This is a genomic window from Streptomyces sp. NPDC048751, assembly GCF_043198595.1.
GTDB lineage: Bacteria > Actinomycetota > Actinomycetes > Streptomycetales > Streptomycetaceae > Streptomyces.
Genome location: NZ_JBICUX010000018.1, coordinates 1 through 57531, shown reverse-complemented (window position 1 = coordinate 57531; position 57531 = coordinate 1). Strand labels below are relative to the sequence as shown.

General features: G+C 70.2%; 47 protein-coding genes and 1 pseudogene. 18 read left to right on the top strand and 30 right to left on the bottom strand.

Annotation, left to right across the window (positions count from 1 at the left end; all coding sequences use genetic code 11):
- Positions 1–193: 193 nt before the first annotated feature.
- A complete protein-coding gene (locus tag ACGFNV_RS39705) occupies positions 194–1237 on the top strand; it encodes a DUF2637 domain-containing protein (protein WP_393629602.1) in 1044 nt (347 codons plus the stop codon).
- Positions 1238–1308: 71 nt separating this feature from the next.
- Here the strand turns inward: ACGFNV_RS39705 and ACGFNV_RS39700 are convergent, their stop codons facing one another.
- From ACGFNV_RS39700 to ACGFNV_RS39690, 3 genes are all read right to left on the bottom strand, one after another.
- On the bottom strand, positions 1309–1797 hold the full coding sequence (locus ACGFNV_RS39700) for an ATP-binding protein (protein WP_393629601.1): 489 nt from the start codon (positions 1795–1797) through the stop codon (positions 1309–1311).
- A 436-nt stretch (positions 1798–2233) separates the two neighbouring features.
- Positions 2234–2701, bottom strand: a complete 468-nt coding sequence (locus ACGFNV_RS39695) for a hypothetical protein (protein WP_393629600.1) — start codon at positions 2699–2701, stop codon at positions 2234–2236.
- A 130-nt stretch (positions 2702–2831) separates the two neighbouring features.
- Complete coding sequence (locus tag ACGFNV_RS39690) at positions 2832–3452, bottom strand: hypothetical protein (protein WP_393629599.1); 621 nt, start codon at positions 3450–3452, stop codon at positions 2832–2834.
- 253 nt (positions 3453–3705) lie between these two features.
- On the opposite strand from ACGFNV_RS39690, the gene ACGFNV_RS39685 reads away from it, so the two are divergent.
- Positions 3706–5103, top strand: a complete 1398-nt coding sequence (locus tag ACGFNV_RS39685) for a helix-turn-helix domain-containing protein (RefSeq protein WP_393629597.1) — start codon at positions 3706–3708, stop codon at positions 5101–5103.
- Here the strand turns inward: ACGFNV_RS39685 and ACGFNV_RS39680 are convergent.
- Positions 5100–6842 (bottom strand): pyruvate dehydrogenase, encoded by a 1743-nt coding sequence (locus tag ACGFNV_RS39680; protein ID WP_393629595.1) that lies wholly within the window; start codon positions 6840–6842, stop codon positions 5100–5102. The two genes, ACGFNV_RS39685 and ACGFNV_RS39680, sit on opposite strands and share 4 nt — an antisense overlap.
- A gap of 65 nt (positions 6843–6907) precedes the next feature.
- Entirely contained in the window at positions 6908–8920 is a 2013-nt protein-coding gene (locus tag ACGFNV_RS39675; protein ID WP_393629593.1) for a protein phosphatase 2C domain-containing protein, read from the bottom strand.
- Between the two features lie 346 nt (positions 8921–9266).
- On the opposite strand from ACGFNV_RS39675, the pseudogene ACGFNV_RS39670 reads away from it, so the two are divergent.
- Positions 9267–9953: pseudogene (locus ACGFNV_RS39670) on the top strand (winged helix-turn-helix transcriptional regulator); the annotation flags it as partial.
- 64 nt (positions 9954–10017) lie between these two features.
- Positions 10018–10500, top strand: coding sequence for a DUF456 domain-containing protein (locus tag ACGFNV_RS39665; protein WP_393629591.1), 483 nt, complete (start codon positions 10018–10020; stop codon positions 10498–10500).
- On the opposite strand, the gene ACGFNV_RS39660 is transcribed toward ACGFNV_RS39665, so the two are convergent.
- The 17 genes from ACGFNV_RS39660 to ACGFNV_RS39580 form a co-directional block, all read right to left on the bottom strand.
- On the bottom strand, positions 10448–11926 hold the full coding sequence (locus ACGFNV_RS39660) for a DNA-3-methyladenine glycosylase 2 family protein (protein ID WP_393629589.1): 1479 nt from the start codon (positions 11924–11926) through the stop codon (positions 10448–10450). The genes ACGFNV_RS39665 and ACGFNV_RS39660 overlap by 53 nt on opposite strands.
- A gap of 95 nt (positions 11927–12021) precedes the next feature.
- Complete coding sequence (gene rsgA, locus ACGFNV_RS39655; protein WP_393629587.1) at positions 12022–13113, bottom strand: ribosome small subunit-dependent GTPase A; 1092 nt, start codon at positions 13111–13113, stop codon at positions 12022–12024.
- 459 nt (positions 13114–13572) lie between these two features.
- Positions 13573–14103: a DUF4328 domain-containing protein gene (locus ACGFNV_RS39650; RefSeq protein WP_393629585.1), complete on the bottom strand. Its 531-nt coding sequence runs from the start codon at positions 14101–14103 to the stop codon at positions 13573–13575.
- A 232-nt stretch (positions 14104–14335) separates the two neighbouring features.
- Complete coding sequence (locus tag ACGFNV_RS39645) at positions 14336–16369, bottom strand: glycoside hydrolase family 2 protein (protein WP_393629583.1); 2034 nt, start codon at positions 16367–16369, stop codon at positions 14336–14338.
- A gap of 69 nt (positions 16370–16438) precedes the next feature.
- Positions 16439–17410: an aldo/keto reductase gene (locus tag ACGFNV_RS39640; RefSeq protein WP_393629581.1), complete on the bottom strand. Its 972-nt coding sequence runs from the start codon at positions 17408–17410 to the stop codon at positions 16439–16441.
- Positions 17407–18474: a Gfo/Idh/MocA family protein gene (locus tag ACGFNV_RS39635; protein WP_393629580.1), complete on the bottom strand. Its 1068-nt coding sequence runs from the start codon at positions 18472–18474 to the stop codon at positions 17407–17409. Before ACGFNV_RS39635 ends, ACGFNV_RS39640 begins: the two co-directional genes overlap by 4 nt.
- Entirely contained in the window at positions 18471–19853 is a 1383-nt protein-coding gene (locus ACGFNV_RS39630) for a hypothetical protein (RefSeq protein WP_393629578.1), read from the bottom strand. The genes ACGFNV_RS39635 and ACGFNV_RS39630 overlap by 4 nt, the downstream gene beginning before the upstream one ends.
- A complete protein-coding gene (locus ACGFNV_RS39625) occupies positions 19846–20769 on the bottom strand; it encodes a hypothetical protein (protein ID WP_393629576.1) in 924 nt (307 codons plus the stop codon). Before ACGFNV_RS39625 ends, ACGFNV_RS39630 begins: the two co-directional genes overlap by 8 nt.
- Positions 20735–21370, bottom strand: coding sequence for a D-glycero-alpha-D-manno-heptose-1,7-bisphosphate 7-phosphatase (locus ACGFNV_RS39620; RefSeq protein WP_393629574.1), 636 nt, complete (start codon positions 21368–21370; stop codon positions 20735–20737). Before ACGFNV_RS39620 ends, ACGFNV_RS39625 begins: the two co-directional genes overlap by 35 nt.
- Positions 21358–22653: a UDP binding domain-containing protein gene (locus ACGFNV_RS39615; RefSeq protein ID WP_393629572.1), complete on the bottom strand. Its 1296-nt coding sequence runs from the start codon at positions 22651–22653 to the stop codon at positions 21358–21360. Before ACGFNV_RS39615 ends, ACGFNV_RS39620 begins: the two co-directional genes overlap by 13 nt.
- Positions 22646–23602 carry an SDR family NAD(P)-dependent oxidoreductase gene (locus tag ACGFNV_RS39610; protein WP_393629571.1) on the bottom strand — a complete coding sequence of 319 codons (957 nt, stop codon included), beginning with the start codon at positions 23600–23602 and terminating at the stop codon, positions 22646–22648. The genes ACGFNV_RS39615 and ACGFNV_RS39610 overlap by 8 nt, the downstream gene beginning before the upstream one ends.
- A complete protein-coding gene (locus ACGFNV_RS39605) occupies positions 23599–24207 on the bottom strand; it encodes an SIS domain-containing protein (RefSeq protein ID WP_393629570.1) in 609 nt (202 codons plus the stop codon). Before ACGFNV_RS39605 ends, ACGFNV_RS39610 begins: the two co-directional genes overlap by 4 nt.
- Positions 24204–25205, bottom strand: coding sequence for a Gfo/Idh/MocA family protein (locus ACGFNV_RS39600; RefSeq protein ID WP_393629568.1), 1002 nt, complete (start codon positions 25203–25205; stop codon positions 24204–24206). Before ACGFNV_RS39600 ends, ACGFNV_RS39605 begins: the two co-directional genes overlap by 4 nt.
- Complete coding sequence (locus ACGFNV_RS39595; RefSeq protein WP_393629566.1) at positions 25196–26263, bottom strand: hypothetical protein; 1068 nt, start codon at positions 26261–26263, stop codon at positions 25196–25198. The genes ACGFNV_RS39600 and ACGFNV_RS39595 overlap by 10 nt, the downstream gene beginning before the upstream one ends.
- Positions 26260–26955, bottom strand: coding sequence for an NTP transferase domain-containing protein (locus tag ACGFNV_RS39590; protein ID WP_393629564.1), 696 nt, complete (start codon positions 26953–26955; stop codon positions 26260–26262). Before ACGFNV_RS39590 ends, ACGFNV_RS39595 begins: the two co-directional genes overlap by 4 nt.
- Positions 26952–28103 carry a DegT/DnrJ/EryC1/StrS family aminotransferase gene (locus ACGFNV_RS39585; protein ID WP_393629562.1) on the bottom strand — a complete coding sequence of 384 codons (1152 nt, stop codon included), beginning with the start codon at positions 28101–28103 and terminating at the stop codon, positions 26952–26954. Before ACGFNV_RS39585 ends, ACGFNV_RS39590 begins: the two co-directional genes overlap by 4 nt.
- Positions 28100–28756: a transaldolase family protein gene (locus ACGFNV_RS39580; RefSeq protein WP_393629560.1), complete on the bottom strand. Its 657-nt coding sequence runs from the start codon at positions 28754–28756 to the stop codon at positions 28100–28102. Before ACGFNV_RS39580 ends, ACGFNV_RS39585 begins: the two co-directional genes overlap by 4 nt.
- 247 nt (positions 28757–29003) lie before the next feature.
- Here ACGFNV_RS39580 and ACGFNV_RS39575 point away from each other — a divergent pair, with 247 nt between their 5' ends.
- Positions 29004–30863, top strand: a complete 1860-nt coding sequence (locus ACGFNV_RS39575; RefSeq protein WP_393629558.1) for an ABC transporter ATP-binding protein — start codon at positions 29004–29006, stop codon at positions 30861–30863.
- Complete coding sequence (locus ACGFNV_RS39570) at positions 30860–32683, top strand: ABC transporter ATP-binding protein (protein ID WP_393629556.1); 1824 nt, start codon at positions 30860–30862, stop codon at positions 32681–32683. Before ACGFNV_RS39575 ends, ACGFNV_RS39570 begins: the two co-directional genes overlap by 4 nt.
- Here the strand turns inward: ACGFNV_RS39570 and ACGFNV_RS39565 are convergent.
- The 6 genes from ACGFNV_RS39565 to ACGFNV_RS39540 all read right to left on the bottom strand — a co-directional run bounded on the left by ACGFNV_RS39565 (position 32680) and on the right by ACGFNV_RS39540 (position 39515).
- The gene (locus ACGFNV_RS39565) at positions 32680–33345 is read right to left on the bottom strand and encodes a response regulator transcription factor (protein ID WP_393629554.1); all 666 of its coding nucleotides are present in this window, start codon (positions 33343–33345) and stop codon (positions 32680–32682) included. The genes ACGFNV_RS39570 and ACGFNV_RS39565 overlap by 4 nt on opposite strands.
- A gap of 52 nt (positions 33346–33397) precedes the next feature.
- Positions 33398–34129 carry a hypothetical protein gene (locus ACGFNV_RS39560; protein WP_393629553.1) on the bottom strand — a complete coding sequence of 244 codons (732 nt, stop codon included), beginning with the start codon at positions 34127–34129 and terminating at the stop codon, positions 33398–33400.
- A complete protein-coding gene (locus tag ACGFNV_RS39555; protein WP_393629551.1) occupies positions 34126–35205 on the bottom strand; it encodes a glycosyltransferase family 2 protein in 1080 nt (359 codons plus the stop codon). The genes ACGFNV_RS39560 and ACGFNV_RS39555 overlap by 4 nt, the downstream gene beginning before the upstream one ends.
- A 62-nt stretch (positions 35206–35267) precedes the next feature.
- Entirely contained in the window at positions 35268–35924 is a 657-nt protein-coding gene (locus tag ACGFNV_RS39550) for a TylF/MycF/NovP-related O-methyltransferase (protein ID WP_393629549.1), read from the bottom strand.
- Positions 35925–36458: 534 nt separating this feature from the next.
- Complete coding sequence (locus ACGFNV_RS39545) at positions 36459–37985, bottom strand: cellulose binding domain-containing protein (protein WP_393629547.1); 1527 nt, start codon at positions 37983–37985, stop codon at positions 36459–36461.
- A 210-nt stretch (positions 37986–38195) separates the two neighbouring features.
- Positions 38196–39515, bottom strand: a complete 1320-nt coding sequence (locus ACGFNV_RS39540; RefSeq protein ID WP_393629545.1) for a radical SAM protein — start codon at positions 39513–39515, stop codon at positions 38196–38198.
- 174 nt (positions 39516–39689) lie between these two features.
- Between ACGFNV_RS39540 and ACGFNV_RS39535 the strand changes: the two genes are divergently transcribed.
- The 11 genes from ACGFNV_RS39535 to ACGFNV_RS39485 all read left to right on the top strand — a co-directional run bounded on the left by ACGFNV_RS39535 (position 39690) and on the right by ACGFNV_RS39485 (position 53595).
- A complete protein-coding gene (locus ACGFNV_RS39535; protein ID WP_393629543.1) occupies positions 39690–40934 on the top strand; it encodes a D-arabinono-1,4-lactone oxidase in 1245 nt (414 codons plus the stop codon).
- 143 nt (positions 40935–41077) lie between these two features.
- A complete protein-coding gene (locus ACGFNV_RS39530) occupies positions 41078–42319 on the top strand; it encodes an ROK family transcriptional regulator (RefSeq protein ID WP_133932335.1) in 1242 nt (413 codons plus the stop codon).
- A 294-nt stretch (positions 42320–42613) separates the two neighbouring features.
- Complete coding sequence (locus tag ACGFNV_RS39525) at positions 42614–43870, top strand: ABC transporter substrate-binding protein (RefSeq protein ID WP_393629756.1); 1257 nt, start codon at positions 42614–42616, stop codon at positions 43868–43870.
- A 20-nt stretch (positions 43871–43890) separates the two neighbouring features.
- The gene (locus tag ACGFNV_RS39520; protein ID WP_393629541.1) at positions 43891–44856 is read left to right on the top strand and encodes a carbohydrate ABC transporter permease; all 966 of its coding nucleotides are present in this window, start codon (positions 43891–43893) and stop codon (positions 44854–44856) included.
- 8 nt (positions 44857–44864) lie between these two features.
- Positions 44865–45749, top strand: a complete 885-nt coding sequence (locus ACGFNV_RS39515) for a carbohydrate ABC transporter permease (RefSeq protein WP_393629755.1) — start codon at positions 44865–44867, stop codon at positions 45747–45749.
- A 12-nt stretch (positions 45750–45761) separates the two neighbouring features.
- Complete coding sequence (locus ACGFNV_RS39510; protein ID WP_393629539.1) at positions 45762–48653, top strand: glycoside hydrolase family 2 TIM barrel-domain containing protein; 2892 nt, start codon at positions 45762–45764, stop codon at positions 48651–48653.
- On the top strand, positions 48650–49819 hold the full coding sequence (locus tag ACGFNV_RS39505) for an MFS transporter (RefSeq protein ID WP_393629537.1): 1170 nt from the start codon (positions 48650–48652) through the stop codon (positions 49817–49819). Before ACGFNV_RS39510 ends, ACGFNV_RS39505 begins: the two co-directional genes overlap by 4 nt.
- Positions 49816–50826 (top strand): ATP-binding cassette domain-containing protein, encoded by a 1011-nt coding sequence (locus ACGFNV_RS39500; RefSeq protein ID WP_393629536.1) that lies wholly within the window; start codon positions 49816–49818, stop codon positions 50824–50826. The genes ACGFNV_RS39505 and ACGFNV_RS39500 overlap by 4 nt, the downstream gene beginning before the upstream one ends.
- A 68-nt stretch (positions 50827–50894) precedes the next feature.
- Positions 50895–51629, top strand: a complete 735-nt coding sequence (locus ACGFNV_RS39495; RefSeq protein WP_393629753.1) for an ABC transporter permease — start codon at positions 50895–50897, stop codon at positions 51627–51629.
- Between the two features lie 5 nt (positions 51630–51634).
- Entirely contained in the window at positions 51635–52435 is an 801-nt protein-coding gene (locus ACGFNV_RS39490) for an ABC transporter permease (protein WP_393629535.1), read from the top strand.
- A 155-nt stretch (positions 52436–52590) separates the two neighbouring features.
- A complete protein-coding gene (locus tag ACGFNV_RS39485) occupies positions 52591–53595 on the top strand; it encodes a sugar ABC transporter substrate-binding protein (protein ID WP_393629533.1) in 1005 nt (334 codons plus the stop codon).
- 43 nt (positions 53596–53638) lie between these two features.
- On the opposite strand, the gene ACGFNV_RS39480 is transcribed toward ACGFNV_RS39485, so the two are convergent.
- Complete coding sequence (locus ACGFNV_RS39480; protein ID WP_393629751.1) at positions 53639–54634, bottom strand: LacI family DNA-binding transcriptional regulator; 996 nt, start codon at positions 54632–54634, stop codon at positions 53639–53641.
- 132 nt (positions 54635–54766) lie between these two features.
- Positions 54767–56059 (bottom strand): MFS transporter, encoded by a 1293-nt coding sequence (locus ACGFNV_RS39475; protein WP_393629531.1) that lies wholly within the window; start codon positions 56057–56059, stop codon positions 54767–54769.
- A gap of 91 nt (positions 56060–56150) precedes the next feature.
- Here ACGFNV_RS39475 and ACGFNV_RS39470 point away from each other — a divergent pair, with 91 nt between their 5' ends.
- Complete coding sequence (locus tag ACGFNV_RS39470) at positions 56151–57233, top strand: endo-1,4-beta-xylanase (RefSeq protein ID WP_393629530.1); 1083 nt, start codon at positions 56151–56153, stop codon at positions 57231–57233.
- Positions 57234–57531: the final 298 nt, after the last annotated feature.

Here is a 57531-nt window from a genome sequence, read left to right as displayed (position 1 = left end):
GTGGAACCACCCGTACAGGTAGTCTTACTCGAACTCAGCTCCCGCCCCTCAAGCGGCAGTTCGAGCAGAACGTCGCCCTGGGGCATTCCCTTGCACTTCCTTGGCGGCCTCTTGCCCCGAAAACCCATGAGGGCCGACGGGATTGGGCCACTATGGCGGGCGTTACGCCCTATCCCAATGCAAGGGACCCCAGATGAGACTGACCGACATATCGCTGAACTGGCTGCTTCCCGGCGCCGTACTGCTCCTGGGCATGCTGGCGGCGGTAGCGGTGCTCGCGCGCGGCAAGCGCACCACGGGGAAGGACACGAGCGCGGACGACTCGTGGGAGCGCAGCGAGGAGCGCCGCAGGCGCAAGGAAGCCATCTACGGCACGGCCTCCTACGTCCTCCTCTTCTGCTGTGCCGCGGTCGCGGCCGCGCTCTCCTTCCACGGCCTGGTCGGCTTCGGCGAGCAGAACCTCGGCCTCACCGGCGGCTGGCAGTACCTGGTGCCGTTCGGCCTGGACGGCGCGGCGATGTTCTGCTCCGTACTCGCCGTGCGCGAGGCCAGCCACGGTGACGCGGCGCTCGGCTCCCGGATACTGGTGTGGACGTTCGCGTTCGCCGCTGCCTGGTTCAACTGGGTGCACGCGCCCCGTGGCGCCGGCCACGCCGGTGCCCCGCACTTCTTCGCCGGCATGTCGCTCTCCGCGGCCGTGCTCTTCGACCGCGCGCTGAAGCAGACCCGCCGGGCCGCCCTGCGCGAGCAGGGTCTGGTGCCCAGGCCGCTGCCGCAGATCCGCATCGTCCGCTGGCTGCGGGCGCCGCGCGAGACGTACGGCGCCTGGTCGCTGATGCTCCTGGAGGGCGTCCGCAGCCTCGACGAGGCGGTCGAGGAGGTCCGCGAGGACAAGCGCCAGAAGGAGGAGACCCGGCAGCGGCGGCGCGGCCAGCAGCGGGTCGAGCGCGCACAGCTCAAGGCCATCAGCCGGGGCCACCGCGGCTTCGCCGGCCGTGGCGGCGGACGCCAGGTCGAGGCCGCCGCGCTGGAGCGTGCCTCCGCCCCGGTCTCCGCGGAGCCTGCCATATCCGGCGCGGAGGAACTGCCCGTACGCACCCGACCCTCGTTGCAGCCCGTCCGCCACAGCACTGACGCGCGTTCCGTCGACCTCACCGCGGAGGACGACACCATGGCCCTGCCGCGGCTCGACTCCCTCGAGCGCAAGCTCAAGGACCTGGAGCAGCAGTTCGGCTGACCGAGCGAACGAGCACATCGGGAAGGGGCGTGACCCGCGGGGTCACGCCCCTTCCCGTTCCGGGTGATGCCTCACGCCGCCTCGGCGTCCAGGTCGAACCACACCGCCTTGCCCACGCCGTGCGCGCGTACACCCCACGCGTCGGCGAGGGAGTCGACCAGGACCAGGCCCCTGCCGTTCGTGCCGTCGTCGGCGACCGGCGCGCTCACCCGGGGTCTGCGGCCCACGAAGTCCCGCACCTCCACATGGAGGCCACGCGGTCCGACGGTGGCCGTCAGGACCGCGGCGTGGTCGGTGTGGACGAGCGCGTTGGTGACGAGCTCGCTGGTGAGCAGTTCCGCAATGTCGGACCGCCCGGGCTTCCCCCACTGCCGCAGCAGCTCGCGCAGCGCCCGGCGTGCCTCGGGCACCGCCCGCAGGTCCGCCCGCCCCAGCTCGCGCCTGAGCTGGGGCGACTGTGCCTGATCCCCGGCGCCCTCGGTGTCGTCCTCTGTCGTCTCTTTCCTCGCCGAGGTGTTCGCGATCGCCATGGAACCGCTGCCCCGTACCTGCCTCTTCATGACCCCCGCCCGCGTGCCGATGTCGGTTCCCCTCCTGGTCGAACACGTTCACGGGGATCCATGCCCGATGGGCACGCGGCCAGTCATGTCCAATCGTTAACGACCAGGTGTTCGGCCATTCCGGCGACGTTCTCCGCAGGTGCGGCAGGCATCCGGACGGGTCCCCGGACAGGTGGGCCCTTTCTGCACACCGCCGTCCGGCCACCGACGCGAGAGCCGCCGCACGGTACGGGCCACGGGTGCCGCTGAACCTTTCCGTGCGGCGTGTGCCGGGTGGTTCCGACCGGAGGGCCGGGATCTGGACGTACCCCACCCGCACGACGTCCCCGGCACGACGGCCGGGGTGCACGACCGCGAGGGCCCGCCGCCTCGCTGCGACGGGCCTCGCGCGCCCCGCGAAGTTGGCCGGAATCCGTTCGTCCCCGCCGACGGAGGGTTACGACGGGCTTTCAAGGCCCTTGGTGCCGATGTGGATGATCCGGTGACTGCGGCTCATGTCGACAACCAGCTTGGTCGTGGAGCCGTCGCCCCAGGTCAGGCTGATGCCCGCCTCGGTGTGGTCGGCGGTGCCGTTGTCGGTGACCTTCCACTGGACGGGCACGTTCTGGGCGTGCAGAACGCCGTCGACGCCGTTCTTCGCCTCCCAGGCCGTCAGCTCCTTGAGGTAGGCGGCGTTGACGTAGTACGTGCGCAGCTCCGTCGCCAGCCTGCCGCCGTGGTCCGGGTCGCTCTTGGCGTCGATGTAGGCGCCGTAGAAGTCGGCGATGCGGGTGACCGAGTCGGACGGCTTGCCGGTCACCGAGCGCGGTGCGCCGGCGGACGCCTGGGCCGACAGTCCGACGCCGAGGGCCAGAGCGAGACCCGCGGCGAGAGCGGCACGGCGCATGGCGTTCTTGCTGTACATGGGTGGTGTTCCCCGTTTCTGCCGGTCTGGTGCTGCTTCTGCTGGGTGTGGCGGTCGGACGGGTGCGGAGCCGCCGCCCTCTCGACCCCCGTGGCGGGAGGGCGGCGGTCCGGCTCTCGTGTGCCGCCGGTCAGTGGAGCTTGTTGACGGCGGTGGTGGTCGTCTTCTTGAACGCCTTCACCGGAGCGTCGGCGAAGTCGCCCATCTGGCCCCAGTCGACGACCGTCACGGTCGTGCCGTCCCGGCCGACCGCGAGGAGACGGATGTCGGTCGCGCCCCAGGAGGTCTCGGTGTGCAGGCCGTAGACATGGGCGCCCTCCTCGACGGGCAGCGTGCCGTAGTCCTTGAGCGTGACCTCGATCTCCGGGTCGGCCTCCTCGATCCTGGCCGGGCAGGACTTGATGTCCTGGTTCAGCCGCGAGAAGCGGCCCTTCGCCGCGCTGAGGCCCGACAGTTCGACGCTGACCTGACGGGCGCTCGTGTCGAGGTCGGTCCGGAACTCGCGGTACCAGGTGTCCTGGCCGCCGCCGAGCGCCATGCTCAGGCAGGTGTCCAGCTCCACCACCTCCGGTACGCCGGCCGTGACCGGCCCGGCCGTCCAGGACGAGGTGGCGTGCGGCGGGAGGTCCTTGGCCGAGAGGAATCCGGGCGCCTGTGCGGCGGCCCCCGCCGGTGCGGCGAGCGCGGTGGCGACGACGAGACCGGCGGCGGCGAGTGCGGTGAGCGCGGCTGCTCGGATGCGCTTGGACATGGGTGTCCCCCGTGAGTGAGTGCGGTGAGTGTGTGGGTGTGGAAGGTCGCCGCGACGCCGGTGGGTCGGTCCGGCCCTGGTCGGTGCGACACCAGAAGCATCAGCCGTCACGGCCGCCGGGTGCAACGCTCCCCGCCCGATCCGCCGGCCTGGAACCATCCCAGCCCATCTGACGTGCAGGTATACGAGAGCCTGGGATGCGGGTCCCGGGCCGGGGGACACCGGGGGAACGGTGTCGACGGGACATGGGGGAATGGTGTCGGAGAGACACGGGGCTACGGTGTCGAGCGGGAACGACGTCGCGGAGTTCGCGGCGCTGCTGACGGAACTGAAGGCGCGCACGGACCGCAGCTACGGTTCCCTCGCACGCCGGCTCAACATGAACACCTCCACGCTGCACCGGTACTGCGCCGGAGAGGCCGTACCCCAGGACTTCGCCCCCGTCGAACGACTGGCCGTGTTCTGCGGGGCGTCGGCGGAGGAACGCCTGGAACTGCACCGACGGTGGCTGCTGGCGGTGGCGGCACGGCAACGGCCTCGGGGCGGGAACGAAGGTGCGGGACTTCCCGCCGCGCAAGCCCCGGACGGTCCGGCCGAGTCAGCCGAATCGGCCGACCTGGCGCAGCCAGGGGAGCCGGTGGAGCCGACAGAAGACATGGAACCGACGACCGGCCCTCGGCCCACGCTGGCCACGCCGGCCACGCGCCCTTGGTACCGCAGACGGAGGGTCGTCGTCAGTGCGGCGGTCGCCTGCGCGTTACTCGCCACGCTGGGCACCCTGTCCGCCCTGCCGTCAGACCGCCGCCCCTCCGCGTCCGACACCGCGCGGCCGCCCGGCGCGTCCGGCACGCCGCACACGCCCACGGCGTCGAAGGGCCACCGCTCGACCGATCCGAGCCCGAGTCCGTCTCCCTCCCCCTCCGCGTCCCCGAGCACCACCCCCACGGCCGGCGACCGGAAGAAGCCCCCCGCCTCACCCACCCCCAGCTCCGGCCCCACCGCAGAAGCGAAGGCACCGGCGGCCGTTCCACTCGCGTGGGCCGTCGACTCCCAGGTGTGGCAGCTCGGGTGCGGCCACGACTACGTCATCGACAAGCCGCCCGCCGAGGTCCCGCCGCCCCCCGCCGCGCAGGACGCCGGTACCTGGGCGGCCACGCAGGGCGCGGTGCACGGCCGGGACACGAACGTGCGGATCTCGGTGCAGGGGCGCAGCACGACGGCCGTCGTCCTGGAGGCGCTCCGGGTCCGGGTCGTCGGGCGCTCGGAGCCCGCGCCCGGCAACTCCTACGCCATGGATCATGGTTGCGGCGGCTCGATCAGCCCCCGCTACTTCGCCGTGAACCTGGACGCCGACCGCCCCATCGCCCACTCGGTGGCCGGCAGCGACGAGGGCACTCCGATCCCGGCGGTGCAACTGCCGTACCGCGTCTCCTCCGAGGACCCCGAGGTGCTGCTGGTCACCGCCCGGACGGAAGGCTGCGACTGCCGCTGGTACCTGGAGCTCGACTGGTCCTCCCAGGGCCGCACCGGCACCGTCCGCATCGACGACCACGGCCGCCCGTTCCGCACGAGCGGCATCAAGGGGCTGCCCCGCTACTGGTACGGCACGAACGACGCCGGTGAGCGCAACTGGATGGCCTACGACGGTTAGGGACGTGGCACGTTGCGCAGGTTGGAGCGGGCCATCTGGAGCATGCGGCCCACTCCCCCGTCGAGCACGATCTTCGACGCGGACAGGGCGAACCCGGTCACCATCTCCGCGCTGATCTTCGGGGGGATGGAGAGGGCGTTGGGGTCGGTGACGATGTCGACGAGGGCCGGACCCTTGTGCTTGAAGGCCTCCTTCAGGGCACCGGGGAGATCCTTGGGCTTCTCCACGCGCACCCCGTGGGCACCGCAGGCGCGGGCGACGGCGGCGAAGTCGGGGTTCTTGTTCGTGGTGCCGTAGGAGGGGAGTCCGGCGACCAGCATCTCCAACTCGACCATGCCGAGGGAGGAGTTGTTGAACAGGACGACCTTCACGGGCAGGTCGTACTGCACGAGGGTCAGGAAGTCGCCCATCAGCATGGAGAATCCGCCGTCGCCGGACATCGACACGACCTGCCGCTTCCGGTCGGTGAACTGCGCGCCGATCGCCATCGGCAGCGCGTTCGCCATCGAGCCGTGGGAGAAGGAGCCGATGATGCGGCGGCGCCCGTTGGGCGAGATGTAGCGGGCGGCCCAGACGTTGCACATGCCGGTGTCGACGGTGAACACGGCGTCGTCGTCGGCGAGTTCGTCGAGCACGGAGGCGACGTACTCCGGATGGATCGGGACGTGCTTGTCGACCTTGCGGGTGTAGGCCTTGACGACCCCCTCCAGCGCGTCCGCGTGCTTCTTCAGCATCTTGTCGAGGAAGCGCCGGTTCTTCTTCTCCCGCACCCTCGGGATGAGACAGCGCAGGGTCTCCCGCACATCGCCCCACACCGCGAGGTCCAACTTCGAACGCCGACCGAGGTGTTCGGGCCGTACGTCGACCTGGGCGATCTTGACGTCGTCGGGCAGGAACGCGTTGTACGGGAAGTCCGTGCCGAGCAGGATCAGCAGGTCGCACTCGTGGGTGGCCTCGTAGGCGGCGCCGTAGCCGAGGAGACCGCTCATCCCGACGTCGTACGGGTTGTCGTACTGGATCCATTCCTTCCCGCGCAGGGCGTGCCCCACCGGGGACTTGACCTTCCCGGCGAACTCCATGACCTCGGCGTGCGCGCCGGCCGTGCCGCTGCCGCAGAACAGGGTGACCTTGTCGGCCGCGTCGATCATCTCGACGAGACGGTCGATCTCGGCGTCGCCGGGGCGGACGGTGGGCCTGGCGGTGACGAGGGCGGTCTCGGCGGCCTGGGCGGGGGCGGGTTCCGCGGCGATGTCGCCGGGCAGGGAGACCACGCTGACGCCGGAGCGGCCGACCGCGTTCTGGATGGCGGTCTGGAGCAGCCGGGGCATCTGCTTGGGGCTGGAGATCAGCTCGCTGTAGTGGCTGCACTCGCGGAACAGTTGGTCGGGGTGGGTCTCCTGGAAGTAGCCGAGGCCGATCTCGCTGGACGGGATCTGCGAGGCGAGGGCGAGGACCGGCGCCATGGAGCGGTGGGCGTCGTAGAGGCCGTTGATGAGATGGAGGTTGCCGGGCCCGCAGGAGCCCGCGCAGGCGGTGAGCCTCCCGGTGATCTGGGCCTCGGCGCCGGCGGCGAAGGCGGCGGTCTCCTCGTGGCGGACGTGGACCCAGTCGATGGCGGCGTTGCGCCGGACGGCGTCCACCACCGGGTTGAGGCTGTCGCCGACCACGCCGTAGAGGCGTTTGACTCCGGCGCGGGCGAGGATGTCGACGAACTGTTCGGCGATGTTCTGTTTGGCCATGACGCTCTGCTGCCCCTTCGGTGTCCGGGGATCCCTGCGGGTCCATCAATTCACAGGGAACGCCGTCACGCCTCCCAAACGGCCGCGGCCGTACGGTCGTCCGCGTACCCCTTGACCCGTATACCGGCGTCGGCGAGGAACGTGACCAGGCCCGGTGCGGTGGGCCCCGACCACCGCCGGGTGAGGTGCGCGGACAGCTCCGGCTCGCCGCGCAGCGGGTCGGCCAGGCCGGCGGTGCACATCAGCAGGGTGTCGCCGGGTCGGGCGACGGAGGCGCGGAAGCGGAAGGGCTCGCGGGGCGGGCCGGGGTCCTCCTCGTACGGGCCGGGGGGTGTGGTGATGCCCAGGTCCATGGTGAGCCGGTCGCCCTCGGGGGTCTCGGCGGGCAGCGAACCGAAGCCGACGACGGGCTCGCCGGTGGCGTCGGTGACCCGGGGCTCTATGTCGTGCCATTCGCCGTCCCGGAGGCGGAACAGTCCGCCCTGCCCGACACCGAAGAAGACGCGTGTACGGCAGTCGGGGTCGACGGGCAGCAGGAGGCAGCGCAGGGTGGCCGCGTACTCCTCCGGTTCGACGCCCTGTTCGACGGCGCTGGCGCGGAGTTTGCCGAGGCTGCGGTCGGTCAGTCGGTGCAGCCCCGACTTGAGGTCGCCGCGCCGGCCGGCCCGGATGTCCTCGGCGAGCCGCGCGTGACTGCGGCCCACGGCCCGCCCGATCCACTGGCAGACCTCGGCGGCCGCCCGGTGCGCTCCGGCGGTGGCCCGCGCGCCGGTCGCCATCGCGACCAGGACCAGCGCGTGCTCACCGCTGCCGAACCGGGCGGTGAGCAGGGAGTCCCGGCGCGGCTCACCCCGGTACCGGGCGGAGTCCCCGCGCACGGAGACCGCCCGCAGCGTGCTGGCGCCGTACCGGGCACCGTCGAGCACGGTGTCCGGGACCAGGTCGTCCAGGTCGTCGGGGTCCGCGGGCGGCAGCGCGGTGGGCTCGGCGTCGTAGGTGGGCGGACCGGAGCCGACGTAGTCCCTGAAAGCCGGGGCCGGGACGGGGAGATCGAGCGCGGTGTCGGTGCGGGCACCGGCCGGCGGGGCGGGCGGCGGCGCTGTCGGGGTGCCGTCCGGGTCGGCGGCTCCCGGGGGGAACGCGGGGCGCTCGGGGATCGGGGGGACGTGGTCCGTGGCGTCGGCGGGAGCGGCTGCGGGGGGTGCCCCCATGGGCGTTCGATCACCGGTGCGGCCAGGGGCGGGGGCGCGCGGGCCCCTGTTCGACGCGCGGCCGTCGGGCGGATCGACCGCGGGCCGGGGCGGCGCATCGGCCGGCGTACGGCCGCTCGGCTGGGCGGGCGCGGAGACGGGAGGCGGCGGGTCGGTCGGCGCAGGGCCGCCCGGCTGAGCGGGCGCCGGGACGGAGGGCCGCGCATCCGTCGGCGCACGACCGCCCGGCTGACCGAGCCCGCGGGCGGACGGCGCATCCGCCGGCGCAAGGCCGCCCGGCTGAGCGGGCGCCGGGACGGAGGGCCGCGCATCCGTCGGCGCACGACCGCCCGGCTCAGCCGGCCCGGGGAGCGGGGGCGGCGCATCCGTCAGCGCACGGCCGTCGGGGGCGGCCGCGGTGAAGTCGTCGGGGGCGCCCGGGGTGAAGTCGTCGGGGGCGCCCGGGGTGACGTCGTGGGGTGTTCGCTCGTCGAAGCCCGGGGGGAGGGGGCCGGGTGGGAAGCTCGCGGGGCCCGGGGGTGGGTCGGGCGGGGGTTCCCAGGGGGCGCGTCGGCGCGGGGACGTTCCGGCGCTCGGAGCGGGGCCGGTCTCGGCGGTGGACCGGGACCGTGGCGGGGGGACCCGGGATTCCGGCGGTGGCGGTGGTTGCGAGGGCGGCGGTGGGGCGTCCGCGGCGGACCGGTCGTCGGGCGGGACCGTGTCGTCCGCGCCCCGCCGCTCGACGGCCAGCGTCCCCGCCGCGGAGGCGAATCGGTCGTCCAGCGAGTCGGCCCCGGCCGTGGGGCCCGTGTCCTCGACGGAGTCGTCGTACAGCTGCCCCCACCAGTCGTCCTCGTGACCGGTGGGCCTTCCCCCCTGCTGGCTCATGCCCCCAATTGTCCACCGCACGGGCCGGATGAAAACGGGGCATCGGGAAAATCCGGCGCGACTCGGCGCATCGAACGGTGATGCGAAGGGTGAGGGGAGGAGAGCCCTCCGGTGAGTCGGCCGGCGTGCACCGCTTTCCTGATAATCGGCTGTGACTGACGATCACGTGGTTCCGCCTGGGGCGATGCCTTGTCAGAGTGACCGGTGGTGCGGCGATGATGTGCCGAGGCGGCTCACGCCGTGGCCGGTTTCCGCCACGGACGGCGTCCGCGCGGTCGTTCGCCGGGGAAGGACGTCACAGCCGATGCAGGGAGTGACAGGTCTGTACGACACGCACGAGCCGGCCCACCGGGCCACGCCCGGTGGGCCAGCCGTGCCCGGCCTGGTCGAAGTGGTGACCGGCGCTGACGCGATCGCGCGGCGCTTCCGGCAACTCCGGCTCACGGCGAGCGAGGAGGTGTGCGCGTTGGTCGCGGAGGGTCCGGCCGTCCTGGCCGGGGTGCCGGAGGCGGGAGCGGCCGACTGCCGGGTCCGGCACCGGGTGGTGATCGAGCGGCCGGTACAGGAGCGGCCGCACGGCATCACGTCGCTGACCGGGGCGCCCGGGCGGGACGAGCAGGTGCGGGTCGTGGACAGGGTCCCCACGCCGTTGGTGATCGCCGACCGGGCGCTCGCGCTGGTGCCGCACGTCGGCGTCGGTACGGAGCCCGCCGCGCTCGTGGTGCACGCCGGTGGACTGCTGGAGCTGCTGTCGGCGCTGTTCGAGTCCGTGTGGCGGGAGGCACGGCCCTCGCGGTCCGCGACGGCCGACATGCGGGACCTCGAGGACCAGGCCCCCGACCCCACCGACCTGGACATCCTCTCCCTGCTCCTCGCCGGCCTCACCGACGCGAGCGTCGCCAAGCAGCTCGACCTGGGCCTGCGGACCGTACAGCGCCGGGTGAAGCGGCTGATGGAACTGGCCGGGGTGACGACACGGCTGCAACTGGGCTGGCACGCCTACGAGCGAGGGTGGGTGACGCGCGGGCGATAGCCGATGGCGCGCGGGCCACCGTGCCTGATCTGCGAGGTCTCCCGCCCTCGGGCAGGCTGAACAGATGGGAGTGTGGGAACTCCTGCTGGTCGGTCTGGTCATCCTGCTCGGCCTGTGCGGAGTGCTGGTGCCCGGCGTACCGGGCTCCTGGCTGGTGTGGTCCGCGGTCCTGTGGTGGGCGTTGAAGGATCCCCAGCCGGTCGCCTGGGGCGTCCTGGTGGGGGCCACCGTGGCCCTGCTCCTCTCCCAGGTGGCCCGCTGGGCCCTGCCGCCCCGACGGCTGCGCCCGGGCGACATCCCCCGGCGGACTGCGGTCTACGCCGGAACCGGCTCGTTCCTCGGCTTCTTCCTGATCCCCGTGCTGGGCGCGATCCCCGGCTTCCTGGGCGGCATCTACCTGGCCGAGCGGCTCCGCCTGGGCCGCCCCGGCGCGGCACGTGCGGCCCTGCGCACGGTGATGCGCTCGGGCGGCTGGAGCATTCTGGCGGAGCTGTTCACCTGCCAGCTGATCGCGGCGGCGTGGCTGGTGGCCGTGCTGTGGGGGTGAACGGGCCGCCCTCGCCCGGCCGGGGCATCGGCGTCTCCCCCGCCGCGCGCAGATGGTGCAGGGCGTACGTGCGCCAGGGGCGCCAGCTGTCGGGGGCGTCCACGTCCGGTGGCGCCGTGTCGGGGTCGCCGAGGGCACGGGCGCGGACGACGGCGACCGTGGCGGGGTCCAGGCCGGGCAGCGCGCGCAGTGCCGCTTGCGCCTCGTCCCGGTCGGCGCCCGCGTCCAGCCGTACGGTGCCGTCGGCGAGGGCGGCGGCGAGCGTGCCGAGGGTGCCGTGCGGCTCGGCCTCCGCGAGGGCGGCCGGCTCGGGGAAGGCATGGGTGAGGGTGCCGCAGGGGGCGTCGAGCATCTTGCCGTGGGCGTACACCAGCCGTGCGGCCTCTTCGGGCCCCACCAGCGCCCGTACGGCCGCTTCCTCCGGGTCGGCGGCGCCCGGTGACCGCAGCCCGGGCCGTGCGGCGACCAGCGGGGCGAGGTGCGGGTCGGCGCCGAGCCGCTCGTCGACGGCGTACGGGTCGGCGTCGAGGTCGAACAGCCGCCGCAGCCGCTGCACGGCGGTGCTGAGGTCCCGTGGATCGGTGAGGTGCAGCCGTGCGTCCAGCCAGCCGCCGGGGTGGGCGGCGAGCCCCTCCTTCGCGGCGCCCGGGCGCTCGTCGACGGCGACGATGCCGGTGCCGTACGGCAGTCGGAGCGTACGGCGGTAGGTGCGGTCCCCCGGTGCCCCGCTCACCTCCTCGACGCCGGTGACGGCCTCCCGCTGGAGCAGGTCGAAGACGGCTGCGGCGTGGTACGGGCCCCGGTGGGCGAGCCGCAGCGGTATCCCGGCGGTCGGCGTGGCCGCACGACGGGCCGCACGGCCGCTCCGGGGTGCGGCCGCCCGCAGCGCGCTGGGCGTCACGGCGTACACCGCCCGGATCGTGTCGTTGAACTGCCGCACGCTGCCGCACCCGGACGCGAAGGCGATCTCCGTGACCGGCAGGTCCGTCGTCTGCAGCAGGACCCGAGCGGCGTGCGCCCGCTGCGCCCGGGCGAGTGCGACGGGCCCGGCGCCCAGCTCCGCGGTGAGCTGCCGCTGCACCTGCCGGGCGCTGTACCCCAGCCGCACGGCGAGCCCGGCGACGCCCTCCCGGTCGACGACGCCGTCCCCGATGAGCCGCATGGCCCGTCCCACGACGTCGGCGCGCACGTTCCACTCCGCGGAGCCGGGCGCGGCGTCCGGACGGCACCGCCGGCAGGCCCGGAACCCCGAGCCCTGCGCGGCGGCGGCCGTCGCGAAGAACCGCACGTTGCACCGCTTCGGCGTCACCGCCGGGCAGCTGGGCCGGCAGTAGATCCCGGTCGTCACGACAGCGAAGAAGAACTCCCCGTCGAACCGGGCGTCCCGGCTCCGCACGGCTTCGTACCTGCTGTCCTCGTCCGTCATACGCTCCATTCTGGGCGAGGATCAGGGGCCGGGTCTGGCGGAAATCGGACACGACGTTCCCACCCGCCCCACCCGGCCCCGGCTCAGGGGCGCCCCTAGCGCCAGCGCCCCCGCTTCGCCTCCATCGCCGCCTTGCCCTCCGCCCCCTTCCGCTTCCAGTCCCGGCGGATCTCCGCCCGGACCCGGGCGTCCGTCTTGGCGACGATGCGCTGGTTCTCCCGCATCAGCTTGCGGTAGCTGTCCAGCCGTCGTTCGGGCAGTTCGCCGGTGTCGATGGCGGCGAGGACCGCGCAGCCGGGCTCGCTCTCGTGGGCGCAGTCGTGGAAGCGGCACCGGGCGGCCAGTTCCTCGATCTCCGCGAACACCTGGCCGACACCGGTCTCGGCGTCCCACAGTCCGACACCGCGCAGCCCGGGGGTGTCGATCAGCACGCCGCCGCCGGGCAGGGCGAGCAGGTTGCGGGTGGTGGTCGTGTGGCGTCCCTTGCCGTCGACGTCACGGGCGGCCTGTACGTCCATCACCTCCTCGCCGACCAGCGCGTTGGCGAGCGTCGACTTGCCCGCGCCGGACTGCCCGAGCAGCACGGACGTCCCGCCCGCGACCACGGCGGCCAGGACGTCGAGCCCCTCCCCGGCCTCCGCGCTGACGGGCAGCACGGCGACCCCGGGCGCGCTGGTCTCCACGTCCTGGACGAGATGGGCGAGGGTGACCGCGTCCGGGACCAGGTCGGCCTTGGTGAGCGCGACCACGGGCTGTGCCCCGGACTCCCAGGCGAGTGCCAGGAACCGTTCGATGCGGCCCAGGTCGAGTTCGACGGCGAGCGACACCGCGATGATCGCGTGGTCGACGTTGGCCGCGAGGATCTGCCCCTCGGACCGCTTGGAGGAGGTGGAGCGCACGAAGGCGGTACGGCGCGGCAGGTACGTCCGTACGTAGCGCGGGTTCCCGGAGGGTTCGAGGGCGACCCAGTCGCCGGTGCAGACGACCCGCAGCGGGTCGTGCGGGGTGACGAACGCGGTGTCGGCCCGCACGGTCCCGTCGGCGGTGACCACGTCGCACTGTCCGCGGTCGACCCGCACCACGCGCCCGGGCAGCAGCCCCTCGGCGTCGTGCGGGGTGAACGCGTCGGCCCAGTCCTGGTCCCAGCCGTACGCGGCCAACGCGGAGAAAGCAGGGGTGGAAGTCAAGGGTGACCCTTCACAAGGGCGGCCCCGGCGAGCGCGCTGTGGTGCGCGCGAAGGAGTGTGAGGTCAGCCGGTGGCCACGGAGGTGGACTTGATGAACTCCTGGATGCGGGCAGCGCCCATCTCAGTGACAGCCATCGGTCGACACCTCCTACTACTCACTTGTGCGGCGACCGCGGCGCGTGGCCGCGGTCGAAGACGTCGTAACTCTATCCGGACCCCACGGTGGTGGGTCAACGCATTTAAGCGCTTCTGCGATGCAACCTGTGGACCTCAAGAGGCCCCGCAGCCCCGCCCGTTCAGCGTGAAGTCCACCGGTACCGAGTTCGTGCCGTGCCACGACGCGAGGAAGCCGAGGGACAGCCGGACTCGACGGACAGGTCGATTCACCCGAACTGACACTTCATTGCGAACCGGACATCGGGCGACTACGCCGAAGCCCTGGCCGCGGGGGGGACTGCCTCACGCCTGGGCGAGAGGTGCGATCGGGGCGGTGGTGCCGAGCGCGGCGCTCTGCAGCGCGGTGATGCGCTCGATGACGAGCCCCAGCAGCACGGCCGCCGCGATCATGAGCGCCTCCGCCGCCACGAGGAGGGCCATCGACCCCGGGGCCACCCGGCCCCCCACCACGAGCACCACCGCGTGCGCGATCCAGGCGCCCCACCACAGGTTCACCAGTGTCGTGTCTCGTTTCTGCCCCCACGACGCGGAGCTCGCGCGCCCGATGTCGAGGACGAACTGGCGCGGGACAAAGAAGTTGACCACCGGTATGAACCACGCGCCGATCGTCCAGCCCCGACTCGGGACCGAGGCCTCGGGAGACAGCTCCTGGGCATTGCGCCGGGCCCGGGCGAGCCACACGAGGAACAGCACGATCGCAAGAGTCATCAGATAGAGGAAGATCATGGAGATGAAGCCCGACTGATGCAGGGACACATCCGTGTGGCGCAGGTAGTGGTCCCGGACTGCCGCCGCGCGGAACACGTCCGCCACGGCGGCCGCCGCTATCGCCGCCTGCGCGGAGCGGGCAAGGATCCAGGCCGCCCGCCCCGGGATCCCCCAGCAGCCAGTCGAACTTGTGCTGGGTCATTGCCGTCTCACCGAGCACCTGGTTGCACAGGCCGACTACGTACGCCTCATCACTGTCATCTCTCGCTCCCATGGCCGCGCATCATGTCACGTGAAACTCCCCCCTGTCGGCACTCACTCATGGTGCCCCCAGCAGCTACTCAGGTGGACCGGTCTCGAGTGTCCAGGTGACGGTGTCGGTGTGAACGGTGTCGCCGATGGCCGCTGTCACGATCACTGTGTTGTCACCGGGCTTCAGCACTACATCGGGCCACTTGAAGATGTGGTCGGCGCTGCTCCGGGTGCCGAGGAAGGTGCCGTTGACTGTGGCCGCAACCTGACTGGCGTTGGAGTAGACCTTCAGCTCTGCCACTGCTTCGGTCCGGTGCCTCCAGCGGCGGCTGGTGATGTGAAGCGTGGGTGACGATGCCCAGTTGGCCTTGTACCAGTAGAAGGCGTCCTTGCGGACCGCCCGATCGCGGGTGATCAGCCCCTTGTCGTTTATCCCGGGCTGGCTTCCCTCATCGCGCCTGTCGGAGGCGAAGTCGAACATGCTCCATACAAACGTGCCCCAGATGTACGGTCGCGCTTCGAGTTGCTGCCAGGCGGCTTCGTGGAGAAGGGCCTGGTATTCCTCCGGGTGGAAAGGGCCGTCCCAGACCGGTGCGGCCGAACTGGACGCGTGCTGCTCGATGTTGGCCCCGGCGCCGTACTCCGAGACCGCGATCTTGCGGTCGGGGTGGTTCTCGTGGAACGCGTCGGCCCACGCACCGAGCACGCCGTCATCGGCGTCCTCGTACCAGCCGTAGTACTTGTTGAAGCCGCACGTCTGTGTGTGCAGCCCAACCGCCGCGTTGTCGGCGCTGTTCGACGCGTAGGTGGATATCCGGTCCGGGTCCTCGGCTTCGACGACCGCGGCCAGACGGGCGAGCAGACTGTTCGCTGTGGAGTCGTCGTCACACTCGTTGCCGATGCCCCAGAAAACGATCGACGGATGGTTGAAGTTCTGCCGTATCAGCTCGCGCAGTTGGTCCTCCGTGCTGACGGTGAAGGCGGCCGAGTCACAGACATGGTTGATCAGCGGGATCTCCGCCCACACCACCAGGCCGCGTTCGTCGGCCAGCTCGTAGACCTTCTGATCGTGCTGGTAGTGCGCCATGCGGACGGCGGTGGCCCCGATCTCCCTGATGAGGTCGAAGTCGCACAGGTGGTCCCGGTGGTCGACCGCCCACCCCTTGACCGCCCGGTCCTGGTGCAGGTTGACGCCCTTCAGGCTCAGGCCGGTGCCATTGAGGTGGAAGCCGGTGGCCGCCTCGACGGCGACGCTGCGCAGACCGAAGGTTTCGGTGACCACGTCCCTGACCGCGCCTGTTCCGCTCGTCATGTCGTGGACCTCCACCGTCGCGCGGTAGAGGTGGGGATCCGCCGTGCCGTTCCACAGGCGCGGCCCGGCAAGGTCGATGGTCTGGATGATCTCGGAGCCCGCACCCGCGCCGATGACCTCCGCGGGACTGGTTTCGTCGGAGACGGCCGCCCCGTTCCCGTCGGTGACGACGGTACGGACAGCGACCGATCTCGCGTCGTCGCCGTCGTTCCACAGCTTTGTCGTCACGGTGACCCGCGCCGAGGCGCTGGTGACGTCGCTCTGCCGCAGATAGACGCCGGGGCCCGCGCGGTCGAGCAGCTGGACATGGAGCCGGTCGACGGCCCACAGGCTGACGTCGCGGTAGATGCCGCCGCTGAAGGTGTAGTCCGCGTCCAGCGGCGCGATGTCGGGATCGATGGCGTTGCTCACCTTGACCGCGAGCACATTGTCCTGCCCGGGGGACAGGGCCGCCGTGGCATCGAACCGGAACCGGGAGTACCCGCCTCTGTGCAGGCCGAGACGCGTCCCGTTGACCCAGACTTCGGCCACTTGGTTCGCTCCCGCGAACTGCAGCATCAGCGTTCTTCCCGCGAGATCGGCTGGAACCTCGACACGTCGGCGGTACCAGCCGATGCCTCGGTAGTAGTCGTAACCGCCGTTGGCGCCGTCGTCGGCGTTCCAGGTGTGGGGAGTGCTCACCACGGCCCAGCCATGGTCGTCGAACTCCGGTGCCTGCGCACCGGCGACGTCGGTCCTGACGAACCTCCAGTCGGTGTTGAGATCGATCCGCACTCGTGGGTCCTGACGGGCGGGGAGTTCCGTCATGCCCGGCCTCACTTCGTCGTCCACCCCTGCTGTCCTCCGTCCGACAGGGCTGCCACCCATGCGCGTTCGTCAGGTCGCGTAGTGCTCGAGCACGGTCTGTCCCGGCGGCAGGATGGCGTCGATCCGAACGTCCGCACCGGGGGGCAGCTCGGTGGAGACGCCGTCGAGGTACGTGTCGAACTGGTCGACTGTGCGTGCCCCGATCAACAGGCTCGACACCAGGGGGCGCCGGACGAGCCAGGCCAGTGCCAGCTGGGGAAGGGCGAGGCCCAGATCCGCGGCGAGCCGGCCGAAACGCTCGGCGGTGGCGACTCCGCGTTGAAAGCGTCGCTGCGGAAGGACATTCCACCGGCGCAGCCGACCCGCGCCGGTGGACCCGGTGTATTTCCCGGTCAGCAGCCCCTCCCCGAGCGGACTCCAGGCCATCACACTCATGCCCCACGCACGGAGGGCGGCACCGGCCGCGGACTCGACCTGTCGCTCCAGCAGCGAATACGGCGCCTGGTCGGTGACGGCGGTGGCCACGCCCTCCCGGCGCAGCGCCGTCTGGATCGCGTCGATGTCCTGGCCTTTGAAGGTACTGGTGGCGACCCGGAGCACCTTGCCCGCCCGGACGAGTTCCGCAAGGACGCCGGCGGTCTCGGCCGCCGGCACATCAGGGTCCGGGCGGTGCAGGTGCAGGACGTCTATGCGGTCGGTGTCCAGTCGCCGCAGGCAGCCGTCGACGGCGCGTCGCACAGCCTGCCCCGACAGCCCCCGGTCCGCTGGATCCGGCCCGAACGGAGCGTAGACCTTGGTGCCCAGCACGACCTGGTCCCGCCGGGTGCGCAGGAAGGAACCAACGATGCGCTCCGACTCACCGTCACCGTAGTTGTTCGCCGTGTCGAAGTAGGTGATCCCGTGATCCAGAGCCTTCGCCATCAGGTGCCTGGCCTCCTGCTCGGGGGTGTCCCAGCCGAACAGCCACGTTCCGAGACCGAGGAGTTCTCCCGGGCGCTGTCGTTCCGGGGGCGGGGCGGGGACGGGACGCGTGCCGGTCATGCGATCACCCCTCCATGGTCGGTCTCGGGCACCGCGACGGGCTCGCCGCCCTTCTTCGCCGACTGGGCCGCCGCCACCCCCGCGAGGGAGATGTTCAACGAGAGATCGATGCCCAACTCGGCCGGAGCGCCGTCCACCTGCCGGGCGAACCGGCTCAGCATCAGACGTTCGGCTTCCCAGCCCTTGCCCCACTGGTCCGCGTACAGCTGGGAGGGTGAGAGGGGGTGCGTGTTCCACTGGCCGGACGCGGGGTCCTCCCCCCTTGGTTCGAAGACCCTCACCGGGCCGTCGAAGGAACCACTCGGGTCGGTCTCGAGGGACCAGGATTCACCGACCAGGCACCAACGGGTCACGGGGCGGGGAGCGAGTCCACTGTGTGCCAGATAGAACACCGCTCCGTGGTCGGTCTCGACCAGTACCGTCGGCAGCAGGGCCCCGGACGAACGTGAGTGCCGACCGAGCGGATCCAGACCCACGACTCTGCGGGCACGATGGCCGGTGGCGTAGAGGAGCGGCCCGAGGCCGTGAGTGATGTAGCGCGTCATCTCGTAGTGCTCGCGCCAGTTGCCCGGGGTGATACTGAAGTCCATCTCGATGTACAGACCTTCGCCGCCCAGGATCCCCTCCCCCGAGGCGAGGTGCTTGGCGGCGATCTGCTTCATGGCCTGAGCGCCGGGCAGGTAGCAGAAGGACTCCGCCATCTCCACCGGCACGCCGCCGCGCCGGGCCTCCTGGTGGAGGGTCCGGGCCTGCGCAAATGTTTCGACCATGGGGCACTCGACGAGGGTGGGGACGCCCGCCCGGATCAGCGCGACAGCGTCCTCCACGTGCCGCTCCGGAGGGGTGGCCACCACCGCGAAATCGGGACGCGCCTCGGCCAGAACGCCGTCGAGGCCGGCGGCTGCCACCACTGTGAACCGTGCGGTGAACCGTTCGACCGCGGATGACGAGGGATCGCAGACGCCGGCCAGCACCACCTCCGGGTGTCCTTGCATCGCCTCGGCCAGCGCCGTCGCACGCGGTCCCGCGCCGACGACGACGCAGCGCTTGGGCTCTTGTTTCATGTCCGCAGCCTTTCGTCCTCGGCCTGCTCGCGCGTCCGTGGGACGGAGGCGGACGCCGGCCTGGCGGTGATCCCCGGGTCGGGCCCGGGCAGGCCCCCGACGACGGCGAGGTGACGGGTCAGCATCTCCTCGAACGAGCGCAGCCAGTTGACCTTGAAATCATGGTTCTTCCGGGCGTTCTCCCACGCCGCTGTGCCCATCTCGACTCGTCGCGCCGGACTCAGTCCGTGCGCCGCACGCAGCGCTTCGGCCACCCCCGCCACGGTCCGGTCGGCGGCCACGACACCGGTTTCCAGGTGGCGGTTCAGTTCCGGGTAGACCCCGGTGGGGACCGTCGTGACGATCAGGCCCCGACGGCCTCCCATGAGGGCGGCTTCGACGGGCGCGACCGCCGCCGCCTCGGCGTTGGACAGGAAGGCCGCGGTCACGGTCCGGGGCCACTGGCACACCGCCGAGACGAACCGGTCGCTCATGCCGGACAACAGGACGGCCGGGGAACCGATCCGGCGGGCGTGCTCCGCCAGGCCCGGATTGGGGCGGGGATTGAGGACCACGGGGACGAGCCGGTCGCCGTCCGCCTTCGCCGCGTCGAGGAACAGGTCGAAGCCTTTGTAGGCGTCACCGCGGCCCCATGACACCACGAGATCCCGGTCCAGCGGGACACCGGCGTTCCGCAGCGCCGCCTCGATCTCGTCCGGCTTCTGCGGCGCGAACTTGGGGTCGTCCAGGGGGACACCCGCCCGCGCGAAGAGCAGCTTCTCATCGGGCAGGCCGTAGACCTGCTGGTACTGCTCCCGCATCCATCCCGACTCCCAGCCGACACACACCCGGTCGTCGACGCGTGCCAGATGGCCTGCCACGGTGTCGGCGTAGGCGTACGGCAGGCCCGCGTCGTTCTTCGGGCGCCGCACCGGCTCGTGGGTCATGTGGACGAAGGTGGCGCGGACCCCGTACTGCTCGGCCGCCCGCACGACGAAGCGTGGTGCCATCGCGAACATGGTCATGCCGCCGATGACGAGCACCGAGTCCGCGTCCCGAGCCAGGGCCAGGGTGAGCTGGCCGGCCTGGGCGCCGGTCGCCACCGAGTGTTCGAAGTGGTCGGTGTCCGACCCGTGGCGAGGGTCCAGCAACGAGTGGTACTGGACCGAGCCGTTGTGGACGTAGCGGTCGAGCGCGCGCTGGAGCGAAGCCGCGTCGGTACCCGTCCGGGCTCCGCGTTCGGCGACGTGCCACTCGACGCTGACGCCGTGCCGCCTCGCCACGGCCTCGGCCTGTTCGCGGGCGTCCAGAATGTTGTGCACATATCTGGCGACGCCTCCCTCGAACTGCCGGAAGCCCTCGTTGGTCAGGATCGTGAAGGCGACCCGGTGTTCAGACATCGATCTCCTTGGCAGTGGCGTCGAACCCGTGCCGGTAGAGGAAAGCCACGGCCAGGCGGTTGAGGCCCATCCCGCAGCAGCCGCTCCACAGTTCCTCTCCGTTCTCCGTGGTGATGCCGAACTGGTCGGTCAGGTGCGTTCCCTCCGAGCTGCAGCCCGATATCTCGCGCAGGTCGAAGCGCTCGTCGAAGTCCTCCGCCCAGTCGGGGCGACCGCGGTCGAGCCGGTTGCTGCTCAGCGGCACTTCGATGTCCTGCACGGGAACTTCGTCCGCGGTGGTGGCCTCCAGCTGCGCGTTCACCATGGACGGGATCTCCATGCACCCTTCGGCAGCCACGATCTGCCAGCTCAGGTCCCAGCCGGACAGCAACGACGTCAGGCCTTCGCGGACCGCCGCGCGAGTGGCCCGGACCTGCTCACGGGTCCCGAGGAAAATGTGCTCGACCCGCAGGAACTCCTTCGCCTTGATCGGGCCGTCCAGGTCCTCCGGGTGCTCGTTGCGCCAAGTCCAGCCGCCCATCGTCTCGACGATGCGGATCGGCAGTTCGGAGAGGGGGAGTGTGCTGCCTCGCAGGAGCTGGTAGAGGCTGATGCACTGCACCGGGTCGAGAACGAACGTGTTGTCCGGACCGGCCGGCATGAGCAGTTCCGGTGCGAACTGGGTGAGCCGGAAGTCCTCCAGGGCCTGGCGGGGGATCAACCGGGGAAACAGCCATTCCTCGAACCCGTTGCGCCGCGCTTCCTCCAGGAGCGGACGCTGAAGGTGCCGCAGCAGCTTGACCCACGGTGCGGTGTAGACATATTGCCCCTCGGTGAACTGCCTGATCCAGCCGCGGTCGAGAGCCTCCTGGCAGACGTCACCGCCGAAGAGTTCTCCGAACTCACCCGAGGAAGCGAGAATCGTGCCGAATTCCATGATGTTTTTCCTCTCTGGGACTGAGCGCGAGGGTGGAGCGTGATGTCTGAGAGCCGGCGCGGTGTCTGAGGATCTCGGTGGCCGCCGCCGACAGGTCAGGCGCGTAGTGCAGCCCGGGAACGTTGCTCGTCCGCCGGATGGTGGTGAGCAGTACGGCCCGCGTCCCGGCGTTCAGGCCGGCCTGGGCGTCGGTCGGCCGGTCGCCGACGAGATAGCTGAGGTGCAGGTCCAGCCGGTGGCGGCGGGCCGCTCGGTACAGCCAGTGACTGGATGGTTTGCGGCATGCGCAGCTGTCGGCGGCTCGGTGGGGGCAGACGAAGACGTCGTCGACCCCGGCTTCTGCGGCCAGCGCGCGGTGCAGCCCGTCCAACGCCCTGGGGTCGAGCAGGCCCCGGCTCAGATCCGGTTGATTGGTGATCACCACGAGGCGGCCGCCGGCCGCGCGGAGCCTGCCGAGCGCGGCCGAGGCGTCCGGCCGCGGAATCCATTCCTCGGGGCTGCGCGGTGAACTGCGTCGCCCGTCGCGCTCGACATGGTCGTTGAGCGTGCCGTCCCGGTCGAAGAACACACACCATGAGCCGTCCCCTCCTAACGCTGCCACAGGTCGACCGAGTCCCAGCCGGCGGGAGTAGGGACCCCGCTGTCCCGCTCGCGTGCACTGGTGCGGACGAGCAGACGACGCCTGGGCCGGGTGTCGCCGAGCGGAAAGCCGTGCGCAGTGGTGAACTCGTCGTGCTCGACCGTCAGTACGACGCAGTCGGCCGCATGGACGGCGTCCTCGAGGGCGTCGTAGCGGACGATCCCCTCCAGCAGCGCCGGCTCGGCGACGGGATCGAAGGCGGTCACCTTGCAGCCCATCGCCGTGAGTTCACGTGCGAAGCGTGCGGCGGGCGAGTCGCGCAGTGTCGACGTCCCGGGTTTGTAGGTGAGGCCCAGCAGACACACATGCCGGTCGGCCAGCCCGTCCAGGCAGCGATCGAGCACGGCCAACGGCTCCAGCGCGTGGACAGCATTGGCATGCGAGATGGCTTTGAACAGCCCGTCCCGGCCCACCGGAGCACCCGCTTCCCACAGCGCTCGCACATCCCGTTGCAGCGTCGCGCCCGCGTACGCCTCCCCTGGCCGTAACGGAGCGCCGTCGGCTATCCGCGCATCGGCCCTGACCCCGTTCATCACGCGTACGGGGTCGGCGCCCAGGTGCGCCGCGACGGTCCCGATGTCGTTGGCCAGGGTGATGCAGGCGGCCAGGTAGGCGTTGGTCCCGTGCTTGACCAACTCGGCCTCCAGCAGCGACAGACGCACGACGTGACGGGCTTCGACGCGGACGAGCAACTCCTCCACGGGGTCGGGGAGAGCGGGGGCGTTGCATCCCACGACCAGGCGGTGCGGGGTCAGGAAGTCCTCCAGGGCACGCCCCAGCCTGAGGTTCTCCGGCATGTGCACCAAGGCGGCGGAGGCAGGGGACAGCCCGGCGGTGTGAAGCACCGAGTCCGAGGTTCCCGCAGGTACCTGACTCAGCATCACCACGGGCCCCGTTCCGTCTGTGACGCGCAGCAGCGTGCCGGCGGCGAGGGCCGGACGGGTGTCCACGACCGTTCCGTCGGCCAGCGTACGGGTGTCGAAGGACACCAGGCTCAGATCGCACTCCCGTGCCACCGCGGGCAGTGATTCCTCCTCCAGCACGGGCAGCAGGGCGCCGTCGGCCAGCGCTTTCCCGAGCACCGGGGTCACACCCGGCTCGTTGGCCGTCAGCGAGCCGTCAGCGAGCCGGCGGAAGACCTCCCCGTCGGACACGTGGCTGTGGACCGTGTATCCCAGTTCCAGCAAACCCGCGACCGTCACCGAGGCGAGATGCCAGTCGCCCGCGACCAGCGCCCTAGGCAACGGTCTTCTCCGCGATCAGACGGCGGGCTGCCTCGCGCACCGCGTCCACGGAGGGCACGCTCGCGTGCCAGCCCAGGGCGTGGGCCCGTGCCAGGTCGAACTCCACCACGGGTACGTCCCCCGGCCAGCCGCGTGCCTCGGTGCCGTAGACGATGTCGGCGTCGACGCCGGTCTCCTCCAGCACGATCTCGGCGATCCTGGAGACGGCGACCGTGTCGCTGGTACCCAGGTTCGCCACCAGGACTTCGTGCTCGGGAGGTGCGAGGTCGACGAGGGCCCGGGCGCAGTCCTCGACGAGGAAGTAGTTCTTGCGCTGACGGCCGTCGCCGAGGACTTCCAGGCGGTCGGGACGAGCCGCGAGTCTGTGCAGGAAGTCGTAGATCACGCCGTGGTTCATCCGGCCGCCGACGACGTTCCCGAAACGGAAGATCGCAGCCTGGATGCCGTACAGGTGGTTGTAGGCGGAGATGAGTCCCTCCGCTCCCAGCTTGGCGGCACCGTAGACCGAGATCGGCAGCATGGGACCGTGGTGTTCCGCGGTGGGGCGGTGTTCCGGTTCGCCGTAGACCGTCGACGACGAGGAGAAGGTGATGCGCCGGACCTCGGCCTGGCGCATGGCTTCGAGGACCGACCGGGTGCCGATGACGGACTGCTCGACGTCGATCCAGTTGTTCTCGAGCCCGATCCGCATGTCGACGCTCGCCGCGAGGTGGATCACGTGGTCGACGCGGTGCTCGGCCATGCGGTCGGCGAGGCTCGAGGTGTCCAGGACGTCGAGTTCGTACACGGTGATCGCGCCGGCGCGTTCATGGTCCGAGATCCACTGCCGACCGCTGTTGGAGAAGTCGTCGACCACGACGACGGGAGCGCCGACGCGGACGAGGCGGTCGACGACATGACTGCCGATGAATCCGGCGCCGCCGGTCACCAGGACGCGAGGTGTGCTCATTCGACCTCCAGGTCGGACAGAGCGAGGCACAGGGCATGGGCGATCAGAAGGTGGATGGACTCGACCGCCGGTGTCGCGATCGGCTCGTCCGACACGGGGAGGTTGATGTGGACGTCTGCGAGATCGCCCAGGGCTCCGCCGTCGAAGCCGGTGATCGCGATGACGTCACCACCGCGCCCTTGCACGTAATGGGCGAGTTCCACCAGGTTGTTGGAGACCGTTCCGGAGCGGGAGCCGCCGTGCACGGAGAACAGCACCGCGGCGTCCCTGCGCCCGGGGCCGCTGGGCAGCCAGGGCTCGGCGAGTCGTGCCAGGGCCAGACGGGGATCGTCGTCGTTGGTCCACGCCGTGTGGCAGGCGATGTTGTCGGTCAGCGACAGCGCGCGGAAGTGAGGGGCATCCGGCTTACGGGTGAACTTCACCAGGTCCGCGGCGAAATGCGTCGCTGTCGAGCTGGATCCGCCGTTGCCCGCGGCGATCACGATCCCCTGGGTACGGCGGACTTCGTCCAGCACCGTGGCAGCGTGGACGATCTCCTTCTCCTCCAAGGCTCTCGTCGCCGTCGCGGCTCTGTCACGCAGGAACGGTATGGAGCTTGTGTTCATCGGGCCTCCTCGGTCACCCGTGTCCAGCCACCGACAGCGACCGACCGATAGGCGGCCTCCACGATGGCCAGGGAACGACGCCCGCCGGCATCGGGCTCGGCGATGGGGGACTGCCGGCACAGCGAGAGAAAGCACTCCCACTCGCACTGCCATGTCACGTCCGCACCACGGAAACTTGTGACATGGGTCTGGAACGGACCGTCGCCACGTTCCTCCACGGTCAGCGTCTGTTCGCCGTAGGAACCGCCGATCCCGTCCACCCGCAGCGTCGCGCGCTCGCAGGTGACTTCGAACAGGAAGCGATTGCGCCACTGGCTGAGACTGCTGCGCAGGTAGGCGACTTGCCCCGCGCTCGAACGAAGCATCAGGTGAGCGTCGTCCTCCAGCCCGTTGAGGCCGAAGTTGTGCTGGAGTTGGGCCACGACCTCGTTCACCGGCCACAGACCTGAGTCGACCAGGTCGACCAGATGGATGCCCTGCTCCATGAGTTGCCCGCCGGAGACGACAGCGGGATCGGCACGCCACTCGTCGCGGTATCCCTCGCGGACCCCGTAGCCGTAGATCCCGGCCGCGGCGAGCGGCCGGCCGTAGGAGTGATCGGCCACCATCTGTCGCAGCCGTCGTACGGCGGGATGGAACCGGTGGTTGAACCCGCAGTACAGCACGCGTCCGGCCGTGGCAGCCGCCTGCTCCATACGATGTGCCGCACCGGCGGAGGCGGCGAGGGGCTTCTCGCACAGAACGTGTCTGCCGGAGCCGAGCGCCGCCGTGGTGATCTCTTCGTGACTGTCCGGCGGCGTACAGACCAGTACTGCGTCCACGTCCGTGCGCTCCAGCATGCGCTGCCAGCAGCCGAGCGCGGCGCCTCCGTATCGGAGCGTCAGGCCTCGAGCCTTGTCGGCGTCCCGGTCGGCCACGGCGACCAGCTCGGCTTCCGCCGGCAGCACCGCGAGCCGACGACGTGCCTGCAGCCCCGCTCCGACGACTCCTACGCGCATGAGCCCCTCCAGCCGCCGGGAAACGCTTGGGACGCGCCGGACGTCGCCGGCCGTACAGGGGCCGCGGTGAGGCCGCGCCGGGTGACTTTCACCGGAACATGGGCCAGTCCCAGGCCCGACAAGCACGCCATGACCTCCGCGCGCCTGGAGCTGTCGAGCGCCACCAGCATGTGCCCGCCGCCTCCCGCGCCGAGCAGTTTGAAGCCATGGATTCCGGTCCGGCCGGCCGTGGCGGCGACCCTGCGACAGAGCTCGTGGTCCGCCGCGGGGTTCCGGCGTACCTTCTCCGCCCAGTGCCGCCGCAGGACGTCGCCGATCACGGCGGTGTCGCAGCTGAGGAACGCCTGCTCGGTCATCTCGGCCGCGCGCAAGGCGGCGGCACGGGCCTGCTCCGTGCCGGGCGCCGCAGCGGACAGGACTCGGGCCGCATCTCGTTGGTCGGGCAGAGCGAACACCAGCAGATCGCGGTCGAGCAGGCGCTCCATGGCGGTGAGGAGCGCGGGATGGGCCCTCGTCCGCACGTGCCCCCGGGACGACAACGACAGCCGTACCGCTCCGCCGACGGCTGAGATCCAGGCGTCCTGCTTTCCCACCGGTCGCCCCAGCAGCTCCCGCTCCAGCCGGAAAGCCGCTTCGGCGATGTCCGCGACCGTGACGGCCTGGCACTGGAACCGGGCGAGTGCGCCGAGCAGCGCGGCACAGAAAGCGCCCGAGCCGCCGAGTCCCGAGCCTGGCAGAACGTGGGAGCGGACCGACACATGGAACCGCGGCTTCCGTATCTGGAGAAGGGCGATCGCGGCCCTGAGATAGGGATGGGGATCGTCGCTGTCCATGTCCAGTGCGAACGCGGCGTCCCGGGTCGAGAGGCCGGCCCCGGCCGTGGCGAACCTGGGGGAGTCCGCCACCGCCACCCGCACAGCGAGATCGACTGTCACGCCGAGGACCCAGGTGGGCCCGAACCCGTACACCTCCGGCAGGTCGGTCCCACCGCCTGCCACGGTCAGGCGCATGGGCGCCTCGCACACCACCGCGGATCCGCTGTCGCTCGGATGCGTCATGACTGCCTGCCCACCTGTGTCAGTACACGCTGCGCGTGCTCCCAGCGGTCCGGCGAGCCGACCTCGACGATGGGTTCGTCGATCAGACAGCCGGCCAGCCGACCGGAGGCGGCGAGCCCTCCGAAGAAGTCCCGGTCCGTGTCGCCCGTCTGCCGCTCCAGGCAGACCCGGCGCAGCAGACGGCAGCCCCGATCGATGAACGGAGCGTCGCGGCCGGCGCCGTACCGGGTGATCCGCGGTCCGTCGGCCTCGACATTGCCGGGATCACCGCTGGCCTCGGCGGGCGCGGTGGCCATGACGCCCAGAGCCCCGGAGGTGTCCAGTACGGCTCGCAGATCACGCCAGGGCCCCGTTCGGCGGGGTGGCAGAACGTCCCCCAGGACGAGCACGAACTCGTCGGAGAGAAGACCGGCCGCTTCGCGGAGCGCGGCGATGGTGCCGTTCGGCCGGGACTGGCGGACGGTGTCGACACCGAACGGCGCGTCCCTCCAGCCGGTGGCGAACGCCTCGATGTCCGCCGCCCGGTGCCCCGCGAGAAGGAGCACCTGGTCACCCGCACCGCATCGCAGGGCATCGACCACGTGGGCGAGGAACGGCCGGCCTCCGACGGGGACCAGGCACTTCTGCCCCCCACCGGTGACGGCGACCATTCGGGTGCCCAGCCCACCGCACAGAACGACGAACTGGGTCATGACGCGGACGCTTTCACCACGTCCGTGAACTCCGAGATCACGAGCTCCACCTGGGCATCGGTCAGCGTGGGGTGGACAGGCAGGGACAGCAGACGGGGAAAGGCCGCGTCGGCCACGGGGAAGCCGTCGGCGGAGCCCACCCAGGTACGCCGGTAGTAGCTGAAGTGGTGCAGGGGCCGGAAATGGACACTCGTACCGATGCCCCGCTCCCGCAGCCGTGCGGCCACGGCGTCCCGGTCCCGGCCCTCCGGCAGGAGTACGGCGAACAGGTACCACGACGATCGGTCGGCCCCGGAGTCCGGGTGTGGCAGTTCGAGCCCCGGCACGTCTTCGAAGGCGCGCAGGTAGGCTTCCGCGACCGCCCTGCGGCGCTCGCGCATCCAGTCGGCCTTCTCGAGCTGGCACCGCAGCATGGCGGACACCGTGTCGGGCATGTTGTATTTCATGCCGGGAGCCACGACGTCGTAATGGGGAGACGGGCCACCTGTATGGCGGGCGAAGGCGTCCCGGTCTATGCCGTGTGCGCTGAGCGTCCGGGCGGTGCGGATCGTCTCGGCGCTCGGGGAGACGAGCAGTCCGCCCTCCGCGCTCGTCAGCGGTTTGCTGACGAAGAACGAGAACGCGGCGGCGTCCGCCAGGCGTCCCACGGACGTTCCGTCGCGCTCCGCGGGCAGTGCGTGGGCCGAGTCCTCGACGAGAGCGAGCCCCCGCTCGTCGCACAGGGCCCGCAGCGCGCGCACATCGGCCATGCGCCCGGCGAAGTGGACGGCGATCACCGCCTTGGTCCGCGGACCGACGGCCCGGCGCACGGCTTCGGGAGCCACCGTCAGAGTGCCGGGCTCCACATCGACCAGGACCGGTGTCGCGCCGGCGTGGACGACCGCCGCCGCGGTGGCGGTGAACGTCACGGTGGGGACGATCACTTCGTCGCCCGGGCCGATTCCCAGACTGACCATGGCGAGATGCAGTGCCGCGGTACCGGAGTTGAGCAACAGAGTGTGCGGCACGCCGAGGTACTCGGCGAATTCCGCTTCCGCGGCCGCGGTTTCCGCACCGGTGCCGATCCAGTTGCTCCGCAGGACCCTGGTGACGGCTTCGACTTCCGCTTCACCGAGACACGGGTCGGCGAACGGAACGATGCCGCTCACAGCTCCAGGCCCAGCGCGTCGTCGCGGAATTGGCGTGCCATCGCCAGACTGGCATCGCTGCTCAGCCATGGGCCGAGGACGTGCGGCGGCACGGTGACGACATCGGCGCCGGCCTCGAGCGCGTCCGTGAGGTCCCTCGGTTCACGGACACTGCCCACAAGGGCCCGGGTGCCGTTCCCGAGCCGGTCACGGCGTGAGACCAGCGAGGTGACGACCCGGCGCGGGTCCTCTCCGGTGTCCCGGGTCCGGCACCACAGCAGGCTCACGTAACGCGGGCCCACAGCCAGCGCGGCCAGGCCCTGGGCCAGCGTGGTGCACGCCGTCACGTTGACCGGGATCCCGGTCTCCACGCACCGGCCCACCACGTCGGTGCGGAGCCGGCCCGACGCGGTGACGAAGGGGATCTTCACCACGATCCGGGGGTCGAACGCGGCCAGCTCACCTGCCTGCTCGAAGGCTCGTTCCGGTTCCTCGGCCATGACCTGGACGTGCACCTCCGGTGCGCCGAAGCCGAGGATGCGGTCCGCAGCCGCCGTCGCCCGTTTCACACCTGCCTTCATGAGCAGGGTGCTGTTCGTCGTCACTCCCCGGACCAGGGCTGTGGCCACCCAGTGTGCGCACTCGGCATCGTCGGCCGAATCGAGGAATAACACGGCAATCCTCCTGTGCTCAGGGGCGCTGTCCTGTCGTGCTGCGGTCGATGAGCCACTTGATGGGCGACCACTGTTGTTGATCAACGTAGGCAGGTGAGGCGCTCTCGGGGAACCTGCCCGTTCGGGTATGCCCGTCTGCTCTGGCCGATCGGGCGCCCAACCAGGCCTGTACAGCGAAGACTTGGCTCGTATGCTGTTGCGAACCCGGGAATCGCAGCCATCGCGGGCCATCGACGAAGAGACGAGGATGTTGAAGGAGAAGCTCAGACTGCTCGGATTGCTCCGGGGAGTCCGTGGTCGTCTGGTCACCGCTCTTGTCATTGTCAGGATCATCGACCGGGCCGTGCCCGCCGCCGTGGCCCTCGTGGTCGCGGCGCTGGTGTCAGGCGCGGACGCCGGCGCCGGCGAGCCGTTCAGTGTCGCGTTGCCGCTGACGGCGTTCGGACTCGTCCTGGTGCTCGGCCACGCGGCCGAAGCCGTCGCCGACCCCATCGACTACTCGGTGATCATGCGGATCGACGGGGCCCACCGCCAGGCGGTGACCCGGCTGGCGGCGAGCAGCCCGACGATCGCCGATCTGGAACGGCCCGAGGTGAGAGAGCTCGTCCAGTTGGCGAGGGCCGAACCGGAGAACTGGTCGCAACGCACTCCGGGCATGGCCGCGGTGGCCCAGGTCGACCAGATCGCGAGCTGGACCGGACTGGTGGCCTCCTGCTCCGTCCTGGCCCACTTCTCCTGGGGACTGGTGCCGTTGGTGGTCCTCCCGGCGTTCCTGAACTCCTGGATACGCACTCGGCAAGCACGCGAGTTCGCCGGCACGTGGCGCTCCGGCCTCAGGGAGAACCTGCGCGCGGAGCGATGGCAGGATGTGGCGCTGTCACCCGCGACGGGCAAGGACATCCGGGTGTTCGGCATCGGCCCGTGGGTCGTCGACCGCATCAGGTCCCACCACATCACACGGTCGACACCCAACTGGGCCGCCAACCGGCGGATGGTCCGCAGCGAGTGGAGCCAGTTCCTCCTGGTGGCCCTGCCGTTGGCCGCGGCCTTCACGATCGTCGCGGTCAGCGCGGCAAACGGCCGCACCTCCATCGCGACGGAGACCGCCGTCATGACCGCCGGTGCCGCCGTGTTCAGGGCCACGCGGTACGGCGACAACGCCCTGGACCGCATGGGCGGGCTCGAGGTCCTGGGCGCCTTCGACACGGTGCGGGCATCGCTGCGCCCCGGCGGAACGTCTCGTGTTCCCGAGCCCGGCTCCGAGGCCGTGCCGGTCCTGGAGAAAGCGCCGCTCGTCCCGGCGGAGCCCCCACTGGTCCGTTTCGAAGGGGTCTCCTTCCGGTACCCGGGTGCTTCGCGCGATGTGCTGCACGGCCTCGACCTGGAGATCAGGCCCGGGGAACTCCTGGCCGTCGTGGGCTTCAACGGCGCGGGGAAATCCACGCTGATCAAACTGTTGGCCGGCCTGTACGAACCGTCCGAGGGCCGTGTCACCGCGGACGGAAGCGACGTCACCGGAGCCGGTTCGGACGCGTGGCACTGGCGTGTGGCCGCCGTGTTCCAGGACTTCGTGAAGTACCCCCTCACCGCGTTCGACAACATCACGCTGGGCCGGGGCGGTTCACCGGCGGATCCCGAAGCGGTGGATTCGGCCGTGCGCGAGTCGGGCCTGGACTCGGTGCTGGCCCGGCTCCCCCAGGGCTCGGACACCCCTTTGTCCCGTACCCGCACCGGCGGGGTGGACCTGTCGGGTGGCCAGTGGCAGCAGGTGGTACTCGCCCGGGCGCTGTACGCGGTGCGGTCGGGCGCCACTCTGCTCGTCCTGGACGAACCCACGGCGCATCTGGACGTCCGTACCGAGTTCGAGGTCTTCAACCGGCTGGCGACGCACCGTGGGAAGGCCAGTCTCGTACTCATCTCGCACCGTCTGTCCACCGTCCGCCAGGCCGACCGGATCGTGCTGCTCGACGAAGGAAGGATCACCGAGTCCGGCACCCATGAGGAGCTCATGGCGCTCGGCGGTCGCTACTGTCAGATGTTCACCATCCAGTCCGAGCGGTTTCGGCGCGGGCACCAGGACCGGCTTGAGGAAGGCAATCTGCCGTGAGGCGCTATCTCGCACTGTGGTGGGACGTCCTGAGGCTGTCCCTGCGCCGGGCCCCGGGCTCCACGTGTGCCGTCTTCGTGATCTACGCACTCGACGTGGTGGCCATGGCGGGCATCGCGCTCGCCCTCCAGGCATCGGTGGACGCGACCCAGCGCGGCTCCGTCTCCATGGCGGTGACCGGGGCCTGCGCCGCCGCCCTCTCGTACGGCGCGTCGGCTGCGCTGGTGGGGCTCAGCTCCAACCTGCCGGCCGCGGTGGCTGACAAGGTGGCCATGCAGGACCTGCATCCGCAGGTCTACCGGGACATCTGCACCATCGAAGGGCTGGAACACCTGGAGCGCAGCGACTACCTGGACCGCGTCACGGTCGTGCGCAACGCCGGCTGGGTGGTCGCGACCAGTCTCTGGCAGTCTCTGGCCGCTCTCTTCGCCGTGGTGCGTCTGGTGGTGTCGCTCGTCCTGCTGTCGTCCGTCAGCCCCTGGCTGCTGGGTCTGCTGCCGTTCGCGAGTGTGCCTCTGTGGTTCGACCACAGAGGCAAGCAGGCCGTGGCATCCGCCGAGGTGGCGACCGCGGAGTCGTACCGGTTGCAGCAGCGCCTCTTCGAGCTGGGCACGGATGCCGGTGCCGGCAAGGAGATCAGGGTGGCCGGGACGGGGGCACGGATCGCGGCGCTGCAGGCGGCGGCCTGGGACCAGGCCATGCGCCCCCGCGTCAGGGCACGCCTCGTGGCCGCGCTGTGGAAGCTCGGCGGGTGGCTCCTGTTCGGTCTCGCCTTCATCGCCGCGCTGGGACTGGTCACCGTCCGAGCGGCGAAGGGGCATGGCACAGCGGGCGAGGTGATGCTCGCGGTGACCGTCGCCATGGGGCTGCGCGAAAGCGTGCAGACAGCGGTCGGCAGCAGTACCGAGGCGATGGGCGCACAGCGTGTCATAGAGCCGTATCTCTGGCTGCGCGACTTCGCCGAGAAGGAGCGCGCCCGCCCCAGGAGCGGGGCCCGGGTGCCGGACCGGCTGCGACAGGGGATCACCTTCGACCGGGTGTCCTATCGTTACCCCGGGACGACCAGCCAGGCGTTGAACGAACTCAGCGTGGAGATTCCCGCAGGTTCCGTGGTGGCGGTGATCGGCGAATACGGATCCGGCAAGACGACCTTGGTCAAGCTGCTGTGCAGGATGTACGAACCGACCTCCGGGTCGATCCGTGTGGACGGAGTCGAGCTCGGAGAGCTGGACGTGGATCAATGGCGGGCCAGGCTCAGCGCCGCCTTCCAGGACTTCGGGCGTTTTCAGACGGTCTTCGCGGAGGGCATAGGCCTGGGGGACCTGCCGCACCTTGATGATCTCGATCGCATCGAACGCGCGGTGTCCGACGCCGACGCCGCCACACTCGTCTCACGCCTGCCGGACGGTCTCGGCACCCAACTCGGGCGGGAACTCGGTGGCATCGACCTCTCCGAGGGGCAGTGGCAGCGGGTCGCGCTGGCCCGGGCGGCGATGCGGGAAGAGCCTTTGCTGTTCGTCCTCGACGAACCCACCGCATCTCTGGACGCACCGAGTGAGGACGCCATCTTCCAGCGCCACATGCAGCGGGCCCGGCAACTGGCCGAACGCACCGGAGCCATCACGGTCATCGTTTCTCACCGGTTCTCCACCGTGACGGGAGCCGATGCGATCCTCGTGCTGGACCAGGGGCGCCTCGTCGAAGCCGGCACCCACGAGGAGCTCCGCGCCCGTGGCGGCCGATACGCAGAGCTGTACGGCATCCAGGCCGATGCCTACGCCACCCACGAGGGGGACGAACTCAAATGGAAGACCCCTTAGGAGGTGGGTATGAGGCCGTGGTTGACGGCGATGACCGCGGCGGCGGTGCGGTTGGGTGCCCCGAATTTGATCATGATGGATGCCACCAGCCGTTTAGCGCCGTGCTGAGAGATTCCGAGCGCCCGGGCGATCTGCTTGTTGCTGCGTCCTGATACAAGGAGGGGGAGGACCTCGGTTTCCCGAGGCGTGAGGGCCGCAGGGCGGGGTTGCGGCACAAGGGCCCATCGCTCACCGGCGACTTGATGACGAGAAGGCCGCCCCGACCGGTTGGCCGGCTGCGTCGACCAGCAGGCACTGTGCAGAGCGTCGGTCAACGACTGGGTATGCACCTCGGACACCAGGAGAAAGCCGTCGTACGGATACGATGCGCACCCTTCGAGGCCACGCCGGTCCTCCGCGTCACCGATCAGCAGGGTCCAGGGTTGCTCATGCTCCGCGCCGGGCCTGCATATACCGGGAGCCGCGGTGTGCCATGTGTGCGCGTCGGCGATGAGCACTCTCGTCCAGTCCGATGACCCCTGAGGCGCGGAGTCTACTTCTCCCGCGTCGCAGAGTGTCACCTCCGGGATGAGGGAAATCATTGCTTCGAGGCCATGGCGGATGAGTTCGTTTTCCACCAGCAGAATCACTCGGAAATCTAAGCCCCCGGCGACGTATGACATCTCGGGCTCCTCCTTGCCAATGGCGTGTGCACTGCTTGTTGCATACTGGCCCTCAGCCGGTGAGGTTCCTCTTGACCCACGCGGGGACATCGAAGGAATTCTCCTCCCAGCCGTGCACCCAGTGATGGAAAACGGGCTGCGGATTCGCCGGGGACGGCTCGACACTCACTCCCTCCGGAGATCCCTTGATCTCCGAGTAGAAAGCCTGGAGCGTGTGGCTCATCGGCACCAGCCGGAGTCTTCGGTCAACGAATCCGACGCTCTTCAAATAGCGAGTGAACTCGTGGACTCCCGCCAGGAAAAAAGAGGCGTGTTGGTCCTGCCCGTGCAGGTTCGATGCCACCCATTCAAGAAATCCCAAGTTTATCTTGTTGTGTGCGACACCACCCTGCAGGCCGTTGGCAACGATGTCGTTCGTGTCATCGATGACGCCGGTCCACTCGAAATCGCTGTTCTGGTTCAGCCAGTCGTCGAGTTGCCTTGGGTGGACCACGTGCATGTCCCAGTCGAGCCACCAGCCGCCGTGGCGGTCGATCAGTAGATTGCGCAGGACGTCGCTGAGATCCCCGAAATTGCGACACCGCGGCATCAGGTGAAGCGGGGCATCGCTGTCGTAGGTTCCCATGATGCTCGGCAAGTCGTCGAGCGTCAGCAGTCGGTACTCGTAGGCGTACCGTCCGGCAAATTCTGAGACGCTTGACATCGAATCCCGGCACAGCGGGGGGACGGCCGCAGGGTCGTGCGCGAATTGAAAGATCCGCCGAGGGATCGGCGCAGCCTTCATGAAGCGCCGTTTCCCTTCCACCACTCGTCCTCGATCAGCCAGCCGTACCAGGTTCGTCCGGTCGCCTCCCAGCGCAGGGCTGGGTCGGCCTCGGTCGATTCCAGTGATCCGGAGGACCCCACGATGGATCGAAGAATGATCTCCGCCCCGTCGGACGACACAACTACGAGCCGGCGAAGGTCTTCGGCCGTCGCCCGGCCGATCAGAACGAATCCGAGATCCTTGTCCCAGCGAACCTCGAGGTCTGCGTCTTCCGCCAGGCCGGTGGCGGCGATGTTGACGGACGCGTGCGAAAGGTTCCTCACCTCGAGCTCTCGCACGTAGTCGAGGCCGGCACGCTGTAACAGGGCGAGTTTCGCCGTGCGGCGGTGAGCCTCGGTTCCGGAATCGAGAAACCGCCGCAGCACCTCCTGATCGGTGACACCCCGGTCCACCATGCCGGATGTGCTCTTGCGGTGCACGTTGTAGACGTAGGTGGGCTCGGCGGGAAGCGAGATGGGAACGCCGGAGGCGGTGAAACGCAGCCACAGGTCCCAGTCTTCGGCGTGACAGCAGGGACGGTACCCGCCGACCGCCTTGTACTCATCACGGCTGTAGAGACAGCCGACGCCGATGTAGTTGCCGGCCAGCATGCGATTGTACTGATCACCGGACTCCGGCAGCCGCTCCTGCACCGCGCGGGGGATGCCGTCCGTCTCCCCCTCTACCAGTATCAGTCGCCGTGGTGCGACGAGTCCGGGACGGCGCGCGTACGCGCGGGTCATGCACGCGACAGCGCCCGGTAAGAGCAGGTCATCGCAGTCGAGTTGAAGGATGAGGTCCGTATCGGCCGCTTCGACGGCCAGGTGCCGGGCGTGCCATACCGACCTCGTCCTCCTCCCCGTCTGTTCGCGACGGATCACTTGAAGTGGCAGGAGGCTGCCCCAGCGGGTCGCGCGATCGTAGGTGTCGTCCTCCGAATCGTCGTCGACGACGACGACCTTGTCCACGGGAACGGTCTGGGTGACGATCGAAGCCAGAGCCTTGTCGATGTAGTCCGCGCCGTTGCGGGCGGGGATGATAACCGCGATGGTCACTTGGGGGGTCAGCCCTTCGTCGAATTCTGAGGAAGCGGTTCATGACTGAGTCGATACGGCCGTCATGGCGAATGTACGTAGACGCCGAACGGCAAGTCGGTGTCGGTGATGACCGGGCGCACCGGCGAAGGGCTTCCGAAGAACTCGTCACAGGCCTGCTTGACCCCGGGAAATCCGTTCCACACGCGCGGGTGGGCTTCGACGTCCGCGTAGTCGTCGATAAGGATCACGGCCCCCGGACTCAGCCTCGGTACGCAATACCGCAGCCCCGTCAGGATGGAGTCGTGGAAGTCTCCGTCCAGATAGGCGAAGCAGATCCTGTCAGGTAGCTGCGTGGGCAGGGTGTCCTCGAACCAGCCGGGATGTATGACCGGCTTGCGCTTCTGCCATCTGTCGTGCGCCTGCACGACGTCCTCGACGCTGGCCGTCAGATCACCCTTGCCCATGAGATCCATGTCCACGGATCTCGGCTCCGGCATTCCCTGGAACGAGTCGTAGACATGGAGTGTGCGATCTGCCTCACCCACACTGTCAAGGACCGCGCGGGTCCAGAGCGCCGTTCCCCCTCGATAGCATCCGACCTCCACGAAGTCGCCGGGGATCTGGTCGAATGCGACTTGTAATACGTATGGAGTCAATGCGAGGACTCTCTCACGAGATGTCGTCTCGTCATGCTCGCGGAGGAGCCAGTCAAAGATGTCCGTTAAACGCACGCCCATGTCGAGTCCCGTCCCGGTACATCAGCAGCTTCGCTGTGACTCGGTTGCCGCGCCGGCCATCCGTCATATGCAGAGAGCATTGGATGGCCGCATTCATGGCCTTACATGAAAGGCAATCATCGATAGCCCTTCGATCGCGAAGTTGCGCCCCCCTCCTTGTGGAATCGTGAGGCGACAATCCGATTCCACCATACTCCGCCCCACTCAATCGGGTGTGAAGGTTCAGTAAGGGCTTTCCGTAAGGGTACGAACAAGTCTTCCATAGCCAATGAGGCATACCAGCGGCAGAGGGCGTCAGGATATTAGGGTCGATGCCGGTTCAGGGTGATATGCCTTTATCGGTGGATCATTGAGGTGTCTCTGCGAGCCTCGCCGACTGGTGGGCGGCGGGCTCACGACACGGCGCCCGCCCTCGTTTCGTTCTGGATCGCTTTCAGGGTCTGCCGCTGTGGCGGGCATCACTGAGCGTGATCGACGACTATGGGCACACCGATTGGATCATGCGCCGACCCGAACACCTTGACCTAGTGGACCTCAAGAAGCCCCGCAGTCCCGGCCGTTCAGCGTGAAGTCCACCGGTGCCGAGTTCGTGCCGTGCCAGGAGGCGAGGAAGCCGAGGGAGACGGAGCCGTCGGCCGGGACCGTCTTGTTGTAGTCGGCGGCGGTGGCGGTGACGCGGGAGCCGTTCTGGGAGGAGCTCGCGTCCCACATCTGGTTGACCTTCTGGCCGTCGCGGAAGGACCAGGCGAGGCGCCAGGTGTCGAGGGGCTCGGTGGTGGTGACGGTGACGGTGGCCTGGAAGCCGTCGGGCCACTGGTTGACGAGGTCGTACGTGACCCGGCAGGTCACCGGCGCCGGCTCGTGCTCGTGCTCGGTGGGCTGGGGGGCCGCGGGGGTGTCCTCGCCGCGGGCGGTGGGGGACGAGGTGCCCTGGGGCTCCGGCTGGGAGTGCTTGTCGTCGGCCTTGGTCGAGGCGCCGCCGCCGGGTGTGCGGCTGGGGCCGGGGGAAGAGGACGCGGAGGTGGTCGCCGACGGGGGCGTCTTGGCGAGGGACAGCGAGGGGCCGGGGTCGGCGACGGGCTGCCGGTCGGCGTCGGTGCCGCCCGCCACGTCGTCGCCGGTGCCGCCGAAGGGCATCATCGACACCGCCAGGGCCAGCAGGGACACCAGGACGGCGGCGACGAGGAGTCCGTTGCGCGCGACCCGCGCCTTGGCCGCCGCCGCGTGGCCCGCCTCGCCCTCCGGGTCCGGCCCGTCGGGGCGGCCGACGCCCAGGCGCACCTCGGCGGCCCGGCGGCGGCGCTCCAGGTAGGCGAGGCCGCCCCAGCCGATGACCCCGCCGGCGAGGGCGGCGGGCAGTCCCCCGCCGTGCAGTCGCAGGCAGGCGGCGGCCTCCGCGCACTCCACGCAGGTGGCGAGGTGCCGGGAGAGGTCCTCGGGGGTGTCCGCGCCGGGCGAGCGGGTCACCGCGTCGAGCAGGCGGACGTAGCCGCGGCACTCCGCGTCGAGCGGGGTGTCGAGGTGGTTGCGGTGACAGCGGTCCCGGAACAGGCCGCGCACCTGGTCGAGTTCGTCGGCCGCGGCGGCCGGGTCGATGCCGAGCCGGCGGGCCACCCCGGACAGCGGAAGCGCCTCCACCTCGGCCAGCCAGAGCAGGGCCGCGTCGGGCTCCTGCATGTCGCGCAGGCCACGCAGGGCGATGGGGCGGCTCAGGGGTGGACCGGTGTAGCGGGCGGCCTTGTCGGAGTTGAGCCACAGACGCAGGTCGGGGTCGAGCTTGTGCCCTTGGCCCGCGGCCTCCCAGGCGGCCGCCGTGGTGCGTACGGCGGTCAGGAGCAGGGGGATGCGGGGCAGGACGGGAGAGCGGCGGCCGGCACTCCTTCGCGTCCCGGCCTCGGCCTCGCGGGCCTCGCGGATGCCGAGCGCGAACGCCTCGCGGGCCAGCTGCTGGGCGGCACTCGAGCCGGAGGTGCAGAGGTCCGCGTAGGAGAGGACGGCGTCCCAGCACTCGGAGAACAGCGAGGCCTCGGTGGCGTCCTGAGGGGTCGGCAGGTCGGGCATGAGTCTCCTGCATCCACAAGCGAGGTCAACTCGCCATAGCGGCAATGGAGTTGGGGGGACCCTCGCGGCAGGGCCAGAGCCTTTCACGTCTCCGACACAACTGACAAGCGGAGTGTTCAAATCCAGCGGTCGCCGAAGCGGCCGGCGGTCGGAGTGTACGACCGCCGGCCCGGACCCGACACCCTGCTGTGCCCTGTGGGCCGTGGCGGACTACACCTCGACCGGCTCCTGCGCCGGGAGGCTGTCCATGAAGGAGCTGACGGAGAAGACCGCGCGGCCGGGGCCGGGCGGGCCGTAGCCGGGCGGGGAGGACAGGCCGAAGTCGTCCATGGTGGCCCGGTAGGCCTCCAGCAGGCGGATGTGGTACTCCAGCGGCGCGCCCTGCGGGTTGGCCTTGCCGAGCGGGGTCGTGGGCTCGGGGCACCAGGTGGTGAAGCGGGGCGTGATGCCGTGCGACATGAAGAACCGCAGGCCCTCGGTCGTCGACGCGATCGCCTCGTCGACCGTGGTGAAGCCGAACGGCTCGGCCATCTCCACGCCCGCCACGAAGTTGGGGATGACGTTGCGGGCGCCGAAGACCTCGGCGGAGTCGAGGATGCGCTTGTGCCACTCGTCGCGGCCGACGTAGCGCTCCTTGCCGGGGCAGTACAGCTCGAACAGGCGACGGTCCCACACCTCGTAGTTGGGGTGGTAGATCTGCACGCCGTAGTCCTTGAACCGCTGCACGTCGTCGCGCGGCAGCGCCTGGGCGACGACCTTGCCGATCCACCGGCCGGGGAAGCGCTCCTCGATGGCCTTGGCGTAGTGCCCGTAGAAGTCGGCCTCGTCGCGCCCGGCGACCGTCTTGGTGATGGCGCCGCCGGTGAGGGTGTAGGCGGTGGAGGCCTTGGCGGTGTCGTAGCGGTCGATGATCTCGAGGGCCTCCAGCACCTCCTCCACGTCCTTCACACCGGTGTACGGGCGCCCGGCCGCCTTGTGCTGGCGCCAGTTGTGGTTGATGTCGCAGTACTGGCACTCCTCCTTGGCGCCGAAGTACTGGCAGACCCGGAAGACGGTCAGATAGATCAGGTAGCCCCACTGGATGGTGGGGGCCACCTCCATGACCGACTTTCCGTTGGAGAGGGTGTGCCGGTAGTACTCCGGCATGGGCGGCACACCGACGTCGGAGATCCGCTTCCCGTCGAGGTACAGCCCGAGCATGCCGTCCTCGTCGGCGGCCACGCGGTAGGGCGAGGACGGGTTGACCCGCACGGAGACGACGGTCCGCCGCAGGTCGTAGGGGCCGCCGGTGAGGATGATCTCCTCCGGCGGGCGCCTGAGGGCGGCCTCGCCGAGTTCGGGCAGGGTGCCGTGGTCGAAGGAGAAGATGAAGTACGACTTCGGCTTCACCTCGCCGTTCTCGTTGTCACTGAGTGCCGACGCGTCGAAGGCGACACCGCCGCGCAGCAGGTCCTCCTTGAAGACGGCTTCCCGCGGTACGTGCGGAAAGCGCTCCATCAGATCCTCGACCAGCTCGGTGCGGCTGCCCATCCGTCTCTCCTCCCGGCGTCAGACGTACGACTCCTCACGGTATGCCTCCGCGTGTGCGGGCGTGGGGGCGGGGCCCGGCGTGGCGCCGAGGGGACTCGGGCGTGAGGGCCCTGCCGCCGACGGGATAGGTTCCGGCAGGAAGAGCCGGAACCCGAGGGCCCTGGAGGCGACCGCATGGCCGAGACCGTGACGAACTGGGCGGGCAACATCACGTTCGCGGCCAAGGAGGTGCGCCGGCCGGAAACGCACGACGCACTGCGCTCGCTCGTCGCCGAGAGCGGGCGGGTGCGGGTGCTGGGCAGCGGGCACTCGTTCAACGAGATCGCCGAGCCGGGCGCCGAGGGGGTGCTGCTGTCGCTGGACGCCCTGCCGGCCGAGGTCGACGTGGACACGGCGGCCCGTACGGTTCGCGTGGGCGGCGGTATCCGGTACGCGCAGCTGGCCCGGCGGGTCCACGGGCACGGTCTCGCACTGCCCAACATGGCGTCCCTCCCGCACATCTCGGTGGCCGGTTCGGTGGCGACCGGCACGCACGGGTCGGGCGTCGCCAATGGCCCGCTCGCGTCCGCCGTACGCGAGGTGGAGATCGTCACGGCGGACGGTTCGACGGTCACCGTCGGCCGGGGCGACACGCGTTTCGGCGGTGCCGTCACCTCCCTGGGCGCCCTCGGGGTCGTCACCGCGCTCACCCTGGACCTGGAGCCCGCCTTCGAGGTCGAGCAGCACCTGTTCACCGAGCTCCCCCTGGAGGGGCTGGACTTCGAGACGGTGGCGGCAGCGGCGTACAGCGTGAGTCTGTTCACCGACTGGCGTGCGCCGGGCTTCCGGCAGGTCTGGCTGAAACGGCGCACCGACCAGCCGCTGCCCGCCTTCCTGTGGGCCGCGCCGGCGACCGAGGCGCTGCACCCGGTGCCGGGGATGCCCGCGGTCAACTGCACGGAGCAGTTCGGGGTGCCGGGGCCGTGGCACGAGCGGCTGCCGCACTTCCGTGCGGAGTTCACCCCGAGCAGCGGCGCCGAGCTCCAGTCGGAGTACCTGCTGCCGCGCCGGTACGCCGTCGACGCGCTGCGAGCGATCGACGGCATCCGGGAGACGGTCGCCGCCGTCCTGCAGACCTGCGAGGTGCGCACGGTCGCCGCCGACGAGCAGTGGCTCAGCCCCTCCTACGGGCGGGACACCGTGGCGCTGCACTTCACCTGGGTGGAGGACACCGCGACGGTGCTGCCCGTGGTGCGGCGGCTGGAGGAGGCGCTGGACGCCTTCGAGGCGCGGCCGCACTGGGGGAAGGTGTTCACCGTGCCCGCCGAGGTGCTGCGGGGCCGCTATCCGCGGCTCGGCGACTTCCGGGCGCTGGTGCGGGAGCTGGATCCCGCGGGTAAGTTCAGCAACGCGTTCGTGGCGGACATCCTCGGCCACTGACAGAAGCCGAGGCGAGATGGCGGGGGCGACTTAATAAAACCCCTTTCCTAACCCCTTGTCGAAAGGCGGGCCGCGCCATAGCCTTGCCGCGCGCCGGTGCCTTCGTGGCCCCGGCCCGGCATGAAAGGGATGGGGCCACTCCGGTGAAGCGCACATCACGCGACATCCGCACCGCGAACCGCTATGAGGTGCTGCGCCAGATCATCGCCACGTCCCCCACGTCGCGGCAGGAGCTGGCGGCCGCCACCGGGCTCAGCCTCGCGACGGTCGCCACCCTCGTCGGCGAGCTGCTCGACCTGCGCATGATCACAGAGGTCGGGTTCGAGGACTCGGCGGGCGGCCGGCCCCGGGGCCTCGTGGCCGTCAACGCGTCGGGGGGCGCGTTGATCGGCGTCGACATCGCGGAGACGTACGTCCATGTGGAGCTGTTCGACCTGGGGCTGACCGTGCTGGCCCGGGCCGAGGAGGACATGCGGCCCGGCGAGAGCCGCCCGGAGCAGGTCGTCGGCCATGTCGCCGCCGCCGTCGGCTCGGTGGTCGCGCAGGCCGGGGTCGAGGCGGCCCGGGTCCTCGGCGTCGGCGTGAGCGTGCCGGGCCAGGTCGACCGCACCACCGGCATCGCGGAGTACGCCCCCAACTGGGACTGGCACGACGTGCCGCTGCTCGACCTGCTCTCCGAGCACATCGCCTACCCCCTGTACCTGGACAACCCGTTGCGCGCCTGCGCCGTCGCCGAGCTGTGGTTCGGGGCCGCGCGCGGACACGGCGACGCGGTGGTGGTCAACCTCGGCACCGGTGTGGGCGCCGGGCTCGTCCTGGGCAGCGGGCTGCACCGGGGCGTCAGCAACAGCGCCGGCGAGTGGGGCCACACCACGCTCGTGCTGGACGGGCGCCTGTGCCACTGCGGCAACCACGGCTGCGTGGAGACGTATGTCGGCGCGCCCGGGATCATGCTGAACCTGCGGGAGCTCAGTCCGCAGAGCCCGCTGCTGCACCCCGAGGACCAGACGGCCACCATCGACGCCCTGGCCCGCGGGGTCGCCGCGCACGACCCGGTGGCGGTCAAGGTGGTGCGTGACACCGCCCGCTACCTGGGCGCCGGCATCTCCGACCTGGTGAACCTGCTCAACCCCGAGGTGGTCGTGCTCAGCAGCTGGGTCGCCGGCCGGCTGGGCGAGCCCCTGCTGAACGAAGTGCGCGACGCCGTCGCCCGGCACGCGCTGCGACGGCCGCTGGCCGCCACCGAGATCGTCCTCTCCCCGATCCCCACCGACCCGGTGTGCCTCGGCGCGGCCACGTTCGCGCTGGAGGGCTCGCTCCAGTCCGTCGGGCAGAGGTCCGCCAAACGCATCCCCGCGAGGAGCCGCACCGGACCATCCTCATGACGCTGCGACGGCGGCCCCCAAGGGGCCTGGAGCACCGCGCAGCGACCCCCTGACCGAGGGCCGCCGGCCCCTGACCCGGTGGTCCTCATCCCCCCGCACCAACCCCCGACGAACCCCGCGTTCGTCATTTCGAACCGGACACAACGTTTCGCGCAGACTTCGTCCAACCCCTTGCCGAAGCCTTAGCCGAAGGTTAACGTCCCGCACCGCAAAGCAATTTGAGCCACCGGCCGCTCGGCCGTGGAGCCGTGAGCCGTGAGCCGTACTCGAGACAAGGACGTCGCCATGTCGGCAATGAGCAACAGCAACTGGTCCCGCCGGTCCATCTTCCGGGCCGCCGCGGGCATGGCCGCCGCGGGCACGCTCGCCGCGTGTGGCGGCAACAACGGGCGTGGCGGAGGGTCCGGTTCGGGTGTCCAGCTGAACCAGTACTTCCACGCGTACGGCGAGGCGGGCACCGAGCAGGCCATCAAGAAGTACGCGAAGGCCTACGACAAGGCCAACGTGACCACGCAGTGGATCACCAGCGCGGACTTCGAGAGCAAGCTGTTCGCCACGCTGCTCACCAAGAACGCGCCCGACCTCTTCGAGTTCCACCCGCAGATCCAGATGGTCAAGAGCGGCCAGGTGGCGGACCTGACCGACATCATCGACCCGGTCAAGAGCGACTTCAACCCGGCCGACATCAAGTCGCACACGGTCGACGGGAAGATATACGGCGTCCGGATGATCGACGACCCGCAGTTCTTCTTCTACCGCAAGTCGATGCTGGAGAAGGCCAAGGTCGACGTGCCGACCACGCTCGACGAGCTGATCGAGGCCGCCGCCAAGCTCACCACCGGCAAGGTCAAGGGCCTGTACATGGGCAACGACCTGCACGGCGTGATCAACCCGCTGATCTGGTCGGCCGGCGCCGACACCCTCAACGAGAAGAACGAGATCGCCTACCACACCCCCGGCGTCATCGAGGGCATCAAGAAGATGCGCAAGCTGTTCACCAGCGGCGACCTTCTCCTCGGTGCTCCGACCGACTCCTGGGACCCGTCCTCGTTCAACCAGGGCCTGTGTGCCATCCAGTGGTGCGGTATGTGGGCGATGCCGGCGATCCAGGACGCGCTCGGCGACGACTGGGGCATCTTCCCCTTCCCGAAGACCGTCGACTCCGGCAAGCAGTCGGTCTACAACGGCGGCTGGTCGATGTTCGTCAACGCCAAGAGCAAGAACGTCGACGCGGCCAAGGAGTTCGTGAAGTGGCTGTGGATCGACCAGAAGAAGTACCAGGAGGAGTGGGCCACGTCCTTCGGCTTCCACATCCCGCCGCGCACCTCGCTCGCGCAGTCCGCCACCAAGCTCAAGTCGGGCACCGCCGCTGAGGGCGTCAAGCTCTTCAACGAGTTCGGGCACTTCGACAACATCGGCTGGACCCAAGCCATGATCACCGCCCTCGAGGACGTCTTCGCCAACTCCGTCCGCAAGAACATGGACCCGGACGCCGCCCTCGACAAGGCCGACGCGGCCGTCAACCGCGAGCTCAAGAAGCTCTTCGGATAGACCGCGGGACGGACCACGACATGTCGACGACCGAGACGCGCGACCTCGCGCGCCCCGCCCCGGCGAAGGCCTCACCGGCCAAGCCGCGGCGGGGGCTGCGGGGCAGCCCCACCTTCAACTTCTGGCTCTTCAGCGGGCCGTTCCTCATCGGCCTGGCGATCTTCGTCTACGCGCCGATCCTCTGGAGCCTCTGGCTCAGCTTCTTCGAGGCCCGCTTCACCGTCACACCCGACAAGTTCGTCGGCTTCGAGAACTACACGTACATGCTGACGAACGACGACTTCGTCGGCTCGCTCGTCACCTTCACCGTGTTCGCCGCGTTCATCGTGCCCACCACCTGGGCGCTCTCGCTGGGCCTGGCCCTGTTGGTGAACCGGATGCGCTTCATGCGGGCGTTCTTCCGCTCGGTCTTCTTCCTGCCGACCGCGTGCAGCTATGTGGCCGCATCGCTGATCTGGAAGATGTCCATCTTCAGCGGGGTTCGCTTCGGCCTCATGAACACGGTCCTCGGCTGGTTCGGGATCGAGAACATCGCCTGGCTGGCGGACCCCAACCCGCCCTGGTACTGGCTGGTCATCGTCACCGCGCGTCTGTGGCTGCAGTCCGGCTTCTACATGATCCTCTTCATCGCGGCGCTGCAGAACATCCCGGGCGAGCTGTACGAGGCCGCCTCCATCGACGGCGCCAAGCCGGGCTGGCAGACCTTCCGGTACATCACGCTGCCCCAACTGCGCGCCACGTCCACCGCGGTGATCCTGCTGCTGCTCATCGCCGCCTACCAGGCCTTCGACGAGTTCTTCAACCTGCTGTCGAAGACCACGTGGGGTCGTCCGCCGCTCGTCGAGCTGTACTACAAGGCCCTGGGCGAGAGCCAGGACTACGGCTCCGGCAGCGCGGGCGCGGTCATCCTGACCGTACTGATCTGTGCCGTGACCCTGCTCCAGGGCAAGTTCATGGGCTTCGGAAGGGGGGACGAGTCCAAGTGACCACCACGATGCCCGAAGTGGAGAAGACCGCGCCGGAGACGGGCAAGCCCCGCCGCGACAAGCGCGGTGGCGGCGTGATGAGCTCCACCGGCCTCTACATCGCCACCGGGATCGCCGCCTTCTTCTTCCTGGTCCCGTTCTACCTGCTGGTCCGCAACGCCCTCTCCACCGACGCCGAGATCACCGGAGAGAACTGGAAGTTCTTCCCCACGAACATCCAGTGGGGCAACGTCAAGGAACTGTTCACCGACGAGACGGTCCCCTTCGCCCAGTCCCTCTGGAACTCGGCGATCGTGGCCACCCTGCACACCATCGGCGTCCTGCTGGTGTGCTCCCTCGCCGGCTACGCACTCGCCCGCATCCCGTACAAGCACGCCAACAAGGTGTTCTACGCCGTTCTGGGGACCCTCATGGTCCCGACCGCCGTCACCTTCGTCCCGAGCTTCGTGCTGGTCTCGTCGCTCGGCTGGGTGGACACCTACCGGGGTCTCATCATCCCGGGCCTGTTCAGCGGTTTCACCTGCTTCCTGTTCCGGCAGTACTTCCTGGGGTTCCCCAAGGAGCTGGAGGAGGCGGCGCGCGTGGACGGACTGGGCTACTGGGGCGCGTACTGGCGCATCGTGGTGCCCAACTCGCTGAACTTCTTCGCGGCGATGGCGACCATCACCTTCATCAACGGCTGGAACTCCTTCCTGTGGCCGCTGGTCATCGGCCAGGACCCGGGTTCGTGGACCGTCCAGGTCGCGCTCTCGAACTACATGACCAACCAGACCGTCGTCTTCCATCTGATCTTCATGGCCACCGCCTTTTCCATCCTGCCCCTGGTGTTCGTGTTCCTCTTCCTCCAGCGCTGGCTGGTGCAGGGGATCGCGCAGACCGGTATCAAGGGCTGACCGAGGAGACCGATGTCTTTCCGCACGACCGCCGTCGATTACGTCGAGGACGTCTCGCCCGGCAGCGGGGCCCTTCCGCCCCGCGCCTGGTACGCGTCCTCGGACGCGAAGTCCCTGACGCTGAACGGCAGCTGGCGCCTCCGCGTGTCGGCGACCATCGACGCCGAGGACGACTCGTTCGCCGAGGAGGGCTACGACGCCGGGGACTGGGCCGAGGTCACGGTTCCCGGGCACTGGGTCCTGCAGGGCGACGGGGCCTTCGGGTCGCCCATCTACACCAACCACCTCTACCCCTTCCCGGTGGACCCGCCGCACGTCCCGACGGAGAACCCCACCGGTGACCACCTGCGGGTCTTCGACCTGCCGGCGGACTGGCCCGCGGACGGCGGTGCCGTCATCCGCTTCGACGGCGTGGAGTCCTGCGCCCGGGTGTGGCTGAACGGCACGGACATCGGTGAGTTCAAGGGCTCCCGGCTGCCGCACGAGTTCGCGGTCGGGCACCTGCTCAAGCCCAGCGGCAACGTGCTCGCCGTGCGGGTCCACCAGTGGTCGGCGGGCTCCTACCTGGAGGACCAGGACCAGTGGTGGCTGCCCGGCATCTTCCGGGACGTCACCCTGCTGCACCGCCCGGCGGGCAGCGCCCTCGACTTCTTCGTGCACGCCTCCTACGACCACGTCGGCGGCGAGGGCACCCTGCGCGTCGACTCCGACGTGGACGGCCGGGTCACCGTGCCGGAGCTGGGCATCGACGTCGCCACCGGCGAGTCGGTGACGGTCCCCGTCCAGCCGTGGACGGCGGAGACGCCCCGCCTCTACGACGGCGTCCTCGCCACCGAGGGCGAGCGGGTGCCGCTGCGGATCGGCTTCCGTACGGTCGTCCTGGAGGACGGCCTGATCAAGGTCAACGGCAAGGCGGTCCTGTTCAAGGGCGTCAACCGGCACGAGTGGCACCCCGAGAAGGGCCGCGCCCTCGACCTGGAGACCATGCGTGCGGATGTGCTGCTGATGAAGCGGCACAACGTCAACGCCGTGCGCACCTCGCACTACCCGCCGCACCCGGCCTTCCTCGACCTGTGCGACGAGTACGGCCTGTGGGTGATCGACGAGTGCGACCTGGAGACCCACGGCTTCACCGAGCAGGCCTGGCGCGACAACCCGGTCGACGACGACCGCTGGACCCCGGCCCTGCTCGACCGTGCCGCCCGCATGGTCGAGCGGGACAAGAACCACCCGTCGGTCGTCATCTGGTCGCTGGGCAACGAGGCCGGCACCGGCCGCGGTCTGACCGCGATGGCCGAGTGGATCCACGGCCGCGACGCCTCGCGCCTCGTGCACTACGAGGGCGACATCGACTGCCGTGACACGGACATGTACTCGCGGATGTACGCGAGCCACGCCGAGGTCGAGCAGATCGGCAAGGAGCTGGACGGTGGTACGCACAAGAGGCGTGAGCTGCCCTTCATCCTCTGCGAGTACGCGCACGCCATGGGCAACGGCCCCGGCGGCCTCGTCGACTACCAGCGGCTGTTCGAGACGTACGACCGGCTCCAGGGCGCCTTCGTCTGGGAGTGGATCGACCACGGCATCAAGCACGCCGAGCTGGGCTTCGCCTACGGCGGCGACTTCGGTGAGGAGCTGCACGACGGCAACTTCGTCTGCGACGGGCTGCTGTTCCCGGACCGCACCCCCTCCCCCGGCCTGGTCGAGTTCAAGAAGGTGATCGAGCCGGTCGCCTTCGAGGGCGACGGCTCCGACGGCACGGTGCGGGTCCGCAACAAGCAGGACTTCGCCGACCTGTCGGCGCTGGCCTTCGAGTGGTCGTACCAGGTGGACGGCGAGACCGTCGAGGCGGGCAGCCTGTCCGTGCCGGCGCTCGCGGCCGGCGAGTCGGTCGACGTGAAGCTGCCCGAGCCGCCCGCGAACGCGCGCAGCGGCGAGGCGTACTGGACGGTGCGGGCCGTGCTCGCCGAGGACACCGCGTGGGCGGCGAAGGACCACCCGGTGGCCTGGGGCCGGTTCGCGGTGGCCGCGCGGCCGCTGCCCTCGGTCCCGGCAACCGACGGGCCCGTCCCCGGCGACGGCGTGATCACCCTCGGCCCGGCCTCCTTCGACGCCCGCACGGGTGCGCTCAGGAGCATCGGCGGGGTCGAGGTGACCGCTCCGCGCCTGGACGTGTGGCGGGCGACCACCGACAACGACGACGGCGCCGCCTGGCAGACCGACATCCGCTACGGCGAGCTGTGGCGCAAGTTCGGCCTGCACCGCATGCGGCACCGCATCGGCGCGGTGGAGCTCTCCGACGACGCGCTGACCGTGCGGACCCGGGTGGCGCCCGCCGCCTGGGAGTTCGGTCTGGTGACGACGTACCGCTGGACCTCGGACGGCACCCGGCTGAAGCTGACGGTGTCCGTGGCGCCCGACGGCGACTGGACGGTGCCGCTGCCGCGGCTCGGCGTCCGGCTCGGCCTTCCCGCAGCCGACCGGGTGCGCTGGTACGGCGGCGGTCCCGGTGAGGCCTACCCCGACACCAAGCAGGCGGCTCAACTGGGCCGTTGGGAGTCGACGGTCGACGATCTGCAGACGCCGTACGTGCGTCCGCAGGAGAACGGCGCCCGCGCCGACGTCCGCTGGGTGGAGGTCGGCGGCCTGCGGATCGAGGGCGACCCGGAGTTCTTCTTCAGCGCCCGCCGCTGGACGACCGAGCAGCTGGACGCGGCGCGGCACCGCAGCGACCTCACGGCCGGTGACACTGTGTGGGTCAACCTCGACCACGGCCAGCACGGCATCGGCTCCCAGTCGTGCGGCCCGGGCCCGCTGCCGCAGTACTACCTGCGCGCCGAGCCCGCGGAGTTCTCGTTCGTGTTCTCGCCGATCGACAGGGAAACCACCTCGGAGACCCGTTGACCGACACGGTCCTGGGCACGTCTGCGGCCGGCCGGCTCTTCAGCCGGCCGGCCGCGGTCGCTTCCTGCGTCGGTTTCGTCCTCATCGGCATGCTCCAGGCGCTCTACGGCCCGTCCGTCCCGGGCCTGCGCGAGGAGTACGGCCTGTCCCCCTCGGCCGCCGGACTCGGCCTGAGCCTGCACTTCGCGGGTGGTGTCGCCGGAGTCCTCGCCTTCAACGCCGTGCACGCCCGGATCAGCAACAGGACGCTCCTCGCGGCGAGCTACGGCCTCATGGCGGCGGGCGGCGCCGGTTTCGCGCTCGCCCCGAACTGGCCGCCGGCCCTCGCCGCCGCCTTCCTCTGCGGCCTCGGCTTCGGCGGCATCGACTACGGCCTCAACCAGCTCTTCGCGGTCGGTTTCGGCGAGAAGTCCACGGCCATGCTGAACGTCCTCAACGCCCACTTCGGCATCGGCGCGGTGCTCGGCCCGGCGGTCGTGGCCTGGGTCGGCCCCGACGGGTACGCGTACGCCTTCGGGGCGTGCGCGGTACTCGCCACGGCACTGGCGGTGCTGGGGTCGAACGGCGTACGGACACCGCGCGCGGAAGACGGGCCGAGCGTTCCCAGCCGCGGACTCGGGCTGCCCCGCGTCCTGGTCGGCTTCCTCGCCCTGTACATCCTGAACGTCGCCGTCGAGGCGGGCGTCGGCGGCTGGGAGCCCACCCATCTGGAGACCGTCGGCTACGGCGCGACCGCGGCCGCGTCGGCGACCTCGGTGTACTGGCTGATGATGACGGCGGGCCGCTTCCTCGTCGTCCCGCTCACGCTGAAGCACTCCCCCGAGCGCATCCTGACGGTCTGCGCGGCCGGAATGACAGCATGTCTTGTTCTAGCCCTTGTAAAAGGTGTGGCGCCGGTGGCCTACGCGGGTGTTGGGTTGTTCATCGCACCGGTCTTCCCCACCGGCCTGCCATGGCTCAACCGCGCCCTTCCGCAGGCGAGCCGGGCCGGTGCCTGGGTGATCGCCGCGTCGATGGTGGGCGGCGTCGCCGCCCCGCCGCTGCTGGGCGTGGGCATCGAGGCCTCGGGCATCCAAGCGGTACCCCTGCTGCTCGCCGGCCTCTCCGCGGCCTCCCTGGCAGCGACCGTCTGGCTGATCACACTGACCCGGAGGTACGCCGAGTGACCGGCAGCATCGAAGTCCGCGGTCTGTCCCGCACCTTCCACACGACCGTCCGCCGTCCCGGCTTCGCCGGTGCGCTCAGATCCCTCGTCAATCCGGAGCGGGTCGCCAAGCACGCCGTCTCCGACATCACCTTCGACGTGGCGCAGGGCGAGCTCCTGGCCCTGCTCGGGCCGAACGGTGCCGGGAAGTCCACGACCATCAAGATGCTCACCGGCATCCTCACCCCCACCTCCGGCTCGGCGCGCGTCGCGGGCGTGGTGCCGTACGAGGAGCGCGAGCGCAACGCCCGTAACATCGGGGCGGTGTTCGGGCAGCGCACCCAGCTGTGGTGGGACCTGCCGGTGCGCGAGTCGTTCGCGATCCTGCGGGACATCTACGAGGTGCCGAAGGCCGCACACGCGGCCCGGCTGAAGGAGTTCGACGAGCTGCTCGACCTGTCGTCGTTCTGGGACACCCGCGTCCGCCACCTCTCGCTCGGGCAGCGGGTGCGCTGCGACCTCGCGGCGGCGCTGCTGCACGACCCGCCCGTGGTCTTCCTCGACGAGCCCACGATCGGCATGGACGTGGTGGTCAAGGAGCAGGTCCGGGAGTTCCTGCGCCACCAGGTCACCGAGCGCGGCCGCACGGTGCTGTTGACCACGCACGACATGACCGAGGTCGAGCGGCTCGCCGAGCGGGTCGTCCTGATCAACCACGGCCGGCTCGTCCTCGACGGTTCCCTCGACGAGATCCGCGGCCGGTTCGGCTCGACCTGGCAGCTGCGGGCGACCCTGGCCGACCCGCACACCGAGATCACCCCCCTTCCGGGCCTCGCGGTGGTGCGGCGGGAGGGCCCGCAGGTGGTGTTCGGGCCCGAGGGCCCGGGCCCGGACGCGCTCTCGGTGCACCAGGCGCTGAAGCTGGTCGTCGAGCGGTACGAGCTGACGGGCGTCGCCATCGACGAGGCGGACCTGGAGGACGTGATGCGGGCCGCGTACGCGCAGGCGGAGGCGGAGGCGGCACTGTGACAGCGCTCCTGCACGCCTGGCGCGTCGGCCGGGTCACCCCGCTCGGCGAGCTGCACACCCCGCCCCGCATGACCGCGGCCCTGCTCCGGCTGACCGTGCAGATCGTGCTGGTGGCCTCGCTGTGGCACGGCCTGTACGCGGCGACGGGCACGACCGCTGGGCTCGACCGCGACCAGGCGGTCACGTACGCCGTGCTGGCCGTCCTCGCGTCCCGGCTGCGGGAGATCGACCAGTACGCGGGCCGTGACACCGTCATCCAGCACGTGCACTTCGGCACGATCGTCTACTGGTACCTGCGCCCGCTGCCGCCCCAGCGCTACTACGCGCTGCGCGCCCTGGGCGAGCAGCTGTACGGGCTGGCCTGGTCGCTCGCCGGATACGCGGTGTGTCTCGCCGTCGGGGTCGTGCAGCCGCCCGCCTCGGCGGCCGTGGCGGGGGTGTTCGCGCTGAGCATGCTGCTCGGCCAGTGGGTCCTGTACTACGTCATGCTCGTCATCGACCAGCTGTGCTTCTGGACGCTGCGCAACGGCGCCGCGATTCTCATCCTGATCTTCGCGCAGAACCTGCTGTCCGGGGTGTACGCGCCGCTGTGGTTCTTCCCGGACTGGTTCATCACGCTCAGCTCCTTCCTGCCCTTCCAGGCGACGCTGAGCGTGCCGCTGTCGCTGTACGTGGGCCGCATCCCGCTCTCGGACGCCGCCTTCCAGCTCTCCGTGCAGGCCGGCTGGATCGTCGTGCTGGCCCTGATCACCCGGTTCCTGTGGCGGCGGGCCGCCCGCCGTGTCATCTCCCAGGGAGGCTGAGGCCCGTGAACGCCGTCCGGATCGCGTGGCGCGTCACGCGTCTCAACTTCCGCGCCCAGCTGGAGTACCGCTCCGAGTTCCTGATGATGATCGCGGTCGGCGCGATCTGGCAGGTGTCGGTGCTCGTGTTCGCCACGGTGCTGCTGACCCGGTTCACCGCGATGGGCGGCTGGGACAGCTCGGACGTCCTGCTGATCCCGGCGACACGCATGCTCGCGCACGGGCTGTTCGTGCTGGTGCTGGGCCGGGTGCACGCGCTGGGCCGGTTCATCCAGGAGGGCGTGATCGACACGTACCTGGTCCGTCCGATGCCGGTGCACCGCCAGGTCCAGCTGCAGTTCTTCCCCACCAACGCCATCGGCGACCTCACGGTGGCGGCCGGCCTGATGGTCGGCGCGATCGCCCGCAGCGACCTGCACTGGACGCCCGGCCGGATCACGTACCTCGTCGCCGCCGTGCTGGGTGGCATGCTCCTGGAAGCCGCCCTGTTCACGGTGGTGGCCTGTGCTTCGCTGCGCTTCCCGGCCGCCGACTACTGGGGCCGCTGGCTGGAGGAACTCCTCGGCACGTTCGGCAGCTACCCGCTGAACGTCCTGCCGAGGGCGGTGGGCGGCCTGCTGACCTACGGCCTTCCGCTCGCGTTCGTCGCCTACTTCCCGGCCGCCGTCCTCACCGGCCACGGTCACGACACCCTCGCCCCGTACTGGCTGGCGGCCGCCTCCCCCCTCGTCGGACTGCTCGCCTACCTGGCGGCGCGGCTGCTGTGGAAGTGGAGCCTGAACCACTACACGGGCGTCAACGGGTGACGCCCGACCACATCCGCCTTGTTGGAACGTCCTGACAAACCCATTGACACCGTCGGCGGGCGGTTCCATAGTACGTGCCACTAGAGCGCACTAGTAAAGCGCTCTAGCGGGCCCCGGCGCCCCACCCTCCCCCAGCACAGCGAGGTGCCACGGACATGTACAGACATCGCCGAGCCGCTACCCTGACCGCCACCGTCCTCGTCGGCACGCTGTTCGCGGCCGGCTGCTCCAGCAGCTCCGGGGGCAAGAAGTCCGAGGAGGGCGGTGGCGCCGCAGCGGCGGGCAAGGCCACCACCCCGCGCATGACGGTGGCCATGGTCACCCACGCCTCCCCCGGCGACACGTTCTGGGACCTCATCCGCAAGGGCGCGCAGGCCGCTGCGGCCAAGGACAACATCAAGCTCGTCTATTCGTCCGACCCGAACGCCGGCAACCAGGCCAACCTCGTGCAGAACGCGATCGACCAGAAGGTCGACGGCATCGCGCTCACCGCGGCCAAGCCCCAGGCGATGAAGGACGTGATCGCCAAGGCCAGGACGGCCGGCATCCCGGTCGTCGGCTTCAACTCCGGGGTGGGCGACTGGAAGGAGCTCGGCATGCTCGAGTACTTCGGCCAGGACGAGAACATCGCAGGCCAGGCGTTCGGGCAGCGCCTGAACCAGCTCGGCGCCCAGCACGCCCTGTGCGTCATCCAGGAGCAGGGGCAGGTCGCCCTGGAGGCCCGCTGCGCCGGCCTGAAGAAGGGCTTCAGCGGCAAGACCGACATCCTGTACGTGAACGGCACCGACATGCCCTCGGTGAAGTCGACGATCACCGCGAAGCTCAAGCAGGACTCCTCGATCGACCAGGTCGTCACCCTCGGCGCCCCCATCGCGTTGACCGCCGTGCAGTCGCTGTCCGACGCGGGCGCGAAGGCGAAGGTCGCGACCTTCGACCTCAACAAGGAGCTGGTCAAGGCCGTCCAGGACGGCACGGTCGAGTTCGCCGTGGACCAGCAGCCCTACCTCCAGGGCTACCTCGCCGTGGACGCGCTGTGGCTGTACAAGACCAACGGCAACTTCAGCGGAGGCGGCACCGCACCCGTCCTGACCGGCCCGGCCTTCATCACCAAGGACAACGTCGACACGGTCGCCGGGTTCGCCGCGAAGGGAACGCGCTGACCGCGCGGCCGTCCCGGCCCAGCGGGCCGCCGCGCACCGGCGCTCAGCGCACCGGCGGCGGCCCGCTGGTCCCGCGTACCACCAGCTTCGGGTCCAACACCGCTTCCCGCGGCTCCAGTTCAGGCCTTTCCAGGCGCTCCACGGCGAACCGTACCGCGTGCTCCGCCATGAGCACCGCGTCCTGGCGGACGGTGGTCAGGCCGATCGGCATCAGGTGGGAGAGGTGGCTGTCGTCGTATCCGACGACGGACAGGTCGCGCGGGACGTCGACGCCGGCCCGGGTCAGGGACATCAACAGGCCCATCGCGCTGCGGTCGTTGCCCGCGAGGACCGCCGTCGGCAGCGGCTGCCCCTGGTCGCGCTCCGCCAGCAGGAGCCGGCCGGCCTCGATGCCGGACCGCTCCGTGTGGTCGCCGGGGAGGACCCGCATCCCGGACTCCAGCCCGTGGCGCCGCATCGCCGCCCGGTAGGCGCGCCGCCGCTCCGCCGAACCGGGACCGCGGCCCCCGTCGAGGTGCACGATGCGCCGGTGCCCGAGTTCGACGAGGTGGTCCATGGCCTGCCGTACGCCCTTGCCCTCGGCGCTGTGGACGAAGTCCACGCGGGCCCCCGGGGCGCGACGGCCGACCGAGACGGTCGCGGCGCGGTGACCGAGTTCGTCGAGGTACGCCGGGTCCGCGTCGGGGGCCAGCAGGATCAGCCCCTCGCAGCGGTGGCTGAGCAGCGCCTCGATGGCCTTGGCCTCACTGCGGCCCAGGGTGGTGGCGGAGAGCAGGACATCGTAGCCGAGCCGTTCGGCCTCCGGGTAGATCCCCTCGATGAGGTCGGTGTGGAAGGTCTGGTGGACGATGAACATCACGCCGAGGGTGCGGCTGCGGCCGCGCGCGAGCAGCCGGGCCGCGCTGTCGGGGCGGTAGCCGATCTCGTCGGCGACCCGCAGCACCCGCTCCCGGGTCTCCTCGCTCGCCCCCGGCTGGTTGCGGAACACGATCGAGACGAGCGCCCGGGAGACACCGGCCTTCTCGGCGACGTCCGCCATCGTGGGCCGCTGCTTCCCCGACGCATCCACCTGTGCTCCCACCCTCCGACGCCGTCCATGAGATGTGAACCGGGGCCATCGTACTCGGGCTGGAGCGCTCCAGTAGCGCGCTGCAGGAGGGGCATCCGCCGGTCAGGACGTGGGTGAGCGGCGGATGGGGGTGAACTGTGCGACCAGGGCGATCAGCACGCAGGAAGTGCCCGCGACGAGGGCCACGGGTGCGGTGCCGTGGTGCTCGGCCGCCCAGGTGAGGACGGCCGCGCCGACCGGGGCCGCCGCGTACTGAAGGGTCCAGAACGCCGAGGTGACCCGGCCGAGCAGCGGCTCGGGGGTGACCTCCTGACGCAGGGACATGGAGCAGGTGCCTGCGATGGCGACGCAGGCCAGGAAGACAGCGCTCAGGGCGGCCACCACGGGCACCCCACGTGTCCAGCCCAGTCCGGCGAAGGCCAGTCCGCACACGGCGGTCGAACCGCTCCAGGTCGCGCCGAATCCGAGCCGGCGGCGGATCCGGGCCACGAGCAGCGAACCGGTGACGGTGCCGAGCGCGCCGAGGGCCATCACGGTGCCGACGGTGCCGTCGTCGTGGCCGAGGTCGTGCTTGAGGTGGTAGATCACCAGGTCGGTGAGGCCGAGGGTGAAGAAGCTGAAGACGAACAGCAGGACGGTCAGCGTGCGCAGCACGGGGTGCCCGTACAGGAACCTCACCCCGGTCCGCAGGTCCTGCCACAGCCCGGTCCGGGCGGGAGTCCCCGGGTCGCCCTTCGGCTGCTCGTCGTCCGCGGGGCGCGGCCGCAGCCGTACGACGGCCAGGCAGGCCGCCGAGACGCCGAAGCTGGCCGCGTCCACGCCGACCGCGGCGGCCGGGCCGGTCCAGGCGGCGAGCAGTCCGGCACCCAGTGGTCCGAGCACGCCCGCCGCAGCCGCGGTCGCGTTGAGGCGTCCGTTGGCCTCGGTGAGCCGGGCGGTACCGACCAGGCCCCGCACCACGGTGACGTAGCCGACGGCGAACAGCATGCCGACGGCCTCGCCCAGCGGCAGGATCACGTACAGCAGCCAGACGTGCGGCCCGAAGAGCCACATCAGCGGGATCGCCCCGTAGAGCACCATGCGCACGAGGTCGCAGCCGATGAGCAGCCTGCGCCGGTCGACCCGGTCCACGACGGCCCCGGCGAACACCGCCGCCACGACCGAGGCCGCCCCGCCGACGGCCGTCAGCAGACCCATCCTGGCGATCGACCCCGTGGCCTCCAGCACCAGCAGGGGCAGCGCGATCAGAGCGAAGGAGTCGCCGAGGAAGGAGAGGGTCTGCGCGGTCCAGAAGACGCCGAAGTCCCTTTGCCGCCACAGCGGTTGAGTGAGTGACGGGTCCGCGTGCCGGACATGGTCGAGCGGCTCGTCCGCTTCACGTGCCTCATGCGTCACTTCGGTCCCTCCCCGGATTCCCGGCAACCCTATGCCGCCCGGTGACGACGTACGGCGGAAGCACCCGCACCCCCACCCCGCGAGGAAAGTCATGCCGCACGCGTCAGCAACCCACCGCCGCCACAGCCTCTTTCGCCCCCTCCTGCTCGCCGTGGCGGGCGCGCTGGTCGCCACAGCCACCCTCACGCTGCCCCACCTCACCCCGGACGCCTCGGCCGCGACGACCCTGCGGGGCTACGCCGACGGGCGCGGCGTGAAGATCGGCGCGGCGGTCGGTGACGGGCCGCTGACCTCCGACGGGTCGTACGCCTCCGTCCTGGACCGGGAGTTCAACTCGGTGACGGCGGAGAACGCGATGAAGTGGGACGCCCTGGAACCGAGCCGGGGCAACTACAACTGGGCGGCGGCGGACCGGCTCGTCTCCCACGCCGCCGCGCACCACCAGGGTGTACGGGGTCACACGCTCGTCTGGTACTCCCAGCTGCCGTCCTGGCTGAAGAACGGCGGCTTCTCGGCGTCCCAGCTGAACACGATCCTGAAGAACCACATCGACACGACCGTCGGCCGCTACAAGGGGAAGATCTACGCCTGGGACGTGGTCAACGAGGCGTTCAACGAGGACGGTTCGATGCGCGGCTCGCTGTGGCAGGACAAGCTGGGCACCGGCTACATCGCGAACGCCCTGCGCTGGGCGCACGCGGCGGACCCGGCGGCAAAGCTGTACATCAACGACTACAACACCGAGGCGGACAACGCCAAGAGCGACGCCCTGTACGCGCTGGCGAAGCAACTCCTCGCGCAGGGCGTGCCGTTGCACGGCATCGGTTTCCAGTCACACTTCACCGTCGGGCAGGTGCCGTCATCGATGAAGGCGAACCTGAAGCGGTTCTCCGACCTCGGCCTGGAGGTCTCCGTCACCGAGCTCGACATCCGCATCCCGATGCCCGCCTCCTCCGCCGAACTCGCCCAGCAGTCCACGGACTACAAGACGGCCACCGAGAACTGCCTGGGCGTGCCCCGGTGCGCCGGGGTGACGGTGTGGGGCGTCAGCGACAGGTACTCGTGGGTGCCGGGGACGTTCAGCGGCTACGGGGCCGCACTGCCGTACACCGAGAGCTACGCGGCGAAGCCGGCGTACACGGGGCTGTCGAACGGGCTCAACCCGAACGCGTGACCCAGGGCCTGTTGCCCTGGGGCCAGTCCGGCGGATCAGGTCGCAGGAAACCCACGGCGACCCATCAGCGCAGGTGAGCGGGACCTGGTGCGTTCAGCTGCAAGGCGGCGGAGGGAGTCGACGCGGAGCGTCGGCGACCGACGACAACGCGGCAGATGGGCGTGCCAGGCCCCGCGTCTACGGCATGATCCGCCGGACAGGCCCTAGTGACCTGAGTCGGAGATTCGTCGGCAGTAGGCGGCGACTTTGTCGAGGATCTCGTCGGCGGTTTTCGTCCAGACGAACGGCCGCGGGTGCT

Excerpts from the sequence above, each read along its gene's own strand:
- ACGFNV_RS39705 (WP_393629602.1), top strand. The coding sequence starts at position 194 with ATGAGACTGACCGACATATCGCTGAACTGGCTGCTTCCCGGCGCCGTA.
- ACGFNV_RS39525 (WP_393629756.1), top strand. The coding sequence starts at position 42,614 with ATGAGCAACAGCAACTGGTCCCGCCGGTCCATCTTCCGGGCCGCCGCG.
- ACGFNV_RS39480 (WP_393629751.1), bottom strand. The coding sequence starts at position 54,634 with ATGGCGGACGTCGCCGAGAAGGCCGGTGTCTCCCGGGCGCTCGTCTCG.
- ACGFNV_RS39485 (WP_393629533.1), top strand. The coding sequence starts at position 52,591 with ATGTACAGACATCGCCGAGCCGCTACCCTGACCGCCACCGTCCTCGTC.
- ACGFNV_RS39680 (WP_393629595.1), bottom strand. The coding sequence starts at position 6,842 with ATGGCCAAACAGAACATCGCCGAACAGTTCGTCGACATCCTCGCCCGC.
- ACGFNV_RS39565 (WP_393629554.1), bottom strand. The coding sequence starts at position 33,345 with ATGTCATACGTCGCCGGGGGCTTAGATTTCCGAGTGATTCTGCTGGTG.
- ACGFNV_RS39695 (WP_393629600.1), bottom strand. The coding sequence starts at position 2,701 with ATGTACAGCAAGAACGCCATGCGCCGTGCCGCTCTCGCCGCGGGTCTC.
- ACGFNV_RS39665 (WP_393629591.1), top strand. The coding sequence starts at position 10,018 with ATGGGAGTGTGGGAACTCCTGCTGGTCGGTCTGGTCATCCTGCTCGGC.
- ACGFNV_RS39575 (WP_393629558.1), top strand. The coding sequence starts at position 29,004 with ATGTTGAAGGAGAAGCTCAGACTGCTCGGATTGCTCCGGGGAGTCCGT.
- ACGFNV_RS39610 (WP_393629571.1), bottom strand. The coding sequence starts at position 23,602 with ATGAGCACACCTCGCGTCCTGGTGACCGGCGGCGCCGGATTCATCGGC.
- ACGFNV_RS39660 (WP_393629589.1), bottom strand. The coding sequence starts at position 11,926 with ATGACGGACGAGGACAGCAGGTACGAAGCCGTGCGGAGCCGGGACGCC.
- ACGFNV_RS39540 (WP_393629545.1), bottom strand. The coding sequence starts at position 39,515 with ATGGGCAGCCGCACCGAGCTGGTCGAGGATCTGATGGAGCGCTTTCCG.
- ACGFNV_RS39510 (WP_393629539.1), top strand. The coding sequence starts at position 45,762 with ATGTCTTTCCGCACGACCGCCGTCGATTACGTCGAGGACGTCTCGCCC.
- ACGFNV_RS39640 (WP_393629581.1), bottom strand. The coding sequence starts at position 17,410 with ATGACCGGCACGCGTCCCGTCCCCGCCCCGCCCCCGGAACGACAGCGC.
- ACGFNV_RS39515 (WP_393629755.1), top strand. The coding sequence starts at position 44,865 with ATGCCCGAAGTGGAGAAGACCGCGCCGGAGACGGGCAAGCCCCGCCGC.
- ACGFNV_RS39630 (WP_393629578.1), bottom strand. The coding sequence starts at position 19,853 with ATGTCTGAACACCGGGTCGCCTTCACGATCCTGACCAACGAGGGCTTC.
- ACGFNV_RS39520 (WP_393629541.1), top strand. The coding sequence starts at position 43,891 with ATGTCGACGACCGAGACGCGCGACCTCGCGCGCCCCGCCCCGGCGAAG.
- ACGFNV_RS39470 (WP_393629530.1), top strand. The coding sequence starts at position 56,151 with ATGCCGCACGCGTCAGCAACCCACCGCCGCCACAGCCTCTTTCGCCCC.
- ACGFNV_RS39600 (WP_393629568.1), bottom strand. The coding sequence starts at position 25,205 with ATGCGCGTAGGAGTCGTCGGAGCGGGGCTGCAGGCACGTCGTCGGCTC.
- ACGFNV_RS39700 (WP_393629601.1), bottom strand. The coding sequence starts at position 1,797 with ATGAAGAGGCAGGTACGGGGCAGCGGTTCCATGGCGATCGCGAACACC.
- ACGFNV_RS39605 (WP_393629570.1), bottom strand. The coding sequence starts at position 24,207 with ATGAACACAAGCTCCATACCGTTCCTGCGTGACAGAGCCGCGACGGCG.
- ACGFNV_RS39675 (WP_393629593.1), bottom strand. The coding sequence starts at position 8,920 with ATGAGCCAGCAGGGGGGAAGGCCCACCGGTCACGAGGACGACTGGTGG.
- ACGFNV_RS39625 (WP_393629576.1), bottom strand. The coding sequence starts at position 20,769 with ATGGAATTCGGCACGATTCTCGCTTCCTCGGGTGAGTTCGGAGAACTC.
- ACGFNV_RS39690 (WP_393629599.1), bottom strand. The coding sequence starts at position 3,452 with ATGTCCAAGCGCATCCGAGCAGCCGCGCTCACCGCACTCGCCGCCGCC.
- ACGFNV_RS39635 (WP_393629580.1), bottom strand. The coding sequence starts at position 18,474 with ATGAAACAAGAGCCCAAGCGCTGCGTCGTCGTCGGCGCGGGACCGCGT.
- ACGFNV_RS39560 (WP_393629553.1), bottom strand. The coding sequence starts at position 34,129 with ATGAAGGCTGCGCCGATCCCTCGGCGGATCTTTCAATTCGCGCACGAC.
- ACGFNV_RS39595 (WP_393629566.1), bottom strand. The coding sequence starts at position 26,263 with ATGACGCATCCGAGCGACAGCGGATCCGCGGTGGTGTGCGAGGCGCCC.
- ACGFNV_RS39645 (WP_393629583.1), bottom strand. The coding sequence starts at position 16,369 with ATGACGGAACTCCCCGCCCGTCAGGACCCACGAGTGCGGATCGATCTC.
- ACGFNV_RS39685 (WP_393629597.1), top strand. The coding sequence starts at position 3,706 with ATGGTGTCGGAGAGACACGGGGCTACGGTGTCGAGCGGGAACGACGTC.
- ACGFNV_RS39535 (WP_393629543.1), top strand. The coding sequence starts at position 39,690 with ATGGCCGAGACCGTGACGAACTGGGCGGGCAACATCACGTTCGCGGCC.
- ACGFNV_RS39550 (WP_393629549.1), bottom strand. The coding sequence starts at position 35,924 with ATGGGCGTGCGTTTAACGGACATCTTTGACTGGCTCCTCCGCGAGCAT.
- ACGFNV_RS39590 (WP_393629564.1), bottom strand. The coding sequence starts at position 26,955 with ATGACCCAGTTCGTCGTTCTGTGCGGTGGGCTGGGCACCCGAATGGTC.
- ACGFNV_RS39545 (WP_393629547.1), bottom strand. The coding sequence starts at position 37,985 with ATGCCCGACCTGCCGACCCCTCAGGACGCCACCGAGGCCTCGCTGTTC.
- ACGFNV_RS39495 (WP_393629753.1), top strand. The coding sequence starts at position 50,895 with ATGACCGCGGCCCTGCTCCGGCTGACCGTGCAGATCGTGCTGGTGGCC.